The sequence below is a fragment of the Kitasatospora sp. NPDC056531 genome, from assembly GCF_042794375.1.
Lineage (GTDB): Bacteria > Actinomycetota > Actinomycetes > Streptomycetales > Streptomycetaceae > Kitasatospora.
Window position 1 is genome coordinate 33253 of sequence record NZ_JBHTTU010000021.1, and the last position, 56225, is coordinate 89477.

A 56225-nucleotide genomic window follows, 5' to 3' on the forward strand; every position below is an offset into this window, starting at 1 on the left:
CCCCTCTCGCTCGCCCCTTTCTGGTTTGCTCCCCGCCCTTCTGCGCCGGGGCTCAGGCGGTCGCCGTGTAGTCGTAGAAGCCGCGGCCGGACTTGCGGCCCAGCAGGCCCGCGTCGACCATCCGGGACAGCAGCGGCGGAGCGGCGTACAGCGGCTCCTTGTACTCGTCGTACATCGACTCGGCGATCGAGACGATGGTGTCCAGGCCGATCAGGTCGCACAGCCGCAGCGGGCCCATCGGGTGGGCGCAGCCGGCCTCCATGCCCTTGTCGATGTCGGAGGCGGTGGCCACGCCCGACTCGAACATCCGCACCGCGGAGAGCAGGTACGGGACGAGCAGCGCGTTGACCACGAAGCCGGCCCGGTCGCGGGCACGGATCGGCTCCTTGCCGAGCACCTGGGAGGCGAAGGCCTCGACCCGCTCGGTGGTGGTCGCCGAGGTGGTCAGGGTCGGGATGACCTCGACCAGCTTCTGCACCGGCGCCGGGTTGAAGAAGTGCAGGCCGATCACCTGCTCCGGGCGGGAGGTGGCGGCGGCCAGCTTCACGATCGGGATCGAGGAGGTGTTGGACGCCAGGACCGCGTCACGGCGCTCGATCACCCGGTCCAGGGTCTCGAAGATCTTGACCTTGATGTCCTCGCGCTCGGCGACGGCCTCGACCACCAGGTCGCGGTCCGCGAAGTCGGACAGTTCGACGGTGAAGGACAGCCGGGACAGCGCCTCGTCCCGCTGCTCGGGGGTCAGCTTGCCGCGCTTGACCGCCGTCTCCAGGGAGTTGGTCAGCCGGGTGCGGCCGAACTCCAGCGCCTCACCACTGGCCTCCGACACCATGACGTCCAGCCCGGCCCGGGCGAAGACCTCGGCGATGCCCGACCCCATCAGGCCGCAGCCGACTACTCCGACGCGCGCGATGTCACTCACTCAGTTGCCCTTCGGTGGTGCTGGGGGTCGCCCAGCGAACTGGTGGCCCAGCGAGCTGCTGGTCAACGGGTCGGTGTGCCGGAATGGGTGCACCGGTCACCGCCCCGATGACGTTACTACTCCGTACCGGCCAGTAGGTCACCCCCTCCCCGGTGCAGTGCCAGTGTTCAAACATCCTCCGAACGAGTGAGGCCGCGCCGCTCGCGCGTGTGCGCGGGGCCGCCGCCGCCCGGCGGCCGACAGAATGCCGCAGGTCCGACAAAACGCCGCGGACGGGGGCCGGGGACGGGAAAGGAGCACGCGGTGCCGATGGGATCACTCGCAGGACAGGTCGCCCTGATCACCGGCGCGGGCCGGGGGATCGGCCGGGAGATCGCCATCGGCCTGGCCGCCGAGGGCATGGCCGTCGGGCTGGTCGGCCGCACCCACGACACGCTGACCGAGACCCTCAAGGAGTGCTTCAAACGGGGCGCCCGGGGCGTCGCGGTCACCGCCGACGTCTGCCGCCCCGGGTCGGTGCGCGAGGCCGTCCGGCTGGTCGAGCGCGACCTCGGGCCGATCGACCTGCTGGTCAACAACGCCGGCCTGGTCGACCGTGCCGAGGTGCCGATCTGGGAGACCGATCCCAACCAGTGGTGGCAGGTGATCGAGACCAACCTGCGCGGCCCCTACAACCTGCTGCGCTGCGTGCTGCCCGGCATGGTGGCACGCCGCCGCGGGCGGGTGGTCAACCTCAACTCCGGCTTCGCGCTGCGCCCGGACGGCAACTACACCGCGTACGCCACCTCCAAGGGCGCGCTGCTCCAGCTCTCCGACAACATGGCGGACTCGCTGGCCCAGCACGACATCGTGGTCCTGGACATCAGCCCCGGCGCGGTGGCCACCGACATGACCGCCGCGATGCCGATGTTCCAGGACATGAAGGCCTGGGGCTCGATCCCGTACATGGTCGCGGTCACCGTGGACGCCGCCCGGGGCCGCTTCGACGGGTTGCACGGGCGGTTCATCCACGCCGGGCGGGACGACCTGACGGAACTGGTCGAGCGGGCCGAGGAGATCCGCGGGACGGACGCCCGCACGCTGCGGCTGCGCCCGTACAAGGACGGCGACCCGATGGCCTGACCCGTACCGTCCGTCAGGCGCAGAGCTGGCTGGCGGTGACGGGCTTGAGCCCCGCCTTGGCCAGGCCGTCCAGTATCGCCGGCAGTGCGTCGATGGTGCACTGGTGGCCCATGTGCAGGGCCACCACCGAGCCGCCGCGCACCGTGCTCAGCACCCGGCGCTGGAGTTCGGCGGCGGTCGGGTCGTTGTAGTCGCGCGGGTCGACGTCGAAGGACAGCACGTGCTCGTAGCCGACGGCCTTGGCCTGATCGCGCACCATCTGGGTGGCGAACTGGGCGGCGGAGGGGCGGAACCAGCGGCCGATCGAGCCGGTCAGCTTCTGCAGCCGGTCGGCGCACTGGGCGATCTCGGCGCGGGCCTGGTCCGGGGGCATCGCCGAGATGTTCAGATGGTTCTGGGTGTGGTTGCCCAGCTCGTGCCCGCCGTCCAGGATCCGCCGGGCCATCTGCGGCTGCTGGTCCAGCCAGCTGCCGACCACCATCACGGTCAGCTTGGCGCCGCGCTGCTCGGCGGCCTCCAGCAGCGCGGTGGCGAGCCTGGGGTCGCCGCTGCCGTGGAAGGTGAGCGCCACGTTCTTGCCGGTGCGCGGCCCGTACACCACCTCGTACGGCGTGCCGGCCGCGAGCGGCGTCAGCGCGGGCGGGGTCGGCGGGGTGGAGCTCTGGGTGGCGGCCGCGGTCGGCTGGCCGGTGGGCTGCGGCTCGGCCGGGGCGGGGGACTCCGGGCCCTCGCCGCCGTTCCAGGCCGGGTCGGTGGTTTGCTGCGGGTCGACGGTGCCGGGGTGCGCGGCGAGCGTCCCGGTGTCGGCCCGGCGGGGCGTACCGCCGGCGCAACCGGTGAGGAGCCCGCCGGCGGCGGTCAGGGCGGCCAGCTGGGCGGCGGTGCGCAGTACGGTGCGGCGGTCGGCAGTCATCGGCAGCCAGCATAGAGAGGACGGCCCCGCCCGGCGATCCGCCACGGGCGTCCACCCGTTCCTTGACGTGCACACACTCTGTTCTACGGGCGTTGCGTAAACCTGAACTCCCGCTGTTTCCACGGTGTGTCGTTCGATACGATCACGGCGCGCCGCGTGTTACGGGGCGGTAGGCACATTCCGGCATTTCGCATTGGGGGCGGAAGATGATGTACGAGGACACCGCGGCCGTCGGCCACGGCACGAGCGCCGACTGGGAGTGGGCCAGAGCCGAGGACTGGCAGCCGCCGAGCGAGCTGGACACCGGCATACCGCACACCGCGCGGATGTACGACTACTACCTGGGCGGCAAGGACAACTTCGAGGTGGACCGCAAGGCCGCCCAGGCCGCGATAGCCGCCTACCCGGCGCTGCCGCTGCTGGCCCGCACCAACCGGCAGTTCCTCGGCCGGGCCGTCGAGTTCGTCGCGGGTCGGGGGGTCCGCCAGTTCGTCGACATCGGCACCGGCATCCCGGCCGTCGGCTCCACCAACGAGGTCGCCCAGCGGGTCGCCCCGGACGCCCGGGTGGTGTACGTGGACAACGACCCGATCGTCGCCACCCACGCCCGCGCCCTGCTGGCCGGTCACCCGGCCGGGCACACCTCCGTCATCGAGGCCGACCTGCGCGACCCGGAGGCCATCCTCGGCCACCCCGCGCTGGCCGCCGCCGTCGACCTCTCCCAGCCGGTCGCGCTGATGCTGGTCGCCGTCCTGCACTTCATCCGCGACGAGGAGGGTGCGCAGCGGATCGTGCGCACCCTGCGCGACGCGCTCGCCCCCGGCAGCGCGCTGATCCTCTCCCACGGCAGCCCCGACTTCGCCTCCCGTGAGAGCGCCGCCGAGGGCGCCCGGATCTACAAGAGCGCCAGCGCCCCGCTCGTCCTGCGCCCGCGCTCCGGCGTCGAACCCTTCTTCGGCGACTTCGAGTTCGTCGGACCCGGCCTGGTCCAACTCCCGCTCTGGCGCCCCACCGCCGGCCACGTCCCCACCACCGACCTCCCCGACGGCTGGCAGGACGTCTCCGCCTACGCCGGCGTCGCCTTCAAGCCCTGATGTGCTCGGTCCCGGCGCCTCCCTCCTGCGCCGGGACCGGCCGTCGCAGACTACGGCGGGGCGCCGACAGTCCCTCACCGCGGCCGGCCGATCCGGTGCGTACCGGGAGAAAAGGAAGCGACAGGGCCCGGCGCGCGGTGTTAGCTTCCGCGGCATGGAACCCCTGAGCGACTCCGAGATCCGCGCGTCCTTCGTCAACTGCTCCAAGGGCGAGGCCCGTCGGCTCAACCTGCCCCGGGGCCTGGCCGAACTGCCCTGGGAGAGCCTGGACTTCCTCGGCTGGCGGGACCAGGGCGCGCCCGACCGGGCCTACCTGGTGGCGCCGTACGGCGGCGAGCTGGTCGGGGTGACGCTGCGCTCGCCGATGGTCCGGCGCAGCCTGACCAAGACCAACGTGTGCTCGCTGTGCATCACCGCGCACGCCGGGTCCGGCGTCGCGCTGCTGGCGGCCCGCCGGGCCGGGGCGGCGGGCCGCGAGGGCAACACCGTCGGCACGTACATCTGCGCGGACCTGGCCTGTTCGCTCTACGTGCGCGGGCTGAAGAAGTCCACCCTGGTCACCCGGCCCGACGAGTCGATGCCGCTGGAGGACCAGGTCGCCCGTACGGTGCTCAACCTCGACGCCTTCCTGGCCCGGGTGCTCACCGACACGGCGGCATAGGGCGCCTACCGTCCGCGCAGCCCGTCCAGCTCGCGGCGGTCCCGCTTGGTCGGGCGGCCGGCGCCGCGGTCGCGCTCGAAGACCGGGGCGACGAGCTCGCGCGGCGGTCGCGGCGGGCTGTTGTCGATCAGGCACTCCGCCGCGACCGAGGCGCCGACCCGCTTGCGGATCAGCTTCCGCACCACGACGACCCGCTCGTACCCCTCCTCGCGGACCCGCACCTCGTCCCCGGGCTTGAGGGTCTGGGCCGGTTTGGCCCGCTCGCCGTTCACCCGGACGTGTCCGGCCTTGCAGGCGGCTGCCGCCAGCGACCGCGTCTTGGCCAGCCGGACCGACCAGATCCAGGCGTCCACCCGCACGCTTCCCTCGTGTTCAGCCATCCCACGAGCCTACCCAAGGCCCGCCCGAGGCCCGCCCGAGACCTAGGCGGCCGAAGGCGCCTCTTGGACGGCCCAGCCGTTGCCGTCCGGGTCGTTGAAGAACACGAAGTTGTTCCAGGCCTCGCCGTGCCCGTCCACCCGCGAGCCCGCCACGAAATGCTGGACCGGGCTGACCGCCACGCCGCGCGCCGCGAGCTCCGCGTGCGCCTTCTCGATGTTCGGCACCACCAGCTGGAGGCCCTTCACCGAGCCGGGCGCCGAATCGATCACCCCGGTCCCCACCACGATCGAGCAGGACGATCCCGGAGGGGTCAGCTGGACCACCCGGACACCGTCCCGCAGCCGGGTGTCGTGGTCGACCGTGAAGCCGGCCTGCTCCTCGTAGAAGACCTTCGCGCGGTCCACGTCCGCCACCGGGACCACCACGACCTCGAGCTTCCAGTCCATCGCCCTCACCTCTCTCGGCCGGGCTCTTCCAGTATCCGTCCGCTCGGATCCCATAAAAACAGTTCCCCGCCAGGCGTCCGATAGCCTGAGAACACGATGAATCCGCAGACCGCGCCCACCGCGACCCCGCTGGCCACCCCGTGGGGCACCCTCGACCTCACCCGCTTCCCGGTGGACCCCCGCGAGCGGCTGCGGGCCTGGGACGCCGCCGACGAGTACCTGCTGCGCCACCTCGCGGGCGAGGCGGACAGCGCCGCCGGCACCCCGACCGAGCTGGCCGGCCGCCGGATCGCGGTCCTCGGCGACCGCTGGGGCGCGCTGACCACCGCGCTCGCGCCGTACGAACCGGTCCAGATCACAGACTCCCACCTCGGCGGGCAGGCCACCCGGGAGAACCTCGCCCGGGCCGGCGCCGCCGTCGACGAGGCCCGGCTGCTGACCACCCGGGACGCCCCGCCGGAGCGGATCGACGTGCTGCTGGTGCGCGTCCCCAAGAGCCTGGCCCTGCTGGAGGACCAGCTGCACCGGCTCGCCCCGGCGATCCACCCCGGCACGGTCGTGGTCGGCACCGGCATGGTCACCGAGATCCACACCTCGACCCTGCAGCTCTTCGAGAAGATCCTCGGCCCGACCCGCACCTCGCTCGCGGTCCGCAAGGCCCGGCTGATCTTCTGCGCCCCCGACCCGGCGCTCGACCCCGGCGCCAGTCCGTGGCCGCACCGCTACGCGCTGCCGCCGGACGTCGGCCCCGCCTCCGGCCGCACGGTGGTCAACCACGCCGGCACCTTCTGCGCCGAGCGGCTCGACATCGGCACCCGCTTCTTCCTGGCCCACCTGCCGACCCCCGCCGCCGGGGACCGGGTGGTCGACCTCGGCTGCGGCAACGGCGTGGTCGGTACGGCCGCCGCGCTGGCCGGGCCGGGCGCGGAGCTGGTGTTCGTGGACGAGTCCCACCAGGCGGTGGCCTCGGCCGAGGGGACCTTCCGCACCAATCTGGGCCCGGACGCCCCGGCCGAGTTCCTCGCCGCCGACGCGCTCGCTCCGGAGCTGTTCGCCCCCGGCTCGGTGGACCTGGTGCTCAACAACCCGCCGTTCCACTCCCACCAGGCCACCACCGACGCCACCGCCTGGCGGATGTTCACCGGCTCCCGGCGGGCGCTCAAGCCCGGCGGTGAGCTCTGGGTGGTCGGCAACCGCCACCTCGGCTACCACGTCAAGCTGCGCAAGCTCTTCGGCAACTGCCAACTCGTCGCCGGGAACCCGAAGTTCGTGGTGCTGCGGGCGGTCAAGCGGTAACCCGTCCGGCAGTTCAGCAGTTCAGCAGTGCTGCACCGCTTCGGAAGCCGGGGTGGCACCCGTCGCTCCCGCCTCATGAACGGCGCTGCGGTCCCCACACCCAGTCTTGCATGACTTTTCCTCCGCGCGTATATTCATGCCACGACTAAGGAGGAACGCCATGGCATTGCGAGTCGCCGTCGCCGGCGCGAGCGGGTACGCGGGCGGCGAGGTGCTGCGCCTGCTGCTCGGCCACCCGGAGGTGGAGATCGGGGCCCTGACCGGCGGCTCGAACGCGGGCACGCGACTGGGCGCGCTGCAGCCGCACCTGATCCCGCTCGCCGACCGCATCCTCGAACCCACCACCCCCGAGGTGCTGGCCGACCACGACGTGGTGTTCCTGGCGCTGCCGCACGGCCAGTCCGCCGCCGTCGCCGAGGCACTCGGCCAGAACGTCCTGGTCGTCGACTGCGGCGCCGACTTCCGGCTCAAGGCCGCCGCCGACTGGGAGCAGTTCTACGGCTCCGCGCACGCCGGCACCTGGCCCTACGGCCTGCCCGAACTCCCTGGCCACCGCGCCGCGTTGAAGGGCAGCAACCGGATCGCCGTACCCGGCTGCTACCCGACGGCCGTCTCCCTGGCGCTCTTCCCCGCCTACGCGGCCGGGCTCGCCGAGCCGGAGGCCGTCGTGGTCGCCGCCTCCGGCACCTCCGGTGCCGGCAAGGCCGCCAAGCCCCACCTGCTGGGCAGTGAGGTCATGGGCAGCGTCAGCCCGTACGGCGTCGGAGGCGTGCACCGGCACACTCCGGAGATGGTGCAGAACCTCACCCCGCTGGCGGGCGAGCCGGTCACCGTCTCCTTCACCCCCACCCTCGTCCCGATGCCGCGCGGCATCCTCGCCACCTGCTCGGCCAAGGCCAAGCCGGGCGTGAGCGCCGAGAGCCTGCGCGCCGCCTACGCCGAGGCGTTCGCGGACGAGCCGTTCGTCCACCTGCTGCCCGAGGGGCAGTGGCCGCAGACCAGCAGCGTCTACGGCGCCAACACCGGCCTGGTCCAGGTGGCCCTGGACCCGACCGCCGGGCGGATCATCGCGATCAGCGCGATCGACAACCTGGTCAAGGGCACCGCGGGCGGCGCGGTGCAGAGCATGAACATCGCCCTCGGACTGCCCGAGGAGCTGGGCCTTCCCGTGAACGGAGTCGCACCGTGACCACTCAGAACGTCGGCGTCACCGCCGCCAAGGGTTTCCGGGCCGCCGGGGTCACCGCGGGCATCAAGGCCTCCGGCACCCCGGACCTCGCCCTGGTGGTCAACGACGGACCCTCGCTCGCGGCGGCGGGAGTCTTCACCGCCAACCGGGTCAAGGCCGCGCCGGTGCTCTGGTCCGAGCAGGTCCTCAAGGGCGGCCAGGTCTCCGCCGTCGTCCTCAACTCCGGTGGCGCCAACGCCTGCACCGGCCCGCTCGGCTTCCAGGACACCCACGCCACCGCGGAGAAGGTCGCCGAGGAGCTGGGTCTCAGCGCCGGCGAGGTCGCCGTCGCCTCCACCGGCCTGATCGGTGTGCGCCTCCCGATGGACGTCCTGCTGCCCGGCGTCACCCTGGCCGCCCGGGAGCTCAGCGAGACCGGCGGCGAGGCCGCCGCGATCGCCATCAAGACCACCGACACCGTGCACAAGACCGCCCAGGTCACCAGCCCGGCCGGCTGGACGGTCGGTGGCATGGCCAAGGGCGCGGGCATGCTCGCCCCGAGCCTGGCCACCATGCTGGTCGTCCTCACCACCGACGCCGACCTGGACGGCGCCGCCCTGGACGCCGCGCTGCGCGGCGCCACCCGCACCACCTTCGACCGGATCGACTCCGACGGCTGCATGTCGACCAACGACACCGTGCTGCTGCTCGCCTCCGGCGCCACCGGCATCACCCCGGACCAGGCCGAGTTCGCCGAGGCCGTCCGCGCGGTCAGCGCCGACCTGGCCCGCCAGCTGATCGGCGACGCCGAGGGCGCCAGCAAGGACATCCGGATCGACGTCACCGGCGCCGCCACCGAGGACGAGGCCGTCGACGTCGCCCGGACGATCAGCCGCAACAACCTGCTCAAGTGCGCCGTCCACGGCGAGGACCCCAACTGGGGCCGGGTGTTGGCCGCGATCGGCACCACCTCCGCCACCTTCGACCCGAACCGGCTCGACGTGGCCATCAACGGCGTCTGGGTCTGCAAGGACGGCGGCGTGGGCGAGGACCGCGACCTGGTGGACATGAAGGGCCGCGAGGTCGTCATCACCGCGAACCTCAACGCCGGTACGGCGAGCGCCTCGCTGTGGACCAACGACCTCACGGCCGACTACGTGCACGAGAACAGCGCCTACTCCAGCTGACACCTGATCGGACGAGGAACCGAGACCCGTGCAGATCGCACCCAAGGGCGAACAGGCCCGGAACAACAACGCGTTGCCCAAGGCCATGACGCTGATCGAGGCGCTGCCGTGGCTGGAGCGCTTCCACGGCAAGACCGTCGTGATCAAGTTCGGCGGCAACGCCATGGTGGACCACAGCCTCAAGGCGGCCTTCGCCCAGGACGTCGTCTTCCTCCGCTACGCCGGACTCCACCCCGTCGTGGTGCACGGCGGCGGCCCGCAGATCAGCGCCCAACTCGACAAGCTAGGGCTGGAGTCCAGCTTCACCAACGGCCTGCGCGTGACCACCCCCGAGACCATGGACGTGGTCCGGATGGTGCTGGCCGGCCAGGTGCAGCGGGAGCTGGTCGGCCTGCTCAACGAGCACGGCCCGTTCGCCGTCGGCATGACCGGCGAGGACGCCCACACCATGACCGCGGTCAAGCGCTACGCGGTGGTGGACGGCGAGCCGGTCGACATCGGCCTGGTCGGAGACATCGTCAACATCGAGGCCGGCGCGGTGAAGGCGCTGATCGCCGACGGCCGGATCCCGGTCATCTCCTCGATCGCCCGCGGCGCCGACGGCCACGTCTACAACATCAACGCGGACACCGCCGCCTCCGCCCTCGCGGTCGCGCTCGGCGCCGAGATGCTGGTGGTGCTCACCGACGTCGAGGGCCTCTACAAGGACTGGCCGCACTCCGACGACGTGATCAGCCAGCTCAACGCGAGCGAACTGGAGGATCTGCTGCCGGGCCTGGCCAGCGGCATGCTCCCCAAGATGGAGGGCTGCCTGCGCGCCGTCCGCTCCGGTGTGGGCACCGCCCGCGTGCTGGACGGCCGGGTCCCGCACAGCCTGCTGCTGGAGATCTTCACCGACGAGGGCATCGGCACGATGGTCGTGCCGGACGACGAACCGACCGTGACCGGGGGACTGGCATGACGCACAACGAGCAGCTCACCGACCGGTGGCAGCACACGTTCACCGACAACTACGGCACCCCCCGCATCCCGCTGGTGCGCGGCGCGGGCGTCAAGCTCTGGGACGCCGACGGCAAGGAGTACACCGACCTGCTCGGCGGCATCGCCGTCAACGCCCTCGGCACCGCCCACCCGGCCGTGGTCGAGGCGGTCAGCAAGCAGATCGCCACCCTCGGCCACGTCTCCAACCTGTTCATGGCCGAGCCGACCATCGCCCTCGCCGAGCGGCTGCTGGAGCTGGACGGCCGGGAGGGCGGCCGGGTGTTCTTCTGCAACTCCGGCGCCGAGGCCAACGAGGCGGCCTTCAAGATCAGCCGGCGCACCGGCCGCACCCATCTGGTCGCCCTCCAGGGCGGCTTCCACGGCCGGACCATGGGCGCCCTCGCGCTCACCGGCCAGCCCGCCAAGCAGGACCCGTTCCGCCCGCTGCCCGGCGACGTCACCCACGTCCCGTTCGGCGACGTCGAGGCGCTGCGTGCGGCCGTCACCACCGAGACCGCCGCCGTCTTCCTGGAGCCGATCCAGGGCGAGAACGGCGCCATCCCGCTGCCCGAGGGCTACCTCAAGGCGGCCCGCGAGATCACCCGGGCCACCGGCACCCTGCTCGTCCTGGACGAGATCCAGACCGGCATCGGCCGCACCGGCCACTGGTTCGCCCACCAGGCCGAGGAGGGCATCGAGCCGGACGTGGTCACCCTGGCCAAGGCGCTCGGCGGCGGCCTGCCGATGGGCGCGGTGCTGGCCTTCGGCGAGGCGGCCGAGCTGCTCACCCCGGGCCAGCACGGCACCACCTTCGGCGGCAACCCGGTGGCCGCCGCGGCCGGGCTCGCGGTGCTGGACACGATCGAGTCCCAGGGCCTGCTGGAGCACGTCCGCAAGATCGGCGAGCGGCTGCGGCGCGGCGTCGAGGCGATCGGCGACCCGCTGGTCTCGCACGTGCGCGGGGCCGGCCTGCTGATCGGCATCGTGCTCACCCGGCCGGTCTCGGCCGAGGTCCAGGCCGCGGCGCAGGAGACGGGCTTCCTGGTCAACGCGGCCGTCCCGGACGCGGTACGGCTGGCGCCGCCGCTGGTGCTGACCGAGCAGGAGGCGGACGCCTTCCTGGCCGCGCTGCCCGGCATCCTCCGGATGGTGCGCGAGAGCGCCCCGGCCGATGCGAGCTGACCGTCGTCCGGGAGAATAATCACATGACCGATTCCCGCTCCGGCCCCTCCGCCGCCGGCCCGACGCCGCAGGTCCCGCAGACCCGCACCGCGCGCCACCGGCGGATCGTGGACCTGCTCACCCGCCAGCCCGTGCGTTCGCAGAGCCAGCTCGCCAAGCTGCTCGCCGACGACGGACTCGTGGTCACCCAGGCCACCCTCTCCCGGGACCTGGACGAGCTGGGCGCGGTCAAGATCCGCAACCGGGACGGCGCGCTGATCTACGCCGTCCCGGCCGAGGGCGGCGACCGTACGCCGCGTGCGCCGATGGGGGAGTCGGCCACCGAGGGCCGGATGGCCCGGCTGGCCGGCGAGCTGATGGTCTCCGCGACCGCCTCCGGCAACCTGGTCGTGCTGCGCACCCCGCCCGGGGCTGCGCAGTTCCTGGCCTCGGCGATCGACCAGGCCGAGGTGTTCGAGATCATCGGCACCATCGCCGGCGACGACACCGTGTTGCTGATCAGCCGGGACCCGTCCGGCGGCCAGGCGCTCGCCGACCACCTCATGCAGCTCGCCCAGGCCAAGGCGCAGTAACACCTCGACACCCCGAAACCCCGGTAACCGGACCAGCTCCGGCCGGGGTTTTGTGTTTCATGCGGCATCGTGCATACTTATGCCACATACTGCACATGTGTGCACCACCGCAGCCGTGTAAGGAGCCACCGCGATGACCGCCCAGCAGTCCTCCGACGTCCGCCTCTGGGGCGCGCGCTTCGCCGACGGCCCGTCCGAGGCGCTGGCCAGGCTCTCCGCCTCGGTCCACTTCGACTGGCGCCTCGCCCCGTACGACATCGCCGGCTCCAAGGCCCACGCCCGGGTGCTGCACAAGGCCGGGCTGCTCTCCGAGTCGGAGCTCGCCGCCATGCTGGCCGGCCTCGACCAGCTGCTCACCGACGTCCAGGCCGGCACCTTCACCGGCACCGTCGCCGACGAGGACGTCCACACCGCCCTGGAACGCGGCCTGCTGGAGCGCCTCGGCGCCGATCTCGGCGGCAAGCTGCGGGCCGGGCGCTCGCGCAACGACCAGATCGCCACCCTGTTCCGGATGTACCTGCGGGACCACGCCAAGACCGTCGGCGGCCTGCTGCTCGACCTCCAGCACGCCCTGGTCGGCCTCGCCGAGGCGCACCCCGACACCGCGATGCCGGGCCGCACCCACCTGCAGCACGCCCAGCCCGTCCTCTTCGCCCACCACGTCCTCGCACACGTGCAGGCCCTCGGCCGGGACGCCGAGCGGCTGCGCCAGTGGGACGCCCGCACCGCCGTGTCCCCGTACGGCTCCGGTGCGCTGGCCGGCTCCTCGCTCGGCCTCGACCCGCAGGCCGTCGCCGCCGACCTCGGCTTCGAGGGCGGCTCGGTCGGCAACTCCATCGACGGCACCGCCTCGCGCGACTTCGTCGCCGAGTTCGCCTTCGTGACCGCGATGATCGGGGTCAACCTCTCCCGGATCGCGGAGGAGGTGATCATCTGGAACACCAAGGAATTCGGCTTCATCACGCTGCACGACGCCTTCTCCACGGGCTCCTCGATCATGCCGCAGAAGAAGAACCCGGACATCGCCGAGCTGGCCCGCGGCAAGTCCGGCCGACTGATCGGCAACCTGACCGGCCTGCTGGCCACCCTCAAGGCGCTGCCGCTCGCCTACAACCGGGACCTCCAGGAGGACAAGGAGCCGGTCTTCGACTCCTGCGACACCCTGGAGGTGCTGCTGCCCGCGTTCACCGGGATGATGGCCACCCTCACGGTGCACCGGGAGCGACTGGAGGAGCTGGCCCCGGCGGGCTTCTCGCTCGCCACCGACATCGCCGAGTGGCTGGTCAAGCAGGGCGTGCCGTTCCGGGTCGCGCACGAGGTGGCCGGAGCCTGCGTCAAGGTCTGTGAGGCCCAGGGCATCGAGCTGTCCGACCTGACCGACGAGCAGTTCGCCTCGATCTCCGAGCACCTGACTCCCGAGGTCCGCTCGGTGCTCAGCGTCCACGGTGCCATCGCCGCCCGAAACGGGCGCGGCGGCACCGCATCCTCGGCCGTCGCGGTTCAGCTCGCCGAGGTGAAGGCGGACCTGGCGCGGCAGCAGGAGTGGGTGAAGGGCTGACCGTCGGTCAGCGGGGGAGGGGCGCGGCGGGCCGACCGGCGCGCCCCTCCCGCGTGCGTGCCCCGGTCCGGGCGTAACCGCGCCCGCCCGGGCACGTCATGCACGGTGTGTGCACAGCCCTTCCGCCCGTCCCCTCCGCCGAGGACGTCTTCCTCGCCGAACGCCGCCGCCGCGTGGTCCGCGAGACCGTCGCCGCCCTGCCCGGCCGCTGCCCCCAACTGGTCGCCGCCCTCGCCGAGGACCCACCGCCGACCTACCGCGAACTCTCCGAACGCCTCGGCATGCCCCGCGGCTCCATCGGCCCCACCCGCTCCCGCTGCCTGGCCTGCCTCCGGCTGCTGCTCCATGCGGAGCGTTACCTCTGAGTGATCGCGGTGACTCCCCGTACCGCCATCCCGCCCCGCCGCTGTCCGCGCGCCCGCCCACCCCCGCCCCACCCCGGCGTGACACTCGCCACTGTCTGCCCCGCCGAAGGTTGAGGGGAGCTGACACCCGGGTAGAGCGCTGGCGAACGTCACTCTTGACGGTGGCGCGATCCCTCGGATACTGAGCGTGAGCGCGCCACCCTCTGCGCGCCGGGCACGACGACTGGGGAGGCCCCTCCACATGGGCATGAGCGTGATCATCTCGGCCGCGGCGGCCGAGGATGCCGAGCAGATCCTCAAGCTCCAGTACCTGGGCTACCAGCCCGAGGCGGAGCTGTACGGCGACTGGGCGATCGAGCCCCTGACACAGACCCTGGAGAGCCTGCGCGCCGAGCTGGCCGAGCAGCACGTCCTGGTCGCCCGGTTGGGCGACGAGGTGGTGGGCGCCGTCCGCGGCCACGTCGACGCCGAGGGCATCGGCCGGATAGGGCGCCTGGTGGTCCACCCCCGGATGCAACGGCACGGCCTGGGCGGGCGGCTCCTGGACGCCCTGGAGCGCACCCTCGCCGACGACGGCCGTCCGGTGACCGCCTACCGTCTGTTCACCGGCCACCGCAGCCTCGGCAACCTGCGCCTGTACGCCCGCCAGGGCTACCGGCAGACCGCCGTCGAGCAGGTCAGCAGCCGGCTGAGCTTCGTGCACCTGGAGAAGCCCGTCGCGACCCCGCTCGCCGCGACCGCCTGAGCCCTGGCCCGTACGGGCCGCTTCTCGGCGCCGCCACCATCCGGACAGGAAGGTGGTGGCGCCGAGTCGCATCTCCGCAGGTCACAACCACAGGTGTCCGTAATGCGGACAGCTGTGCAGAATAATTGGGCGCAATTCGGCTGATCTGTTTTACTGGCTCACATGACTGCGACGACGAACTGGACCCCCACCGGCACGCTGCCGGCAGGTGAGCGTGCCATGTGCCGTCGAATGTGTCACTGCTGAGGGCCACCGCCCCCGGGCACCCCGCTGAGGGTGCCTCCCCCTCGCGCCCCGAAGCGAGACTCCGGCGCCGCTCCCGTCCGTGCGAGCGCGCCCTCCTCCCGGAACCCCTCCCTCCGGCGTGCCCGCACACCCGCGGCCGCCGATGACTCGTAAGGGCCACGCCGTCGCGCGGCCCGGCCGTCCAGCGGCCACGATCAAGGGGTGGCAGGTCCGGATCCCCCTGGCGAGGCGTCGTAGGACACCGCCGACCGCAAGCCCGGTCGGGTGGTCGACACCGCCGCTCGCCCCGACCCACGGAAGCAGCTGTGATCACCACCACGGACCTCACGAAGGTCTACCGTTCCCGAGGCCGAGAGGTGACCGCCCTCGCCGGCGTCGACCTGCACGTCCGCCCGGGCGAGGTCTACGGAGTCGTCGGTACCAGCGGTGCCGGCAAGTCCACCCTCATCCGCTGCGTGAACATGCTGGAGCGCCCGACCTCCGGCACCGTCACCGTGGACGGGGTCGAGCTCACCGCGCTGTCCGGCGGCGAGAACCGGGCCGGCCGGGAGCTGCGCGAGGCGCGCCGCCGGATCGGCATGGTCTTCCAGCACTTCAACCTGCTGTCCTCGCGGACGGTCCAGCAGAACGTCGAACTCCCGCTGGAGATCATCGGCCTGGACCGCACCCAGCGTCGCCGCAAGGCCGCCGAACTGCTCGACCTGGTCGGCCTCGCCGCCTTGGCGCGCAGCTACCCCAACCAGCTGTCCGGCGGCCAGAAGCAGCGCGTCGGCATCGCCCGGGCCCTGGCCGGCGACCCCAAGGTGCTGCTCTCCGACGAGGCCACCTCGGCGCTCGACCCGGAGACCACCCGCTCGATCCTCAAGCTGCTGCGCGACCTCAACCAGCAGCTGGGCCTGACGGTCCTGCTGATCACCCACGAGATGGACGTCATCAAGAGCGTCTGCGACTCCGCCGCCCTGATGCGCGGCGGCCGGGTGGTCGAGTCCGGCGAGCTCACCGACCTGCTGGCCGAGCCCGGCTCGGAGCTGGCCCGCGAGCTGTTCCCGCTCAGCGAGTTCGGCACCGGGCATCCCGGCTCCACCGTGCTGGAGATCACCTTCCAGGGCGACACCTCGGCCCGGCCGTTCGTCTCCCAGCTCGCCCGCACCTACCAGATCGACATCAACATCCTCGGCGCCGCCGTCGAGACCATCGCCGGCCGGATGGTCGGCCGGATGCGGGTCGAGCTGTCCGGCGGCCACCAGGACAACGTGGTGCCGATCGGCTACCTGCGCGAGCAGGGCCTGCAGGTGGACGTGATCGGTGCGGGGAACGGAGCGGTGGCATGACCTGGGACCAGATGTGGGCCCTGATGGGGCCCGCCACGCAGGAGACCTTCCAGATGGTCGGGGTGTCCGCGGTGGTCACCGTGCTGCTCGGCCTGCCGCTGGGCGTACTGCTGGTGCTCACCGACAAGGGCGGCCTGCTCGCCAACCGGGCCGTCAACAAGGCCATCGGCTTCGTGGTGAACATCGCCCGCTCGGTGCCGTTCATCATCCTGATGATCGCGCTGATCTCCTTCACCCGCTGGCTGGTCGGCACCTCCATCGGCTGGCAGGCCGCGACCGTGCCGCTCACCATCGGCGCCATCCCGTTCTTCGCCCGCCTGGTCGAGACCTCCGTCCGTGAGGTCGACCGCGGCCTGATCGAGGCGGTCCAGTCGATGGGCGGCAGCACCTGGACGATCGTGCGCAAGACCCTGCTGCGCGAGGCGCTGCCCGGCATCGTGGCCTCGGTCACCACCACGGTCATCACCCTGATCAGCTACTCCGCGATGGCCGGCACGGTCGGCGGCGGCGGCCTCGGCACCCTCGCCGTCAACTACGGCTACCAGCGCTTCGAGACGGCCTTCATGTGGGTCATCGTGGCCGAGCTGGTGATCCTCGTCACCGCCGTCCAGCTGATCGGCGACTTCGCCGTCCAGCGCCTCGCCCACCGCGGCCGCACCGGCGGCCGGACCCGGCTGCTCGGCCGCACCCCGACGACTCCCGACAAGGACCCCGTCGCCTCCTAGACCTCCCTCGTCCGACCCCGGACGCGGCTCCCCGGAACACGCAGAAAGGCACTTTTCGTGCGCAACGCCCTGAAGTTCACCAGTGTCCTCGCCACCGCCGGCCTCGCCCTCTCGCTGGCCGCCTGCGGCAGCTCCGGGTCCTCCTCCTCGGACCCGAACGCGCCGCTGAAGGTCGTCGCCAGCCCCACCCCGCACGGGCAGATCCTCAAGTACGTCAAGGACAACCTCGCGGAGAAGGCGGGCCTCAAGCTCGACATCAAGGAGGTCACCGACTACGTGACCCCCAACACGGCGGTGCAGGACGGTTCGGCCGACGCCAACTACTTCCAGCACGTCCCGTACCTGGAGGACTTCAACAAGAAGCACGGCACCGACATCGTCTCGGTCGAGACCGTGCACCTGGAGCCGCTGGGCCTCTACTCCAAGAAGGTCAAGGCGATCGCCGACCTGCCGGACGGCGCCACCATCGGCCTGCCCAACGACGCCACCAACGAGGGCCGCGCGCTCAAGCTGCTCGCCGACAACAAGCTGATCACCCTCAAGGACGGCGTCAGCACCACCGCCACCCCGGCCGACGTGACCGGCAACCCGAAGAACCTCAAGTGGAAGGAGCTGGAGGCCGCCCAGCTGCCCCGCTCGGTCTCCGACCTCGACGCCGCCGTCATCAACGGCAACTACGCGATCGACTCCGGCCTGAAGCCGGCCACCGACGCGCTGGTGCTGGAGAAGGCCGAGGGCAACCCGTACGCCAACATCCTCGCCGTCAAGAAGGGCAAGGAGAACGACCCGCGGGTCAAGAAGCTCGCCGAGCTGCTGCACTCCGACGAGGTCAAGAAGTACATCAACGACACCTTCCAGGGCTCGGTCATCCCGGCCTTCTGATCGTCGTACGGTCATACCCCGTAGCGCCCGACCGGGCCCCCGCCGCACCTCGGCGGGGGCCCGGTCGGGCAGTATGCACCAGGGACACCACGGGAGACCGGGTTCTGACGTACCGTCGTGCGGCGGCGCACCGCGTGATACCCGGGGCGCGACGGAGGCGTACGGTGTTGTGTTCACGACCCGGCGAGGAGAGACGGCATGGCAGCGAGCTTCCCCGAGACCGCCATCAGCACCGAACGGCTGCTGCTGCGTCCCCTTGCGGAGGACGACGCCCCCGGCCTGGCCACCATGATGGCCGACGACCTCGTCCTGGCCTGGACGGATCTCCCGCACCCCTTCACCGAGCAGTACGCGGCCGAGCTCGCCCGCACCCTCGCCCCCGTCCACCGGGCGGACGGCCGCGGCATCGTCTTCGCCGTCACCGAGCACCTGACCCAGCGCCTGGTCGGCCTGGTCGAGCTGCGCAACACCGACTGGCGGCTGCGCAGCACCGAGATCTCCTACGTCACCGCCGTCTGGGCGCGCGGTGAGGGCTACGCCCCGGAGGCCGTCCTCGGCGTCGCCCAGTGGCTGTTCGAGGACCGCGGCTTCCTGCGCCTGGAGATGCGCACCGCCGCCGGGAACACCGCGGCCCAGCAGGTCGCCCAGAAGATCGGCGGCATCAGCGAGGGCGTGCTGCGCAGCGCCTGGATAGTGCGGGGCGAGTCCGGCGAGGTCGTGGTGGGGGCACCTCCCAGCCGCCAGGCTGGGGGAGAGAGCCGCAGTGACCTGATCCTGTGGAGCCTGCTCCCGGAGGACCTGGATTCGCCCGAACTGCGCCGGGACGGCTGGCATGGCGACCACCGCTACGTGCTGCGCGACTGATCCACCGCCCGTCGCCGCCGTGACAGCGCCCGGCCACCCGATCGGCACGGACATGTGTACGAGATGTCGGCCCCCGAGGGATCACACCCGGTAGCCTCTGCACCGGCACCGCACAGTCGGCGCGACGAGCCGCGCATCGAGTCGAGGGAGAACGGCCGCAGATGGCTGACCGGATCACGGTCATCGGGTGGGACGGAACGCCGCTGACCGAGGCCGCCGGTGCGGCGCTCGCCGCGGCCACCCTGGTGGCCGGCGCCCCCTACCAACTGGGCGCCCTCCCGGTGCCGGACGCCGCCGAGCGGATCACCCTCGGCAACATCCAGCAGGCCGCCAAGCGGATCGCCGAGCACCGCGGCGCCGCCGTCGTGGTCGCCGAGGGCGACCCGGGCTTCTTCGGCGTGGTGCGCACCCTGCGCCGCCCCGAGTACGGCCTCGAACTCGAAGTCCTGCCCGCCGTCTCCTCCGTCGCCGCCGCCTTCGCCCGGGCCGGGATGCCCTGGGAGGACGCCCAGGTGGTCAGCGCCCACGGCGGCCGGCTGCGCCGCGCGGCCAACATCTGCCGGGCCCACCCCAAGGTCGCGGTGCTCACCGCGCCGGGCGCGGGCCCGAGCGAACTCGCCCTGATGCTGCGCGGGGTGCACCGGACCTTCGTGGTCTGCGAGGCCCTCGGCACCCCGGAGGAGGACGTCGCCGTCCTGACCTCCGACCGGATCGCCGACCACGTCTGGCGCGACCCCAATGTGGTGCTGGTGATCGGCGGCACCGCCCAGCCCGGGGCGGTGGACGAGGCGGCCGGCTGGCTGGCCGGGCGCCCGGTCGGCTACCCCGGCGCGGAACGCGGCTGGGCGCTCCCCGCTGACGCCTACGCGGGCGCCGGGCGCACGGAGGACGGAACGGGCGCGTCGGGAGCGCTCCCCGCGCACGTCCGCGCGCTGGTGCTGGCCCGTCTGGGTGCACGTCCCGGGGACCTCGTCTGGTCGGTCGGCGCCGGCAGCGGCGCCCTCGCGGTGGAGGCGGCCCGGTTCGGTGCCGCCGTGGTCGCGGTGGAGGCCTCCCGCTCGGCCTGCGCCCGGCTCACCGTCAACGCCCGCCGGTACGGCGTCGAGGTGGAGACGGTGCACGGCCGGGGCCCCGAGGTGCTGGGCGGGCTGCCGGAGCCGGACGCCGCGGTGGTGGAGTCCGGCGGCCTCGACGTGGTGCGCGCCGTGCTGGCCCGCAAGCCCGAGCGCTTCGTTGCGCTGGCCCGTACCTTCGCCGAGGCGGAGGAGGTCCGCCGGGCCATCGCCGAGGCGGGCTACCGGGCGGACGGGGCACTGCTGCAGTCCACTCCGCTGCGGCCCGCGGGGGAGGGCGGCGGCCTGGAACTCGGTGCGGGCGCGGGCGGTGCGCTGCTGCTCTGGGGTGAGCAGATCGTGTGAAGGCCTCGGGTGAGTGCCGGGACCGCCGCGCGGGCTCGGCGGTGATCCAGGTCGCATCCGGACACTGATTCGAGAGGTCACCGCGCCGGGCCGGTAGTGTGGCGTCCCAGACGGCTGCAGCCGTCGGCGACCCGCCTGATTCGGTCGGTTTGTCACCTTCTTGACGTGGTGCAACCCGGTTCCGCTCGGAGTGTGGGCAATTCGACGGGCCGTGTGCCGGACCTGGAGAATGCCGTAGGGTCCGGTGCGGTCGTGCCGGTTGCTCCGGGCTGTCGTTGTTTCAGATGGTGCGCCGTCCTCACGGGCGGGGCCCGGGCCGGGGTGCCGCAGCGCGCCGGAAGGACTTTGGCCGCAGCGCTTCGGCGCGGCGGCCGCGTGTGGTTGAGGGGCGGGTCGGTGCAGGCCCGGCCCGTGCGGATGGGCGCTGCGGTCGGTGATCGCGTCGCCAAGGGGCGCGGCAGCGGCCTGGAAGGAGCTTTGACAATGACCGATGGCGGCCACGTCCCGGGTGAGGGACTGCCGGAGCACCTGCACGCCGGGCCGGACCCGCTCGGCGGACCGGGGGGCGTCGCGGGCGTTGCACCCCTGCAGGGCGTCGCGACGGACGGCGGAGTGATTCCCAACCCGGCGGCCCCGGTCGGCGGCCTGCCCGGCGCGGTGCCCCTCGGCGCGGGTGTCGTCCCGCCGCAGGCCCAGCCCGACTACACCGTGCCCGGCATGCCGTCCCCGGCCGTCCCGGGCGAGGGCTGGACCGTGGACCAGGGTGCCGCGCGCCCGGCCTTCCACTTCGTCGACCAGCCGGACGGGCTGGACGACGAGGACGACGTGCTGCTGATGCCCGGTCCGCAGGGCTCCTGGGGCGCCGAGCAGGCGCCGTTCGCGCCGCAGCCGGACGGCACCCCGGTCGAGCCGTCCTGGCCGCCGGTGGACCCGCCGGTGCTCGGCGCCGAGCACGCCCAGCAGCCCGTCCAGGCCGGCCCGGCGCAGCCGCAGGCCCAGCAGCCCGTGACGCAGGCTCAGCCGCCGCGCCGCCCGCTGCACGCCGGCCCGCCGATTCCGGACCCGTCGCTGATGACCGGCCAGGTGCCGGTCCGTTCGCTGGCCGACCGCGGCCCGTCGCAGGGCGGCACGCCCGCGCACGGCATCCCGGTCGTCGGCCGCCTGCCGATGGGCGAGGCCGTCGCGCCGGTTCCGGGTGTCCCGCCGCAGGGCGTGCCGCAGGCCGTGCCGATGGCGCCCGCCGCGCCGATGCCTCCGACGGCTTCCACGATCGAGGGCGCGCCGGAGGTTCTGCAGGCGCCGCAGGGCCAGGGCTTCCAGCAGGTGCCGCTGGCCGGGCAGCCGATCGAGGGCCTGATGACCGTCGAGGCGGTCGGGGCGATCGAGGTGGTCGAGGTCGTCGGGTCTCCGGAGGCCGCCCAGGCCGTACCGGCGCCCGAGGCCGCCCACGTGGTGGCGACCCCGGAGGTCGCACAGGCCCAGGCCGTCGTGGTCGAGCCGGTTCCGGCGGAGGGCGTCGCCCAGCCGGTGGCCGAGGCCGTCGCGGTCGAGGCGGTCGCCGTCGCTGTCGAGACCGTCCTCGTCGAGGCCGCAGCCCCTGAGGCGATCGCCGTCGAGGCCGTTGCCGTTGAGACGGCCGTTGAGGGCGTTGCCGCCGAGGGCGGCGTCGAGGCCGTCGCGACCGCCGAGCAGGCGGAGGCCGCCGCCCCGGCCGGTCAGCCGCGCCGGATCTCCGCCTTCCTCGCCGCGCCGACCCCGCACGGCCTGCCCAAGGTCGAGGCCGTCCAGCAGGCCCCGGTGGCCGAGGAGGCGGCGCAGCAGCAGCCCGCTCCCATAGCGGCCGCCGACGCACCGCAGGCCGTCGAGGTGGTCCAGGTGGTCCAGGAGGCCCAGGAGGCCGGGCAGGGCGCCGAGGCCGCGCCGCAGGCCGTCGTCGAGCCGGTCGCCGAGACCGCCGTCGGCACCGGTGAGATGCCCTCCGGCCAGGCCGTCGAGCAGACCACCGAGCAGCCGGCCGAGCAGCCCGCCGCCGAGGGCGAGCAGCCGCAGCCGGAGGCCGCCCAGGCCGGGCAGCCCGCCGAGGCCCCGGCCGAGCCGGTCGCCGAGCAGGCGGAGCAGGCCGTCGAGGCCGTCGGGGCCGCCGCTGAGCCCGCTGCCGAGCAGGCCGCCGAGGCGCAGGCCCCGCAGGCCGCCGAAGCCGTCGCGCCGGAGGCCGAGCAGCAGCCCGCCCCCGAGGCCGCCGAGCCCGCCGAGCAGCCGGTCGCCGAGCAGGCGGACGAGCAGCCCGCCGAGGCCCCGGCCGTCGAGCAGCCGCAGGCCGAGCCGGTCGCGGAGCAGACCGAGCAGAGCGAGCAGCCCGGCGAGGCCGTCACGTCCGAGGCCGTCCAGGAGGTGGCCCCGGCCGCCGAGCCGACCGCGGAGCAGCCCGTTGAGGCCCCGGCCGCCGAGGAGCAGCCCGTCGCTGACGCCCCGGCCGCCGAGGAGCCCCAGGCCGAGCCGGTCGCGGAGCAGACCGAGCAGGCCGAGCAGGCCGAGCAGCCCGGCGAGGCCGTCACGCCCGAGGCTGCCCAGGAGGAGGCCCCGGCCGCCGAGCCCGCCGAGCCGCGCGGCCCGGCCGCCCCCGGTTACGACGAGGCCGGCCGCGACGCCGTCCACCAGGTGATCCGCGAGCGCCGCGACATCCGCAACGGCTTCCGCCCGGACCCGATCCCGCACGAGGTGCTGATCCGCGTCCTGGAGGCCGCCCACACCGCGCCCAGCGTCGGCTACTCGCAGCCCTGGGACTTCGTGGTGATCCGCTCGGCGAAGACCCGCCGGCGGATGCACGCCCTGGCCGAGCGCCAGCGCGAGGCGTACGCGGACTCGCTGCCCAAGGGCCGCGCCAAGCAGTTCCGCGAGATCAAGATCGAGGCCATCCTCGACACCCCGGTCAACATCGTGGTCACCGCCGACCGCACCCGCGGCGGCCGGCACACCCTGGGCCGGCACACCCAGCCGCAGATGGCCCCGTACTCGGCCGCCCTGGCTGTCGAGAACCTCTGGCTGGCCGCCCGCGCCGAGGGCCTGGGCGTCGGCTGGGTGAGCTTCTTCGACGACGAGGAGCTGGTCCGCGAGCTCGGCCTGCCCGAGCACCTGGAGGTCGTCGCCTACCTGTGTGTCGGCTTCGTCGACTCGTTCCCGGACGAGCCCGAACTGGAGCAGCAGGGCTGGGCGAAGAAGCGCCCGCTGTCCTGGGTGGTCCACGAGGAGCAGTACGGCAACCGCGCGCTGCCCGGCGAGGAGCCGCAGAGCCTGCTGGCCGACACCCTGCGCGGCATCCGCCCGCTGGACGCCAAGGCGCTCGGCGAGGCCTGGGACCGGCAGAAGCGGATGACCAAGCCGGCCGGCTCGCTCGGCATGCTGGAGATCATCTCCGCCCAGCTGTGCGGCCTGTCCCGCAAGTGCCCGCCGCCGATCCCGGAGCCCGCCTGCGTGGCGATCTTCGCGGGCGACCACGGCGTGCACGCCCAGGGCGTCAGCCCCTGGCCGCAGGAGGTGACCGCCCAGATGGTCGGCAACTTCCTGGCCGGGGGAGCGGTGATCAACTCCTTCGCCAAGCAGATCGGCACCGAGGTCTGCGTGGTGGACGTCGGCGTGGCCGCCGAGCTGCCGGACGCCGTCCAGCAGGGCCGCGCCACCGGCCTGCTGCCCCGCAAGGTCCGTCCCGGCACCGGCGACATGACCCAGGGTCCGGCGATGACCCGCGAGGAGGCCCTGAAGGCGATCGAGGTCGGCATCGAGACCGCCCGCGACCTGGTAGCGGCGGGCAACAAGGCGCTGGTCACCGGCGACATGGGCATCGCCAACACCACCGCCTCGGCGGCCCTGATCTCGGTGTTCACCGGCCTGGACCCGGCCGAGGTCACCGGCCGCGGCACCGGCATCGACGACGACACCCACGCGCACAAGATCGAGGTCATCCGCGCCGCGCTGGCCCTGCACCAGCCCGACCCGAACGACCCGATCGGCGTTCTCGCCGCCGTCGGCGGCCTGGAGCACGCGGCCATCGTCGGCTTCCTGCTGGGTGCCGCCTCGCTGCGCACCCCGGTGGTGCTGGACGGCGTCATCGCCGGTTCGGCGGCACTGGTCGCCAAGGCGATCGCCCCCGAGGTACTGGCCGCCTGCATCGCCGGCCACCGCTCCGCCGAGCCCGGCCACCAGGCCGCGCTGGCGAAGCTGGGCCTGCGTCCGCTGATCGACCTCGACCTGCGGCTCGGCGAGGGCACCGGTGCCCTGCTGGCACTGCCGCTGGTGCAGAGTGCGGCCCGCGCGATGCACGATGTAGCCACCTTCGACTCCGCCGGGGTCACCGAGAAGGCCTGACGCACCCCGTCACCACTCCGCGGACCGGCCCGAGGGCGCGCCGGCCCGCGGAGTGGCGTACCGCCGTACCGTCCCCGACACCCCCACCCCCGATCAGGAGCACCGCCGATGACCGCGCCCACCCCGCACCCCAGCACCGAGGGCCGCTCCCCGTACCCGGTCGGCCTGCTGCTGGCCGGCCGCCGCGTCGTCGTGGTCGGCGGCGGCCAGGTCGCGCAGCGGCGGCTGCCGGCCCTGATCGCCTCCGGCGCCGAGCTCCACCTGATATCCCCGGCCACCACCCCGGCCGTCCAGGCCATGGCCGACGCGGGCGAGCTGACCTGGCACGCGCGCCCGTACCAGGACGGCGACCTGGCCGGGGCCTGGTACGCCCTGGTCGCCACCGACGATCCGGTGGTCAACGCGGCGGTCAGCGCCGAGGCCGAGCGGGAGCGGGTGTTCTGCTCCCGCAGCGACGACGCCTCCTCCGCCACCGCCTGGACCCCGGCCAGCGGCCGCGACGCGGGCGCCACCGTCGCCGTCCTCACCGGCGACCCGCGGCACTCCGCCGCCCTGCGCGACGCCATCGTCGGCGGCCTGCGGGACGGCTCGCTGGCCTCCCGCCAGTACCGCTCGCACGGCGCGGGCGTCGCGCTGGTCGGCGGTGGCCCGGGCGACCCGGACCTGATCACCGTGCGCGGCCGCCGACTGCTCGCCGACGCCGACGTGGTGGTCGCCGACCGCCTCGCCCCGCGCGAGCTGCTCGCCGAGCTGCCCGAGGACGTCGAGGTGATCGACGCCTCGAAGATCCCGTACGGCCGCCAGATGGCCCAGGAGGCGATCAACCGGGCGCTGATCGAACACGCCAGCGCCGGGAAGTTCGTGGTCCGGCTCAAAGGCGGTGACCCGTACGTCTTCGGCCGCGGCGGCGAGGAGCTGCTGGCCTGCGCCGAGGCGGGCATCCCGGTCACCGTGGTGCCCGGGATCTCCAGCTCGATCAGCGTCCCCGAGACGGCCGGCATACCGGTCACCCACCGCGGGCTGACCCAGGAGTTCACCGTGATCTCCGGCCACGTAGGCCCGGACGACCCACGCTCGGTCACCAACTGGGAGGCCGTCGCGGGGATGAGCGGCACCCTGGTGCTGCTGATGGCGGTGGACAAGATCGGCGCGATCGCCGCCAAGCTGGTCGAGCACGGCCGCCCGGCCGACACCCCGGTCGCGATCGTCCAGGAGGGCACCACCGCCGCCCAGCGCCGGGTGGACGCCACCCTGGGCACCGTCGCCGCGGTGGTCGAGGCCGAGGGGGTCAAGCCCCCGGCGGTGATCGTCATCGGCGACGTGGTGAACGTCCTGGCCGCCGCCTTCCAGCGCTAGGGCCGGACAGGCACTGGGACGCTTGCGGGCGGTTCGTGGAGTAGGAAGTCGGCCGGTCCGACTTCCTACTCCAGCGGCTGCTCCGTCCAGATGACCTTCCCGGTCGCGGTGTAGCGCGTCCCCCAGCGGTCCGCGAACTGCGCGACCAGGAACAGTCCGCGCCCGCCCTCGTCCTCGGTCGCCGCGTACCGCAGGTGCGGCGAGGTGCTGCTGCCGTCCGACACCTCGCAGATCAGCGCCCGGTCGCGCAGCAGCCGCACCCTGATCGGCCCGGAGCCGTACCGGATCGCGTTGGTCACCAGCTCGCTGAGGATCAGCTCGGTGACGAACGCGGCCTCCTCCAGCCCCCAGTCCGACAGCCGCGCCGCCACCTGCGCCCGGACCGTCCGCACCGCCGCCGGGTCGGCGGGCACGTCCCACTGCGCCACCTGGTCCGGGGTCAGCACCCTGGTCCGCGCCGCCAGCAGCGCGATGTCGTCCTGCGGGTGCGTCGGCAGCATCGCCCCCAGCACGTCCGCGCAGGTCTGCTCCGGCGTGCGCGGCGGCCCGCTGAGCGCCGTCCGCAGCAGCGCCAGCCCCTCGTCGATGTCCCGCTCGCGGTCCTCCACCAGACCGTCGGTGTACAGCACCAGTCGGCTGCCCTCGGCGAGGTCCAGCTCGACGGTCTCGAACGGCAGCACCGCCAGCCCCAGCGGCGGCCCGGTCGGCAGCTCCGGGAACACCACGCCGCCCTGCGGATCCACCACGGCCGGCGGTGGATGCCCGGCGCTGGCCATCGCGCAGCGCCGGGACACCGGGTCGTAGATCGCGTACAGGCAGGTCGCCCCGGCCAGCCCCGAGCCCTCGCTGAACGCCGCCTCGTCCTGGTCGATCCGGTTCACCAGCTCGTCCAGGTGCCCGAGCAGCTCGTCCGGCGGCAGGTCCAGGGTCGAGAAGTTGTGGATCGCGGTGCGCAGCCGCCCCATCGTCGCCGCCGCGTGCAGTCCGTGGCCGACCACGTCGCCGACCACCAGGGCCACCCGCATGCCCGGCAGCGGGATCACGTCGAACCAGTCCCCGCCCACCCCGGCCTGGGCCGGCAGGTAGCGGTGCGCCACGTCCAGCGCGTTCTGCGCCGGCAGGCTGCGGGGCAGCAGGCTGTGCTGCAGGGTCACCGCCATCGCGTGCTCACGGGTGTAACGCCGGGCGTTGTCGATGCACACCGCCGCGTGCGACACCAGCTCCTCGGCCAGCGCCAGGTCCTCCGACTCGAACGGCTCCGGCCGATCCGACCGCCAGAACCGGGCCACCCCCAGCAGCACCCCGCGCGCCCGCAGCGGCACCCGGACCAGCGAGTGCACCCCGTACGCCAAAGCCTGCTCCGAGCGCTCCGGGTCCTGTTCCCGCCAGCCGTGCGCCTCGGCCAGCCGCGGCTCCAGGCTGGGCTCCCCGCTGTGCAGCGTCCCGGCCAGCGGGGTGGTGGGCACCACGTCCAGCAGGGTGCCCGCCGGGTAGAACGGCGCGTCGCCGCTGATCCCGGCGACGGCGGCGCGCCGCATCCGGCCCAGCGAGGCGCCCGGCGGCGGCTCCTCGCCGGCCCGCACCTGCTCGGCGAGGTCCACCGTGACGAAGTCCGCGAACCGGGGCACCACGACCTGCGCCAGCTCCTCCGCGGTCCGGGTCACGTCCAGCGAACTGCCGACCGTCATCCCGGCGTCGTACAGCAGCCGCAGCCGCCGCTGCGCGCCCTCGGCCCGGCCGGTCAGTGCCAGCAGCTCGGTGGAGTCGCGCAGCGTGGCGACGCAGCCGGCCGGGCCGCCCGCCTGGTCGGTCAGCCGTAGGTTCACCGCGAGCAGCCGCTCCCCGGCCATCACCACCTCGTCGGTCACCGGTCGGTTGGCGGTCAGCAGCTCCAGCGGGGCGGGCTCCAGGCCCAGCCCGGTCACCGGGCGGCCCTCGGCGTCCGGCGGCAGGTCCAGCAGCCGGCGCGCCTCGTCGTTGCAGAGCAGCAGCTGCCCGTCCCCGCCAACGATCATCACGCCCTCGCGCACCGCGTGCAGCACCGCCGCGTGGTGCTCGTACATCCGGGTCATCTCGGCCGGGCCCAGCCCGTGCGTCTGCCGCCGCAGCCGTCGGCTGATCAGTGCCGTGCCCAGGGTGGCAAGCCCGATCGCGCCGGCCGCCGAGCCCAGCACCACCGGCAGCTGGCGCTCGCTCGCGGTGGAGACGCTGCTCAATGTGACGCCCGCCGAGACCAGCCCGACCACCGCGCCGCCCGGCGCGTACACCGGGACCACCGCCTGGACCAGCGGGCCGAGCGTGCCGGTCAGATGCTCGGTCACCACCTGGCCGTGCAACGCGGGTTCGTAGGTGCCGACGAACTCCTGGCCGATCCGGGCCGGGTCGGGGTGGGTGTATCGGATGCCCTGGTCGTTCATCACCACGATGAAGTCCACGCCCGAGGAGATCCGCGCGGACTCCGCCTTCGGCTGGAGGATCGCGGTCGGGTCGGGGGAGCGCAGCGCGTCCACGATGCCCGCCGAGTGGGCGAAGGCCTGCGCGACCGCCACCGACCGGTCACGGGCCTCGTGGTCGGCGTCGGTCTGGGACTGCACCACCAGCGCCACCACGGCCCCCGCCACCAACAGCAGCACGATCAGGATCTGCAGTGCGAACACCTGCCCGGCCACTGACCGGTGTCGTACCGGTTTCGACCGCTTCGCGCGGGGCAGCTGTTGCCGACCGTGTGGGCGCCCACCGAAGGAGCCGGCGTCGCCAGTGGCACCAGAGGCCGACGGAGCCCAGGATCGGCCCGGATTTCGGGCCATACGGTCATATTTACACTCCGGGTAGCCCGGGACCACCCCGTCCCTTCGGCCGTTTGGCCTTCCCCGCCCCGGCTTGGCAAGATCGCAGGGTGTCCGAACCCAGCACCATCACCGACCCCGCCGACCCCCGCCTCGCCGACTACACCGGCCTCACCGACGTCGAACTGCGCCGCCGCCGCGAACCCGCCGAGGGCCTGTTCATCGCCGAGGGGGAGAAGGTCATCCGCCGCGCCCTCGCGGCCGGCTACCGGATGCGGTCGATGCTGCTGACCGCCAAGTGGCTGGACGTGATGGCCGACGTCATCGCCGAGGCCGACGCCCCCGTCCACGTGGTCGAGCCCGCGCTCGCCGAAGCCGTCACCGGCTACCACGTCCACCGCGGCGCACTCGCCTCGATGGAGCGCAGGCCCCTCCCGGACGCCGCCGAGCTGCTCGCCGGGGCCCGACGCGTCGCCGTGTTCGAGGACATCGTCGATCATGCCAACATGGGGGCGGCCTTCAGGAATGCGGCCGCCCTGGGCGTTGACGTGATCTTCCTCACCCCGCGCTGTGCCGACCCCCTCTACCGCCGGTCCGTGAAGGTGTCGATGGGTGCCGTCTTCCAGGTGTCGTGGACTCGCCTGGAGGCCTGGCCGAAGGACATCGAGATCCTGCGTTCTGCAGGCTTCACGGTCGCGGCCCTGTGCCTGAGCGACCAGGCGATCACCCTCGATGAACTCGCTTCGCGGAACGACGAGAAGCTCGCCCTGATTTTCGGCACGGAGGGCACCGGCCTCGCCGCCACCACGCTCGCTTCGGTCGACGAGCATGTGCGCATCCCGATGGATGCCGGTGTCGACTCGCTCAACGTCGCAGCGGCCTCGGCGGTGGCCTTCTACGCGACCCGCCCGCGACGCGAGTTGGTCCAGTAGCTCACCCAGGGCGACTCCTGGGCTTCCCCGCCCCCTCCAGCCCGGCGGATCACCGGCGATCGCGGAGGCGGCCACGCCGCCCGCGTTGGTACCTCAGTCCGCGCCAACGGTCGTGCTATTCACCTCGTACGTCTCGAGGTAGGCGCTCACCAGTCGCTTGAGCTCCGTCATCGTGGCCTCGTCGCCATTCCGGTCCCGCTTGAACGCGACATCGAAGAGGCGGCCGCTGGCTTCGAACGCCAGCCTCATCACGAGTAGCGGAGTGTCGGCGCGCAGAAGTCCACGGGTGACGACCAGTCTCCACAGGTGTTCGGAGACGTGGTCGTCGAACTCCTGAAAGAGGGCGGTCAACGCCTCGTTGCGGCCTGAGAACCACAGCTCGACGCAACTGGGGTGCGCCCGGAAGTACTCGACCATCGGATCGAACGCGATGGCCACCACATCCGGGATCGATCGAAGGTCCTCGGCGTCGATGTGGTCGAGCTCGTCCTTCAGCGCATCGACGTGACGCCTGATGATCGCCGCGTCCACCTGATAGCGGTCGGAGAAGTAGTGGTACACCGAAGGCGTCGGGATGCCCGCCCGTTCGCCGATGGCTTTGAGAGTGGCGGCTTCGTAGCCGCCCTCCACCAAGATCTCCTCCGCGGCGTCCAGAATCGCCTTGACCCGGGCCACGCCACGTCGCTGCAGTACGGCCTCCGGTCGGGCCGGTGCCTGATGGGCGGTGGGTGTGCCGCCCGCCGAGGTGGCGGGTCTCGACCCGTCACTGCTCCGCTTAGCCATGTCACGCCCCGGTCGGAAGAGCAAAGTCGATCAAGAATCGGCATCCTAGCAGGGCCGCCGTCGCCGTACTCCGAGCATGCCCGGGTCGAGGGCTACATCGCCAAGGGAAAGGCCGAGGGCGCGCGGATCACCGTCGGCGGCGGACGCCCGGCATCCCAGCCGAAGGGCTGGTTCGTGGAACCGACCGTCTTCGCCGAGGTCGACAATGCGTCGACCATCGCCCAGGAGGAGATCTTCGGCCCGGTTCTGTCGGTGATCGCCTACGAGGACGACGACGACGCGGTGCGCATCGCCAACGACTCGGCCTACGGGCTCGGTGGGGCGATCTGGACCGGGGACCCCGAGCGCGGCCGATCGATCGCACGGCGCGTGCGGACGGGCACCGTGGGCGTGAACCGCTACCTGTCCGACGCCGCGGCACCCTTCGGCGGGGTCAAGGCCAGCGGCAGCGGTCGTGACCTCGGGCCGGAAGCCCTCGACGCCCACCTGGAAATCAAGTCCATCTATGTGTGACCGCACGGTCCGGCTCGGGCGGCGACATCGACGACGCTGCCCGAGCCGGACTGCCACGGACCGTGTCTCACCCGCACCGGAAGAACACCATGCTGAATCTCTCCGTCCTTCTCGAGGACTCCGCCCGCAGGTACCCCACGCGAGACGCACTCGTGATGGGAACGAGCCGTCTGACCTACGGCGAGGTCGACAGTGCCGCCAACCAGGTCGCGAACCTGCTCGTCGAGCGGGGTATCCGGCCGGGCGACAAGGTGGCGCTGAGCTGCCCGAACGTCCTGTGGTTCCCGGTCGTCTACTACGGGATCCTCAAGGCGGGCGCCGTCGTGGTGCCGCTGAACGTGCTCCTCAAGAGCCGCGAGATCACGTGTCACCTCAAGGACGCCGACGTCGTCGCGTACTTCTGCTTCGAAGGGACGCCGGAGCTGCCGATGGGGACCGAGGGCTTCGCCGCCTTCACCGCTGTCGACAGCGTCGAGCACTTCTTCCTCATCACCGCGGGTCCGGCCGCAGCGAGCCCGATCGCCGGCGCGGAGACGTTCGCCCAGGCGACCGCCGGCCGCAGCACCCGGTTCGAGACCGTGCCGACCGAGGCCACCGACACCGCGATCATCCTCTACACCTCCGGCTCGACCGGAACGGCGAAGGGAGCCGAGCTCTCCCATGCCAACACGATGATGAACACACTGGCCAGCAACCGGCTCTTCACGAGCAGGCCGGCCGCCGACAGCCATCTGCTCTGTCTGCCCCTGTTCCACACCTTCGGCGCGACCGTGCAGATGCACGCGGGCTTCTCCATGGCCGCCACGCTCCACCTCGTGCCGCGCTTCGACGCACAGCAGGCCGTCCAGCTCATGCACCGCGAGGAGATCACCTTCTTCGCCGGCGTACCGACGATGTGGTGGGGCCTTCTCGGGGCGCTGACCGACGACATCGACGTGGAGCGCATCGCCCGCAATCTCCGGGTGGGCATCTCCGGCGGCGCCGCGCTACCGGTGGAGCTCTTGAAGCAGATCAAGGAACGCCTGAACGTCACGGTTCTGGAGGGTTACGGCCTGTCCGAGACGAGCCCGGTGGCCACGTTCAGCGACAGCGAACGCGAGCCGCGTCCCGGTTCGACAGGCGTTCCGATCTGGGGCGTGGAACTGAAGCTGATCCACCCGGACTGGACCGAGGTCACGGAGATCGGTGCCGTCGGTGAGATCGCCGTCAAGGGCCACAACGTGATGAAGGGCTACTACGGCCGTCCCGAAGCGACGGCCGAGGCGATCAGGGACGGCTGATTCCGCACCGGGGACCTGGCCCGCAAGGACGCCGACGGCTTCTACTACATCGTCGACCGTTCCAAGGACCTCATCATCCGCGGCGGCTTCAACGTCTACCCCCGCGAGGTCGAGGAAGTCCTCATGACGCACCCGGCCGTCAGCCTCGCCGTGGTGGTCGGCGTGCCGCACGACAGCCACGGCGAGGAGATCAAGGCGTTCGTCATCCTCGCGCCAGGCGCCGAGGCCACGTCCGCCGCACTCGTCGCCTGGGGCAAGGAGTAGATGGCCGGCCACAAGTACCCGCGCGTCGTGAAGATCGTTCAGAACCTGCCGATGACCGCCACTGGCAAGATCCTGAAGCGTGAGCTCACGTGAGCGTCACCTGTCGGCATCCGCCCCGGCGGCATCGAGGATCGCTCGCCTGCGCTCCGTCCCTCGGCGCTGTACCACGCGCGGGCGACAGGGTGTAGATGCCGTCGGGGTCTTCCCGAACACGATTCGAGATCGCACCAGTGACACTCGAACGTCCCGTTGTCGAAGGCATTGACAGCGCTCGAATCGACCCTAAATTCGAAGTCGATTCGACATTGAGGATTGTCCGTCGGCGGCCCCCGCGGTTCGCCGACGGCCCCGACGAAGTGCACAAGAAGGCGCTCGCCCGGGCCGATCTCAGCCGGAACGGCGTCGGCAGGGCCCGAGCAGCGCGCGCCCACACCCCGCAGTCCCTCATCACCCCGGGCGGGAGCCACCAGTGAAGATCACGAGCACCGGCAGGACGTCACCGCTTGCGGACGTCGATGTGCTGATCATCGGAGCCGGCATCTCGGGAATCGGGGCGGCCTCGCACCTCAGAGCCCTCCACCCCTTCATGTCACTCGCGATCCTCGAGGCACGCGACTCCGTCGGCGGCACCTGGGACCTGTTCACGTATCCCGGCATCCGTTCGGACTCGGACATGCCCACCTTCGGCTTCGGCTTCAAGCCGTGGACTCACCGCAAGTCGATCGCCGACGGGCACATCATCCTGGACTACCTGCGGCAGACCGTCGCCGAGAACGGGCTGGCCGAGCACATCCGTTTCGGATACCGGGTGCTCAGCGCGGAGTTCTCGTCCGCACAAGGACGGTGGACCGTCACCGCCCGCCATTCCCACACGGGTGAGACGGCCGAGTTCACCGCACGATTCCTCTTCCTGGGCACCGGCATGTACGACCACGACGCCGGCTTCACACCCGAGTTCACCGGTGTCGAGGAGTTCGAGGGTCAAGTGGCCCATCCGCAGTACTGGCCGGAAAACCTGGACTACACGGGCAAGCGCGTGGTCGTGATCGGCAGTGGTGCCACGGCGGTCACGCTGATCCCGTCGATGGCCGGCACGGCCGGTCACGTCACGATGCTCCAGCGCTCGCCGGGCTACATCTTCTCGTCCCCCGCCGAGGACGCGATCGCCAACACGCTCAGAAAACTCCTCGGCCACAAGCGCGCGCACAAGGTCGTCCGGCGCAAGAACATCCTCCTCACGCGCGGGGTCCACAAGGCGTCCCTGCGCGCCCCGAAGCTGATGCGCAGGCTGCTGATCGCCAACGTGCGCTGACAACTGCCCCGGCACTTCGACGTCGGCACCCACTTCACCCCGCGTTACAACCCGTGGGAGCAGCGGCTCTGTCCGGTACCCGACGGCGATCTGTTCAAGGCGATCTCCGCCGGGCGGGCCTCCGTGGTCACCGACCACATCGAACGGTTCACGAAGACCGGCATCCTGCTGAAATCAGGTCAGGAGCTGGACGCCGACGTCATCGTGACCGCGACCGGCCTCGTCATGTCGCCCTTCGGCAAGATCCGGCTGGCGGTCGACGGTCACCCGGTGAGTCCGCCGGAGACGACGGCGTACAAAGCGATGATGCTCTCCGGCGTGCCGAACCTCGTCTTCGCCCTCGGCTACACGAACCTCTCCTGGACGCTCAAGGTCGACCTGGTCAGCGAACACTTCTGCCGACTGCTCGGCTACATGGAGGCCCACGGACCAGTTCGGCGTCGGGCGCTACCAGCTGACGCAGCGGGGCGGCCTGCGCTGCAGCGCGGCCGTCGCCTACCTGCACCTCGCCCTCGACCGTACGAACCTCACCGTGCTGTCCTCGGTTCCCGCCCGCCGCGTGGTGATCGAGAACGGCCGGGCGACTGGCGTGGAGGTGGACCGCGGCGGTGCCGTCGAGGTGATTCGCGCCGAGCGCGAGGTGATCCTGTCGGCCGGTGCGTACGAATCCCCGAAGCTGCTGATGCTGTCCGGGATCGGCCCCGCCGCCGACCTGGCCGCCTTCGGCATCGACGTCGTGCGGGACCTTCCGGTCGGCCAGGGCCTGCAGGACCACTACATGGCGATGCTGAACTTCCGTACCGACGCCGAGTCGCTGATCAGCGCGGCCACCGCTTCGAACGCCGCGCTGCTGCAGAGCGAGGGGCGCGGCCCGCTGACGTCCAACATCGGTGAGGCCGGCGGATTCTTCCGGAGCCGTCCCGAACTGGACGTCCCCGACGTGCAGTTCCACGCCGCGCCCGTGCTCTTCCACCAGGAGGGGCTCGGCGCGGCCACCGAGCACGGCTTCGCCTTCGGCCCGCTCGTGCTCGCCCCGACCAGCCGCGGCGCGGTGACCCTGCGCTCGCCCCTTCCGGACGCCGCGCCCCGGATCGGGCACAACTACCTGGTGACGCCGGAGGACCAGGAGTGCATCGTCGCCGGGGTCCGGATCGCCCTGGACGTAGCCGCGCAGCAGGCGGTGACCGACGTCGTCACGGGACCGTTCGAAGTGCCAACCCCCGGTTCCTCCGACGCCGACATCCTCGACTGGGCGCAGCGGATCGGCCAGACGCTGTACCACCCGACGTCGACCTGCGCCATCGGCGCGGTCGTCGACCCCGAACTGCGCGTGTACGACGTGGCGGGCCTGCGGGTCGTCGACGCCTCCGTCTTCCCGACGGTGCCGCGCGGCAACACCAACGCGCCCACGATCATGGCCGCGGAGAAGGCGGCCGACCTCATCAAGGGAGTCGGAGTCGTGTGATGGCGACGTCCCGGCCCTCCACCGAGCACTCCGCTTCGGAACCGTGGCGTTGGACTCATGGACCGGCGTCGGCCGTCTGACCGCGACCGCCACCCGGGGCGCCTACCCGGGCCATACCCCCGACGACGTGCGGAGCGGCATCGGTGTCGTGCACAACGCGCTCCTCCTGGACGGGCCGGAACGCACGGTCGTGCGGGCCGCTCCGCCCCGCGCCCCGCTGGTCCGCCCTGCCCGCCTACCTGCCGTGGGCCGGCGAGCACTGGGGAAACGCGTGGATCACGTTCCAGCCGCTCACCAAGCAGTACTCGCTGGAGGTCGTCCGCGGCTCCCATCAGGGAGTCCAGTACGACGGCACCACCTTCGCGAACCCCGACGACCCGACCGAGCCCCTCTTCGGCGACGGTTCCCTGCCCCGCCTGCCGGACGTGGAAGCCGAGCGCGCGCTCGACCCCGACGCCTACGACGTGGCCTCGTGGGCGACCGAGCCCGGCGATGTCGTCGTGATCCACCCCCGCTCGCTGCACAGTGGCCCCGCCGTCGACGCCGGCTGCCCGGACCGTCACACGCTGGTCCTCCGCTTCTTCGGCGACGACGCGGTGTTCCGTACCCTGCCGGACGTGGAGGGGCACCCCCTTCGCCCGCAACGGCGTCCTCTTCGTCGAGGAGATGGCGAAGCTGAACCCGGGGGACCCGTTCCGCTCGTCCGTCTTCCGCAAGCTCGTCTGAAACGGACCCCGCCATGAGTACTCACGACATGAAGCGTCAACTGATCAACCCGCCCCCCACTCAGGCGATCCACGACACGCTGCACTTCTCGCAGGCGACACGTGTCGGTGACCTGGTCTGGGTGTCGGGACAGGTCGGGATCGACACCGCCACCCTGACGCCCGCCGACGGAGTGGAGGCCCAGACCCGGCTCGCGTTCGAAGGTGTGAAGTCCGCCCTCCGGGGCGCGGGAGCGAGCTTGGCCGACATCGTCGACCTGTCGACCTTCCACACCGACCTCCGCGGGGACATGGAGGTGTTCAGCCGGGTGAAGGACGAGTACCTCCCCAGGCTGTATCCCTCGGGGACCGCGGTCGGTGTGACCCAGCTGGCGCTCCCCGAGCTGGTGGTGGAGATACGGGCTGTCGCCGTGGTCGGCAGCGGCGACGACTGACAGCGGTGGTCTCCTGACCGTTGCGTGGCGAGGAGTTCCCGGTCGGCCGGCGCCCGGTCGGGCGGGAGCTCCCCGTTGCCGTGTGTCAGATGCGGCGCGCATTCCGAGGATGAGTGGGGCCCGCCGCACAGGAAGTCGGTTCGGCCGACTTCCCGTGCCCCGGAGCCGCGCAGAAAACGGGCCGCGCCAACCCGTCGAACGCCTCCCGGCCAGCCGGCACCAGAAGTCGGCGGGACCGACTTTTCGCGTCCCCGCCCGGCACCTCAGCCCGTCGGGGCAGTCGGCGGGGCCGGGGCAGCGGCCGGGGGCGGGGTGGTGAGGCCGGTGCCGCCGGAGGCGCCGGCGCCGGGCCAGGATTCGTCGAGGGTGCCATCGGTGCGGACGGTGTAGCGGGTGGAGGTGACCGCGCCGGTGGCGGCCACGCGTTCCTCACGGACGACGGCGCTGCCGTCCAGGCGCCAGGTGGCCGTGGCCTGCGGGTCGGCCGTCGAGGTGCGGGAGGTGGCGGCGACCGGGCTGTCCCCGGTGAAGGTGTAGAGCTGGACGAGGTCGACCGGCGCCGACCCCTCTGCCCGCCGCAGCACGACGACCGCGGCCGGCTGGCCCTTGTACCGCGCCGGCAGCACCGTGCTCAGCGCGATCTGCGGCCCGACCCCGGCCGAGTGCCCGTCCTTCAGCGCGACGGAGGCCTTGCCCGCTCCGTCGGGGTAGCTGCGGTTCGGCCAGTCCACCACCGGCCCGGGCCCCTGCGCGGGCGCCAGTGCGCCGTCCCCCGCACCACCCCGTGCAGCAGCCGCCGGAGGCGGTGTTGCCGGAAGCGGGGTCGCCGGGGCCGGGGTCGCCGTGGTCTGCTGGGCGACGTCCATCGAGATCCCGGGTACCGCCTGCTCGCCCCCGTGACCTCCGGTGTTCGCCGTCGCCGTCTGTCCGACCAGCGGCCGCATCCCCTGGTTGCCGCGGTTCTCGCAGCCCTGCGCCGCCGCGATGGCCAGCGCGACACCGATCGTCACGGTGACGAAGACCACCAGCCGCTGCCGCAGCAGCCGCTGCCGTGCCGTGCCGGGCCGCCCGCCGGGAGCCGGGGTGTGCTGCCGGTCCCGGGGCCGGGGTCGGGCCGGCGGCGGGGTCTGCGGTCGGGCCCTCAGCGGGTGGGTCACCGGTGTCGCCTCGGGCCGCTGGGGAGGTGCTGCCGGGCGTCGCGCCGAGGCTCCGGCCGCCTGCCCGCCGGGACGACCGGCGGCCGCGGCTCTGGCCCGTGCCGGAGCGGCCGGTTCGGACGAGCGCCCGGGCGCCGGGACACCCTGCCGGGCACCCTCGTGTGCAGGATCCTGCGCCGCATCGGGCGGAGCGGTCGGGGCCCCTCGCCGGGCACCGCGCCCGCCGCCACCGGCGGCAGCCGCCGCCGCACCGCGCGCCGCCAGTTCGCTGAGCCGCTCATGCAGCGCGGCCGCGCCGGGCCGTTCGGCGGGCTCCTTGGCCAGGCAGGCCCGGATCAGCGGGGCGAGCTGCGGGGGGACGGCCGACAGGTCGGGCTCCTCGTGGACGACCCGGTACAGCATCACCTCGGAGGAGGCGCCCGACCCGAACGGCGTGTCCCCGGTGAGCGCGTACGCGAGCGTCGCTCCGAAGGCGAAGACGTCGGTGGCCGGGGTGACGGCCGCGCCGCGCACCTGTTCGGGCGCGAGGAAGCCGGGGGAGCCGACCGCGGTGCCGACGTGGGTGAGGGTGCTGGCGCCGCGCGACCAGGCGATGCCGAAGTCGATGATCCGCGGGCCGCGCGGGGAGAGCAGGATGTTGGACGGCTTGAGGTCGCGGTGGACGACCCCGGCCTCGTGCACCTTGACCAGGCCGTCGGCGAGCGCCGCCCCGATCCGGGCGGCCTCGGGCCAGCTCAGCGGCCCCTCGTCGCCGACCTGCTTGTAGAGCGAGGGCCCGGGCACGTACGCGGTGGCGAGCCAGGGCCGGTCGGCCTCGATGTCGGAGCCGACGACCCGGGCGGTGCAGCCGCCCCGGATCCTGGAGGCGGCGGCGATCTCGCGTGCGAAGCGGGTGCGGAACTCCTGGTCCTCGGCGAGCTCGGCGCGGATCAGTTTGAGGGCGACGCGCTGCCCCCGGCGGTCGGAGCCGAGGTAGACCACGCCCATGCCGCCGGCCCCCAGTCGCCGGTGCAGGCGGTACGGCCCGACGATGCGGGGGTCCTCACGCCGCAGCCGCATCATCGCCATGTCTCGTTCCCCGTCAGCCTGTGGGTGAGGCCCCGTCGGTTGGGGCATCGTCAGTTCCTGTCTGGCACAGCTTACGGACTGCCCGCTGCGGTGTGCTGATACGCAACACCTCAAGCCATCGTGCGATTGTCGGATCTTGCATTGAGCTGCAGGTCGCAGGGATGCCGAATCGTTTCTCGGGGTTGCCCCTCAGGGTTCCCCCGGGGGCGGCGAATGAGCTGTCTCCCCCTCCGGTAGTACGCCTTGAGTCTGAGCGTCATCCTCCGGGATGCCCGAGGAACAGTACGACGGCATGACGCCCGAAAGGCCCCCTGACCAATAGCGTTGTGCTCAGCGGTGGACGGGGAGCTCGTCCCCCGAGGTAAGCCGTCCACCGCGCCAACTCGACCGGATCAGGAGCAGGGCCCATGGCATCGCAGCAGACGGGAACCCCCCGCCGCCGTCGGTCGGCCTTCATCCAGCCCCAGTCCGCCGAGCAGCCCACCCGGCACCCCGCCGTGGCGCTGGCCATGGCCCTGCCGTGCGCCGTGGTCCTGGTGCTGTTGTTCGGCGGGTGGGACCAAATGGCCAACCAGGCCGAAGCCGTGGCCAACCTGATCGGCCGCTGAGGAAGGAACACCAGAACGGGCACTGGTCCCCTGGGGACGGGGAGCGGTGCCGCCGGGGAGGCCGCGGCCGCGATGACACGCGGACGGGCGAGGAGCGGTCCGCAGAGCACCCCGGCAGGCGGAGATGCCGCGTACGGACGTCGGTGAGGACGACCGTACGCGGCTCTTCTCTTTTCCAGCCGCCCTCCGGCAGCACTCCGGCAGCCCTCCGGCCACCACCACCGGAACGACAAAAAGGCCGGGGCCGCGACCCATACGGATCGCGGCCCCGGCCGTTACTGTGCGCGATACTGGGATTGAACCAGTGACCCCTACCGTGTCAAGGTAGTGCTCTCCCGCTGAGCTAATCGCGCCTGATGAGGCGGTCTTGCAGCAGACCCCGGAGGGTCCGTTACTGTGCGCGATACTGGGATTGAACCAGTGACCCCTACCGTGTCAAGGTAGTGCTCTCCCGCTGAGCTAATCGCGCCTGATGAGGCGGTCTTGCAGCAGACCCCGGAGGGTCCGTTACTGTGCGCGATACTGGGATTGAACCAGTGACCCCTACCGTGTCAAGGTAGTGCTCTCCCGCTGAGCTAATCGCGCCCGATGAGGCGGTCTTGCAGCAGACCCCGAAGGATCCGACGTGCGCGATACTGGGATTGAACCAGTGACCCCTACCGTGTCAAGGTAGTGCTCTCCCGCTGAGCTAATCGCGCGGGGAGGTCACCCGGAGGAACCGGGTGAGCCTCTTGGAGGTGGAGACGGGATTTGAACCCGTGTACACGGCTTTGCAGGCCGTTGCCTCGCCTCTCGGCCACTCCACCAGGCAACACATGAAGAACGATCTTACACTGTTCTCCATCGAGCGGACGACGAGATTCGAACTCGCGACCCTCACCTTGGCAAGGTGATGCTCTACCAACTGAGCCACGTCCGCCTGTCTCCCGGGATCTTCACCGCTTTCCTGCGGCTGCGCTCCCCGGCGACGTGTTGAACTCTAGCGGATTCCCGGGCCAGCTAAAAATCCGTTCCCGCAGCGTGCCGTGGGGGTGCCCGCCGCGTGCCGTCCCGTCAGCCCTCCGGACCCGTCACCGGCCGCCACCTGCGGCGCTTCCGGACGATCATCCGCAGGCCATCCGACGCACACCCGCGCGACGCACACAGCTGCTCGTAACGCGGGGCGCGAGCCCGACCAGGCCCGCGCCCCCCGACCTACACTTCAGGCACCGCCGCCCCCAGCACCACCGCGCAGGAGAACCGTGTCCGGCCACCCCGACCCCCGCACCCCGCTCGCCCGCTTCGGCGGCCGCCTGGCCACCGGACTGCGCGACGTCACCTCGGACCCGGCCGCGCTCGACTCCTCCGGGTACTGGGCCGTCGCCTACGACTTCGAGGGCCGACTCACCTGCGCCCGCTTCGACGAGGTCCGCCCCGCCCCCGCCCCGCCCTCCGGCGCCGGCTGGCGCGGCCCGGACGCCGGCAGCTGGCACAGCTCCCTGGACCGCGCCGCCTACACCGCGGGCGTACGCCGCATCCGCGAGCACATAGCCGCCGGCGAGGTCTACCAGGCCAACCTCTGCCGGGTGCTGTCCGCGCCGCTGCCCGACCCCGGCCTCAGCGACATCGACGCCCTCACCGGCCTGCTCGCCCACGGCAACCCCGCCCCCTACGCCGGCACCATCCGGCTGCCCGAGCACGGCGTCGAGATCGCCACCGCCTCCCCGGAGCTCTACCTGCGCCGGACCGGCCGCACCGTCTCCTCCGGCCCGATCAAGGGCACCGGCCGCACCGAGGCGGATCTCCTCGACAAGGACCACGCCGAGAACGTGATGATCGTCGACTTGGTCCGCAACGACCTCGGCCGCGTCTGCGAGACCGGCACGGTCACCGTCCCCGACCTGTGTGCCGTCGAGAAGCACCCCGGCCTGGTCCACCTGGTCTCCACCGTCGAGGGCACCCTGCGCGAGGGCGACGGCTGGCCCGAGCTCCTCGCCGCCACCTTCCCGCCCGGCTCGGTCACCGGAGCCCCCAAGTCCAGCGCCCTACGGATCATCGAGGCCCTGGAGACAGCCCCGCGCGGTCCCTACTGCGGCGCCGTCGGCTGGGTCGACGCCGACCGCGGCGAGGGCGAACTCGCCGTCGGCATCCGCACCTTCTGGCTCGACCGGCAGGACCCGCAGGCACCCGTCCTGCGCTTCGGCACCGGCGCCGGCATCACCTGGGGTTCCGACCCCGAGCGCGAGTGGGACGAAACCGAACTGAAGGCCGCCCGGCTGGTCGCGATAGCGTCGGGCAGCGCAATCGACCCGACCGGGGCGTAGTCCCCACCCGCCGTCTAGGAGCAGCCCTCGATGCACAACCGCACCACGAGCTGGGTCAACGGGACGCTCGTCGACTCCGCCGACGCCGCCCTGTCCGTCCTCGACCACGGACTCACCACCGGCGACGGCGTGTTCGAGACCATGAAGGCCGTCGACGGCCAGGCCTTCGCCGTCACCCGCCACCTCGACCGGCTCACCCGCTCCGCCCGCGGCCTCGGTCTGCCCGACCCCGACCACGACCTGGTCCGCGAGGCCTGCGCCCAGGTGCTCGAAGCCAACCCCGCCCCGCTCGGCCGTCTGCGGGTCACCTACACCGGCGGCAACTCCCCGCTCGGCTCCGAGCGCGGCACCGCCGGCCCCACCCTCGTGGTCGCCCTCGGCGCCATCAACCGCCGCCCCGACGAGACCGCCGTCGCCGTCGTCCCCTGGCGCCGCAACGAGCACAGCGCCGTCGCCGGCCTCAAGACCACCTCGTACGCCGAGAACGTGGTCGCCCTGGCCGCCGCCCACCGCGCCGGCGCCTCCGAGGCCCTGTTCGCCAACACCGCAGGCCGGCTCTGCGAGGGCACCGGCTCCAATGTCTTCGTGGTCCTCGGCGGCCGCCTGCTCACCCCCACCCTCGCCTCCGGCTGCCTGGCCGGTATCACCCGGCAGCTGGTCATCGACTGGTGCGGCGCCGAGGAGACGGACCTCCCGCTCAGCGCCCTCCAGGACGCCGAGGAGATCTTCCTGACCTCCACCACCCGCGACGTCCAGGCCGTCACCCGCGTCGACGATCGCGAACTGCCCGGCACCGGGCCGGTCACCGCCAAGGCGATGGCCGTCTTTGCCGAGCGCAGCGGTGACGACCTCGACCCGTGATCCCCGTACGGACAGCGGCGACGCGCAGCGCGGATAACCTTCCCGGCTAGGGGAAGGGAGCACCACATGACCACCACGCTGCGCCCCGAGGGCCCGGAGACACCCACCATCGCCGGCGGCCGCACCAGACGCTGGCGGATCCTGGCGAACGGCCGCCCGGTCGGCGCACTGCGCACCACCTCGGCCCGGCACGGCAACCAACTCTGGGGCGAGATATCGGAGTTGGAGGTCTTCGAGGGCCGCGGCCGGGGCCGCGGCACCTTCGGCGCGCTGGCCGCTGAGGAGGTGCTGCGCAGCTGGGGCTGCACCCGGGTGGACGTGAACGTCCCCGAGCGGGCCCCGATCGCCCGCGGGCTCGCCGCGACCCTCGGCTACACCGAGCGGATGCGGAACTTGGGCAAGAGCCTGGCCACCGCCCCCGCCCTTCCCGCCGGCGTCACCGTACGCCCGATCGGCGCCGCGGAGTTCCCGGCCTGGCTCGACCGGGCGGCGGAGGGCTACGTCGCCTCGCTCATGGACTCCGGCCTCAGTGAGGAGCAGGCCCGCGCCAAGTCGCGGCTGGACCACCGGAACGTGCTCCAGCAGGGCGCCGGCAGCCCCGGCGCGGCCCTGCGCCGCCTGTACGGCGCCGACGGCGCGCCGGAGCCGCTCGGCTCGCTCTGGGTGGAGCTGAACCTGCGGGAGCTGCCGGACGGCACTCCGCTCGCCTGGGTCATGGTCGTGGAGGTGTCCCCGGCCCACCGGGGCCGGGGACACGGTCGCACCCTGATGCTGCTCGCCGAACGCGAGTGCCTGGCCGCCGGGGTGCGCGAGCTCGGCCTCAACGTCTTCTCCGGCAACGAGGTCGCCGTCCGGCTCTACGACTCGCTCGGCTACCGGGTCGTCAACCGGTGCTACGGCAAGCCGCTGTGAGGAGTCGAGGGAGCGTCAGGAAGCCTTCGCCGCCTCGATGACGGCGATGATCTCCTCCCGCAGCCCCTCCTGGCTCTGCCCGCCGTCCAGCCGCTTGCCGCCGATCACGTACGTCGGCGTGCCCTTGACCCCGATCGCCTTGCCCTCGGCCTGGTCGGAGTCCACGGTCAGCATGTGTCGGCCGTCGATGAGCGCGGTGTCGACCTCCTCGACGTCCGCCCCGACCTCCCGGGCCACCTCCAGCAGCACCTGCTGCCCGCGCGCGTCCAGCTCCTCGGTCCGGGCCAGCAGCGCCTCCACGAACGGCCACCCCAGCCCCTGGGTGAACGCCTCCTCGGCCGCCTCCGCGGCGGCGTAGGCGTGCTTGTGCTTCTCCAGCGGGAAGTGCCGCAGCTCCACGGGCAGCGCCTCGCCGTACTGCGCGCGCAGCGCCCGTACGTCGTCCAGCGCGGTGCGGCAGTCCGGGCACTGGAGGTCGCACCAGAACTCGAGACGGGGAAGGGAACCATCGATCATCCCCCCAGTGTTCCACTAGTGGGTGCCCGCCCCCGCGTGCGGTGCGCCCGAGGCCGGACCGACAGGGAGGCGCCGATGACCAGGACGACCGCAAGCGAAGAGGTGCGCCCGTGCTGACCGCGGCGATCAGCTTCCTCCTCACGGCCGGCGCAGTGGCGGTCGCGGGCCTACGGGCGTGGCGGCGGCGCTTCCGTTCGGCGACCCGCTGGTTCGCGGTGGCCCTGCTGCCCGCCGGGCTCTACCTGACCGGCCTGTTCCCGCTGGCCGGCACGATCGGCCGGGCGTTCGCCGACTGGGCGGCCAAGCTGGTCTTTGACCCCCGGGTGTGGACCGGCGTCGTGCTGCTCGGTGTCTCCGCGGTCCTGCTGGTCACCACCCGCTGGGTAGGCCGCCGCGGCGCCGTGGAGGGCGCGCCGGAGCGTCCGGCGGCCGGCCCGGCCCCCGAGCGTCCGGCGGTGGCCCCGGCGTCCAAGGCGTCGAAGAAGCCGGCGGCGGCCAAGCGCGACGACGGCCTCGGCGACTTCGCCGACATCGAGGAGATCCTCCGCAAGCGCGGAATCTGAGCAGGGCGCGTCAGGCGGAGGCCACGGTCTCCGCCGACCGCTGTCGCGCGCGGTAGGCGGCGACGTGCAGCCGGTTGCCGCAGGTGCGGCTGTCGCAGTAGCGCCGCGAGCGGTTCCGGGAGAGGTCCACGAAGACCCGGGCGCAGTCCGGCGCCTCGCACCGGCGCAGCCGCTCCCGCTCGCCCGCCATGAGGATGAAGGTCAGCGCCATGCCCAGCTCGGCCGCGAGGTGGTCGCCGAGCGCGGCGTGCGGGGCGAAGTAGTGGATGTGCCAGTCGTGGTGGTCGTGGTTGACCAGCCGGGGCGTCGTCCCGGCGGCCGCGACGATCGCGTTGACCAGCTCGGCGGCCTCGGCGGTGGACTCCGTCCCGAACACCTCGCGCAGCCGGGTCCGCAGCTCGTGCACCCGCCGCAGGTCGTCCTCGGTCAGTGAGTCGATCTCGCTGATCTCCTGGCGGACCACGAAGGCGTCCAGCGAGGCGATGTCGGGCAGCCGCTCGTCGCCGCACACCTCGGGTGCGGTGTTGAGCAGATCCACGAGGATGCTCAGCGCGCACTCGGTGTCATGGGTGATCAGCACGTTGGGGCTCCTCGCGCAGGGGGACTCCGGTACCCCGCGTCCACGGTTACCCCAGACCATACCGGCCCTTGCGGCAGAAGGGCGGCGCGTTTGTTCGAAGGCCTGTGCGGATTGCGTCAGAGTGTCCTAAAGCGGGCGCCGTCCGGGCTTGGGGCCCCGGTGTCCAGCCCCCGGTGTACGAGCCCGGGCAGCCCCGGAGGGACGACGGCGCCCGACAGCGAGGCCGGCCACCCGTACGAGTGGCCGGCTCCGCTGCCGGGCGCCTGCGGTGCTGTGGCCCCGCTCCGGTGGGAGCGGGGCTTTCACCGGCCCCGAGACCGCGTCGTGCGCGGCTGAGTCCGCTGCCGTGCCCCCGAGTAGGACGGCTGCGATGACGGCAGGGGGTGCCGCCCCACCGACAGTGGGGCTGGACCGCCTCCGGTCGGGGTCAGCTTTCGGCGAGGATGTGGGACAGCTCCCGGTCAAGGTCGAAGTGACGGTGTTCGGTGCCGGGGGGCACCGCGGCGTCCGTCCGCTTGAGGAACGACTCAAGCGCCCGGGCCGGGGCCTCCAGCAGGGCTTCTCCTTCCGGAGAGCTCAGTGCGATGCAGACCACCCCTTGCCCGTGGCTGCGCGACGGCCACACCCGGACGTCGCCGGTACCAGTGGGTCGGTGTAGCCCCTCCGCGAGGAGATCTCGGGCGAACACCCACTCCACGGTCTCGTCGGCGCCCGTGTGGAACGTGGCGTGCACGGCGTAGGGGTCGGCGGTGTCGTAGCGCAGGCCCGCGGGGACGGGCAGTGACGACTCGCTGGACACGATGAGGCGCAGGTGCAGCTCGCAGCTGACCGTGGTGTTCATAAGCGCCATGGCCTTTCGCTCAGTGTGCGCTCGGGGAATCGCACGTCGGCGAACGGACCATCCCACCTCCAAGACCGATGTAAACCCCTCTGTCCCGATTCGGGCGCGAGTCGTACCCCTTACGGCGCATTGCGGAATCGTCACGGAGTACCCGCCCGGGGCATTACCGGCGGTTCTTCTCGGCTGGTTTCCGGGTCGGCATGTACTCGGCCTGTACGAAGCGCCGAGGCGGGCCGGGAACAGGGGAGCGGGTGATGCGGTCATGCCCGACGAGTCGGGCGCGCGGTCGGGAGGTCCGGGGGAGGGGTGGCGGGTCGGGGCCGGGGCGGGCCCGGCACCCGGTCGGGCGTACGGCGGCCGGGCGCCCTGGCGCGGGGCCCCCGCCAGGAGGGTGTGTCGGAGCACCCTCCGGGATGCGGTAATGTTTTCCCTGCACCCGGGCGATTAGCTCAGCGGGAGAGCACTTCGTTCACACCGAAGGGGTCACTGGTTCGATCCCAGTATCGCCCACCGGAATGCATTGTGATATGTGAGGCCCGGCCGATTATCGGCTGGGCCTCACATGTATTTCCGGATTCCGCCTGAAGCGCCGTGGGTAATCCGGCTGAGGCCCAGTCATCTTCCGCGCGGAGCGCGAGTTCTGCGGATGTGCCAGCCCTGCCCCGGAAGGGGCGAGTTGTACGACCACCCCCGAATGGTGCTATGGTTCTTCTCGTTGCCCGGGCGATTAGCTCAGCGGGAGAGCACTTCGTTCACACCGAAGGGGTCACTGGTTCGATCCCAGTATCGCCCACCGGACAGCACGCAGGCCCTGACCAGGAAACCGGTCAGGGCCTGCGGCGCGTTCGGGAGCGCCAGCCGCTACGCCGCCGCCTCGCAGCGGTGTTCGGGCTCCAACCGACGGCCGCAGCCGCACCGGGCCGGCCGCAGCGGCCAGGACAGGTCCACCCGCTCCGGCGTCCCCGAGCGGTCGAACCAGCTCTGCAGTCCGCGCGCCTGAGCCGCGTGCCAGACCGCCTGCCGCAGGTGCAGCTCCGCCGCCGTCAGCCCGCCCAGCGCCGCCGGGTAGCGGGCGCCTATTCGCCGGGTCAGCGAGAGCGCCGCCGTCGCGTCCGCCGCCGCGTCGTGCGCCCCGGCGAGATCGACGCCGTAGTGCGCGCACAGGTCGGTCAGTGTCCGGCGACCCTTGCGGTAGCGGTCCACGTGCTTGTCCAGCACTCGCGGATCCAGCACCACCAGCCCGGCGCCGTCCAGCCCGCCGGTCAGCGTCAGCCCGTGGTGGCGGCGCAACTCCCGGTCCAGCAGCGTCAGATCGTAGGGCGCGTTCATCACCACCACCGGATGCCCGGCCCGCGCCTGCGCCGCCAGCGCGCGGGTGACCTCCGCCACCACCGTGCGGGCCGGCCGGCCGTACGCCCGGACCCGCTCGTCGGTGATGCCGTGCACCGCGCGGGCGCCGTCCGGGATCGGCACCCCCGGATCGGCGAGCCAGGTGGTGGTCTGCGCCGGTCCGCCCGGGGAGAGTTGGACGACCAGCGCGGCCGAGACGATCCGGTCGTGCTCGACGTCCACGCCGGTGGTCTCGGTGTCGAAGGAGGAGAGTGGGCCGGTGTACCAGTGCTGCTGCATGACTGCCCCTCAGGCGTGCGTTCCGCGCCCTGGTGATACCCGGTTCTGACGCCCGCTCAACCCGTTTGGCCCAGGCCCGACCGGGGATCCTGCCCAAGACTGGCCCGTTCTATTGACCGGCCCGTCCGAAACCGGACGGACCCGGAGCCGGGGGAGGCCACGGGGCGATGGCACTGACACAGCCGCAGCCCGACGGGGCGGCGGCCGCACTGCGGGGGAACCTCGCGGTCACCGCCTGCATGGAGACGCTGCAGGTCGGCTATCTGCACGCGGTCGCCGCCGCGGCCGGCTGCTCGCTCTCCCAACCGTTCCCGGACAACGGCATCGACTGGCAGGTCAGCCACGGCTCCCGGGCGCACGAGGTGGACGACGAGGTCACCATCAAGATCCAGCTCAAGGCCACCCAGCAGATCGCGCCCGACCCGGCCGGGCCGTTCTTCAGCTTCACCCTGGACAACGACCACCTGTGCAAGCTCGCCCGCGCCCGGGTCGCCGTCCCGCGCATCCTGGTCGTGATGCTGCTGCCGCGCCGGGTCGACCACTGGCTCCGGGCCCGCCCGGACGCCTTGGAGCTGCGGCACTGCTGCTACTGGGTCAACCTGGCCGGCCATCCGGTCACCGGAAAGCGGCGCACCAACGTCCGGGTGCCCACCGACAAGGTCTTCGACGACCGCGCGCTCTGCGACATCATGGCCCGGGTCGGCGCGGGCGACAGCCCGTGACCGCCCGGCCCCGGCAGCGAGGAACTGGACCCATGACCCTGTCGCACGGACCGGACGACCCGTCCCAGGCCCTGCCAGACCCGGCCACTGTCGACCCCGCGGTGCTGACCACCCTGCTCGCCCGGCACGGCTGGGTCCGACGCGGCGGCCCCGCCGCCCGGTACGGACGCTGGACCCCGCCGGACGACGAACCCGGCACCAGCCTGCTCGTCCCCGCCGGGGACGGCTTCGACGACGCCGTCGACCTCCTCACCGACGCCGTCACCGCGCTCTCCCGCTCCCGCACCCCCTCCGCCCGCTCGATCCTGCTCGCCCTCGCCGTCCCCGGCGACGAACTGCGCTGGCGCCGCGAACGGCCCGGCCCCGCCGACGCCACCCCCTGGGACGACGCCGAGCGGCTCCAGCGGGCGGCCCGCGCGATGCTCGCCGCCGGGGCCAAGGCCGGCCGGACCACGGCCGCCTACTTCGGCGCCCGGCTGGACGGCCTCGCCGGGGACTTCCTGGACCGCGTCCTGGTCGTCGAACAGGGCGTCGTCGACCAGGGCGCCGCCCTCACCGCCTACACCCCCGCTCCCGAGGGCCGGGCCGCCGTCGCCACTCTGGTCCGAGCCCTGGAGGCGCTGCGCGAGGCCGTCGACTACCGCCGGGTCAGCGGCGGGCCCGAGGCCTTCGAGAACGCCGTCCGGTCCGGGGTCAGCCGCGAACTCGTCCAGTCCGTCGAGGACCTGGTGCGCGGCGCGACTGCGGCCCGGCTCACCGTCGCCTGGTCGCCCGCCGCCGGGATCCCGGGCGGCTTCGGGGACCGCCGGATCGACCTCGACTTCTCGCCCGGCGACCTGCCCGCCCTGGCCGAGGCCGCCGAGCTGCTGGAGCGGATCGAGCCCGCCGTCGACGTCACCGTGGTCGGCGTGGTCGTCCGGCTCAAGCGCGCCGACCCGTCCGGGCCCGGCTCGATCCGACTGCGGGTGCTGGGCGGCGCCGAGGTCCGCGAACTCAAGCTGCGCCTGCCCGACCCCGACTACCGGATCGCCGCCGAGGCCCACCTCTCCGGCGTCCCGGTCCGGGTCTCCGGCCGTCTGGAGCGCCGCGACGGCTTCCGCCGGCTGACCCGGCCGCACGGCCTGGAGCTGTGCGGCTGGGACGAGGGCGACCGCGAGCAACTGCTGAAGGGGCTCCAGGACGGGGGAGACCAGACGTAGGTGCGCGGCCGGGGTGACGCTCTCGGTACCATCGTCACGCGCAGCGCAGTGTTGCGTCCTCTGAATCCAGCACGTCAGGAGAGACCGGTGACGGACGTCCGGGTAATCATCAGCCGCGAACCCGATCGGGAAGAGCGCGTGGTGACGACGGGCACTACGGCCGCCGAGCTCTTCGCCGACGACCGCTCGATCATCGCCGCCCGCGTCGGCGGCCAGCTCAAGGACCTCGCCTACGTCCTCCAAGACGGCGACGAGGTCGAGCCGGTCGCGATCGGCAGCAAGGACGGCCTCGACATCCTGCGCCACTCCACCGCGCACGTCATGGCCCAGGCCGTGCAGCAGCTCTACCCCGAGGCCAAGCTCGGCATCGGCCCGCCGGTCAAGGACGGCTTCTACTACGACTTCGACGTCGAGAAGCCCTTCCACCCCGATGACCTCAAGGCCATCGAGAAGAAGATGCAGGAGATCATCAAGCGCGGTCAGAAGTTCTCCCGCCGCGTGGTCACCGACGAGTCCGCCCGCGAGGAGCTGGCCGCCGAGCCGTACAAGCTGGAGCTGATCGGCCTCAAGGGCTCCGCCGCCACCGCCGGCGAGGGCGCCGACGTCGAGGTCGGCGCCGGCGAGCTCACCATCTACGACAACCTGGACGCCAAGAGCGGCGAGCAGTGCTGGGGTGACCTCTGCCGTGGCCCGCACCTGCCCAGCACCCGCCACATCCCGGCGTTCAAGCTGATGCGCAACGCGTCGGCCTACTGGCGCGGCAGCGAGAAGAACCCCCAGTTGCAGCGCATCTACGGGACCGCCTGGCCGACCAAGGACGAGCTGAAGGCCCACCTCGACTTCCTGGTCGAGGCCGAGAAGCGCGACCACCGCAAGCTCGGCAACGAGCTCGACCTCTTCTCCATCCCTGAGGAGATCGGCTCCGGCCTCGCCGTCTTCCACCCCAAGGGCGGCATCATCCGCCGCGCCATGGAGGACTACTCGCGCAAGCGGCACGAGGAAGAGGGCTACGAGTTCGTCTACACCCCGCACGCCACCAAGGGGAAGCTCTTCGAGAAGAGCGGCCACCTCGACTGGTACGCGGACGGTATGTACCCGCCCATGCAGCTCGACGAGGGCGTGGACTACTACCTCAAGCCGATGAACTGCCCGATGCACAACCTGATCTTCGACGCGCGCGGCCGCTCGTACCGTGAACTGCCGCTGCGCCTCTTCGAGTTCGGGACGGTGTACCGCTACGAGAAGTCCGGCGTGGTGCACGGCCTGACCCGTGCCCGCGGCTTCACGCAGGACGACGCCCACATCTACTGCACCCGCGAGCAGATGGCGGACGAGCTCGACTCGACGCTGACCTTCGTGCTCAACCTCCTTCGTGACTACGGTCTGACCGACTTCTACCTGGAGCTGTCGACCAAGGACCCGGTGAAGTACGTCGGCAGCGACGAGACCTGGGAGGAGGCCACCCGCGTCCTCGCCGCCGTGGCCGAGAAGCAGGGGCTGCCGCTGGTGCCGGACCCGGGCGGCGCGGCCTTCTACGGCCCGAAGATCTCGGTGCAGGCGAAGGACGCCATCGGTCGTACCTGGCAGATGTCGACCATCCAGCTCGACTTCAACCTGCCCGAGCGCTTCGACCTGGAGTACACCGCGGCGGACGGCTCGCGCCAGCGGCCGGTCATGATCCACCGTGCGCTGTTCGGCTCGATCGAGCGCTTCTTCGCGGTGCTGCTGGAGCACTACGCCGGCGCCATGCCGCCGTGGCTGGCCCCGGTCACCGTGACCGGCATCCCGATCACCGACGAGCACGTGCCGTACCTGCTGGAGGTCGCGGCCAAGCTGAAGAAGCACGGGATCCGGGTCGAGGTGGACACCTCGGACGACCGGATGCAGAAGAAGATCCGCAACGCGCAGAAGACCAAGGTCCCGTTCATGCTGATCGCGGGCAATGACGACGTCGAGGCAGGCGCGGTCTCCTTCCGCTACCGCAACGGTGAGCAGAAGAACGGTGTGCCGGTGGCAGACGCGGTCCAGGAGATCGTGGACGCGGTGAAGAACCGCATCCAGGTGTGAGGTAGGCCGCGCCCGAGCGGGGGTGGCCCGCCGATCCTTCAACGGATCTACGGGACAGCGTGATCGGCCCCGCCCGCGCGGGGATGCGCGGGGCAGGCTCTTGAAGAGTCTGCCCCGCGCGGCTTTGCAAGCACCGTTGGGCGAATATGCTGATCAGCATGACGACTGAGCCGGAACTGCAGCGGGGCGTCGGTGAGCCGGACGGCTTCCGCCGCCTGTGGACCCCCCATCGGATGGCGTACATCCAGGGTGAGAACAAGCCCACCGGCCCGGCTCCGGACGACGGTTGTCCGTTCTGCTCGATCCCGTCGCTGAGCGACGAGGACGGGCTGGTCATCGCCCGGGGGAGCACCGTGTTCGCGGTGCTGAACCTGTACCCGTACAACGGCGGGCACCTGATGGTGGTCCCGTACCGGCACGTGGCCGACTACACCGACCTGGACGAGGCGGAGACGGCCGAGCTGGCCGACTTCACCAAGAAGGCGATGACCGCGCTGCGGGCGGCCTCCGGGGCGCACGGGTTCAACATCGGGATGAACCAGGGCGCGGCGGCCGGCGCCGGGATCGCGGCGCACCTGCACCAACACGTGGTGCCGCGCTGGGGCGGCGACACCAACTTCATGCCGGTGGTCGGCCACACCAAGGTGCTGCCGCAGCTGCTGGCGGACACTCGGAAGATGCTGGCCGAGGCCTGGCCGCAGGGCTGAGTCGGGCGTACGTACGAAAGGGGCCTGCCGCCGAGGAGTTCGGTGGCAGGCCCCTTTCGTACGTCCGGATCAGTCGGCGTTGAACTCGTCGACCTTGTACGGGCGGCTGCCCTGCGCCTCGGACTTGATGATCGAGGTGCGGTTCTTGAAGAAGCGGTCCGCGTCCAGGTCGTGCTCCTGAAGGAACTCCAGCGTCGCGGTGTGCACCGCGTTGAGCACCGGGACGGACGCGTTGAGCGCGTTGTCGACCATGGAGCGGTTGTTCCACGCGGTGGCGACCCAGGAGTGCCGCAGTCCGAAGGGCTCGGGCAGGCCGAGGCCGCCGCCGAGCCAGCCGAGCAGGCCGGGCATCCGGTAGAAGGGGGCGCGGACGGCCTGGCGGACCACCTCGTCGTTGTCGATCAGGGGCAGCTTGACGGTGCGCTCCTCCCAGAACTTCACCGTCTTGGCGATCGTCTTCTCCTTGTCCTTCGGCTTGTCGAAGAAGACGCCCTTGACCGGGCCGAGCGCGTAGCCGGCCACCGAGATGCTCAGCACGTTGGCCAGCAGGGTCACCGTGACGGTGAAGGTGATGACCAGCTTGCCGTCGTGGGTGATGAACTGGGTGGCCAGGTAGTGCCGGGGGCCGCCGGGGAAGGTCTGCTTGTCGGCGATGCTCTGCACGGCGAAGTCGCGCATCCGGTCGCCGTCCATGTCGGCGTTGCCGGGGCGGCTGATCTCGTCGGCGCCCTCGCTGACGTCGAAGACCACCCACTGCTTGATGTTGACGTTGGGGATGCCGCTGTTGGCGACGTGGCTGACGCCGAGGCCCTTGAGGTGGGCGGAGATCCGGCGGACCAGGTCCCAGGGGTGGAAGGCACGGAAGTCGGCGTGGCCCTCGGCGGGGTGCAGGGTGTCGGCCAGGCGCCACTCGCCCCAGCGGCGGCCGGCGCCGAGGATGCCCTTCGGACCGGCGTAGTGGTGGACGTTGGTCTCCTGCTCGGCGTCCAGGCGGCCGAGCTTGTCGCGCAGGTCGTTGGCCTTCTTGTCCAGGTCGTCGCGGGGGACGGCCTTGGCCACGGTGGCGGCGACCGCGCTGCCCTCGACCAGGTCCTGCCAGCGGGCGCGCAGGTCCTTGGCGAAGCGCTCGACGATCCGGCGGGCGAGGTACCAGCCGATCACCGGGGCGAGCATGGTGATCCGCAGGTAGACGCCCAGGACGCCGGCGGCCGGGGGGCGCAGTGCGAGCAGGATCGCGAGGGCGGAGGCCGCGATCAGGGCGAGGCCGCCGTAGACGTCCGCGCCGCGGGTGTTGTCCCGCTTGAGCCAGGCACGCAGTTGGAAGGCGCCGAGCCAGATCAGGGTGCCGGGGAGGAAGAGCAGGCCGGTGACGACGGTGACGGTGCTGAGCTGCCGGTCGCGAGCGCTGCGCAGTTCGTCGGCGGCCAGGCAGTGTTCGACGACCTGGCGGGTGTCGACGCCGAAGGAGGGGACGAGGGGCTTGCGGTCGCCGCCGAGGGCGCGGGAGATCAGCGCCTTGCTGAAGGCCTCGCCGAGGTTGGGGCGGAAGAGTGCGAAGCGGCCCTTCTTCACCTTGGCGTCGGTGACGTCCTCGACGAACTTGCCGATCTCGCCGTCCCGGTAGGCGGCTGAGGAGAGCGCCTGGGTGACGGCGGTCTGCGGGCCGGCGTCGGTCCGGGGTATCTGCGCACCCGGGGTCATGTCGAGTGTGGTCACGGTGGCGTCCCCTCCTCCCCTTGTCAGCGGCAGGTTACCGTGCCGTGGCACCCCCGCGCGGATGATCGTCTGAAGTACCGTCACAAACCGTCACGATCGAGCCGCACCCGGCCTGAGAGGCATGATGCCCAGCTTCGGCCTGGTCGATACCCGCCTGATCCGGCCGTGTCGGGGTGGAGGAGGATGGAGGGCGAAGGTATGACGAAGGGGGCTGCTGTGAAGGATCCGGTGCTGGTCTTCGACGGGGACTGCGCGTTCTGCTCGTCCTGCGTGCGGTGGGGGGAGAAGTACCTGCGGCAGACGTTGGCCTCGGGGGGCTGGGAGGCGGTGCCGTTCCAGTTCGCGGAGTTGTCGGAGCTGGACGCGCTCGCGGGCGGCCTGGGTGAGGTGTCGGCCGAGCGGGCCGAGCGCGAGGTGCTGTGGGTGACGCCGGCGGGCCGGGTGTACGGGGGCGCGCAGGCGGTGGCGCGGCTGTTGATGCGCTCCGGGGGCGCGTGGGCGTACCTGGGGGCGGTGTTGACCCTCGCGCCGGTGCGGCCGGTGGCGGCCCTGGCGTACCGCTGGGTGTCGCGCAACCGGCACCGGATGCCGGGGGGTACGGCCGCGTGTGCGCTGCCGCGGCGTACCGGGGCCGCTCAGTCGGTGTAGCGCTCGGCCAGGGCGGTGGGCATGGGTTCGTGGCGCAGGTAGGCGCGGGAGAACTCGGCGGTGCCGTGGGTGAGTGAGCGCAGGTCGACCGGGTAGCGGGCGAGTTCGAGTTCGGGGACCTCGGCGCGCAGCAGGGTGAGGCTCGGCCCGCCCGTCTCCGTGCCGAGGACCCGACCGCGGCGGGCGGAGAGGTCGCCGAGGACGGCGCCGAGGTACTCGTCGGGCAGCAGGACGCTGACGGCGGCGACGGGTTCGAGCAACCGGATGACGGCGTGCTCGGCGGCGTCGCGCAGGGCGAGGGCGGCGGCGTTCTGGAAGGAGGCGTCGGAGGAGTCGACGGAGTGCGCCTTGCCGTCGGTGAGGGTGACCCGGACGTCGACGAGCGGGTGGCCGGTGGCGACGCCCTTGGCGAGTTGGGCGCGGATGCCCTTCTCGACCGAGGGGATGAAGTGCTTGGGGACGGCGCCGCCGACGACGTGTTCCTGGAACTCGAAGCCGGAGCCGGCCGGCAGGGGTTCGACCTCCAGGTCGCAGATGGCGTACTGGCCGTGGCCGCCGGACTGTTTGACCAGGCGGCCGTGGCCGGCGGCGGCGGTGCCGAAGGTCTCGCGCAGGGCGACCTTGGGCTCGACGGTGTCGACGTGGACGCCGTGGCGGGTGCGCAGCCGGTCGAGGACGACCTCGGCGTGGGCCTCGCCGGTGCACCAGAGGACCAGCTGGTGGGTGTCGGGGTTCTGTTCCAGGCGTAGGGCCGGGTCCTCGGCGGTGAGCCGGGTGAGGGCCTGGGAGAGCTTGTCGTCGTCGGCCTTGCTGTGCGCCTCGACGGCGATGGGCAGCAGGGGTTCGGGGAGGGTCCAGCCGTCGAGTTCGACGGGGTGGCCGGGCTCGTGGACGGTGTCGCCGGCCCGGGCGGTGGTGAGTTTGGCGGCGCAGACGAGGTCGCCCGCGATGGCGTGCGGGACGGGCCGCTGGAGTCTGCCGAAGGGGCTGGTGAGGCCGGTGACGCGCTCGTCGCCGTTCTGGTCGGCGGTGTGGGCGGGGCCGACCAGGTGGATCTTGGTGTCGGGGCGCAGGGTGCCGGCGTACACGCGCAGCAGGCTGATCCGGCCGACGTAGGCGTCGCCGGTGACGCGGACGACCTGGGCGGCGAGCGGGGCGTCGGGGTCGCAGTCGGGGGCGGGGCGGGTGCGTTCGGTGGGGTCGGGGAAGGCGTGGGCGATGAGGTCGAGGAGTTCGGCGGCGCCGAGGCCGTTCTCGCTGGTGGGGACGGCGGGGTGGAGGGTGCAGGCGAGGACTTCGCGGCGCAGGCCGGCTTCGAGGGAGTCGGTGTCGAGGGTGTCGCCGGAGAGGTAGCGCTCCATGAGGGCGTCGTCCTGGCCGGAGATGGCCTCGACGAGGCTGTCGTGGGCGGGGCCGGTGTCGGGGAGCGGGGCGGCGTCGCCGTAGGTGTCACCGGTGAGCAGGTCCACGCTGCCGTCGGGGTGTCCGTTGTGGAGGACGGGCAGGAAGAGCGGGCGCAGGGTGTCCGGGCCGAGTCCGAAGGCGTCGTGGCAGGCGGTGAGGATGTCGTCGAAGCCGGTGCGGGCGAGGTCGAGTTTGGCGACGGCGATGGCGCGCGGGATGTCTTCGGCGGCGCACTCGCGCCAGAGCGCGCGGGTGGGGGCGGTGACCGGGTCGGTGGCGGAGACGACGAAGACGGCGGCGTCGGCGGCGTGCAGGGCGGCGCGCAGGTCGGCGGTGAAGTCGGGGTGGCCGGGCGGGTCGATCAGGTTGATCTTGACGCCCTTCCATTCGAGCGGGAGCAGCGAGAGCTGGACGGAGCGCTGCTGCTGGTGCTCGATCTCCTCGTGGTCGGAG

At 72.3% G+C, this 56225-nt stretch carries 49 protein-coding genes, 8 tRNA genes and 1 pseudogene (1 of these 58 running past the window's edge); 39 read left to right on the plus strand and 19 right to left on the minus strand.

What is annotated here, in order from left to right; translation table 11 throughout:
- Positions 1 to 52: 52 nt before the first annotated feature.
- Positions 53 to 922 carry a 3-hydroxybutyryl-CoA dehydrogenase gene (locus ACFQ87_RS19635; RefSeq protein WP_380612038.1) on the minus strand — a complete coding sequence of 290 codons (870 nt, stop codon included), beginning with the start codon at positions 920 to 922 and terminating at the stop codon, positions 53 to 55.
- A 309-nt stretch (positions 923 to 1231) separates the two neighbouring features.
- On the opposite strand from ACFQ87_RS19635, the gene ACFQ87_RS19640 reads away from it, so the two are divergent.
- Entirely contained in the window at positions 1232 to 2044 is an 813-nt protein-coding gene (locus ACFQ87_RS19640; RefSeq protein ID WP_380612039.1) for an SDR family NAD(P)-dependent oxidoreductase, read from the plus strand.
- A gap of 13 nt (positions 2045 to 2057) precedes the next feature.
- Here the strand turns inward: ACFQ87_RS19640 and ACFQ87_RS19645 are convergent, their stop codons facing one another.
- Entirely contained in the window at positions 2058 to 2957 is a 900-nt protein-coding gene (locus tag ACFQ87_RS19645) for a polysaccharide deacetylase family protein (protein ID WP_380612040.1), read from the minus strand.
- 206 nt (positions 2958 to 3163) lie between these two features.
- Here ACFQ87_RS19645 and ACFQ87_RS19650 point away from each other — a divergent pair, with 206 nt between their 5' ends.
- Positions 3164 to 4051, plus strand: coding sequence for an SAM-dependent methyltransferase (locus ACFQ87_RS19650; RefSeq protein ID WP_380612041.1), 888 nt, complete (start codon positions 3164 to 3166; stop codon positions 4049 to 4051).
- Positions 4052 to 4205: 154 nt separating this feature from the next.
- Positions 4206 to 4712 carry an FBP domain-containing protein gene (locus ACFQ87_RS19655; RefSeq protein WP_380612042.1) on the plus strand — a complete coding sequence of 169 codons (507 nt, stop codon included), beginning with the start codon at positions 4206 to 4208 and terminating at the stop codon, positions 4710 to 4712.
- A gap of 5 nt (positions 4713 to 4717) precedes the next feature.
- Here the strand turns inward: ACFQ87_RS19655 and ACFQ87_RS19660 are convergent, their stop codons facing one another.
- Positions 4718 to 5092: an RNA-binding S4 domain-containing protein gene (locus ACFQ87_RS19660; RefSeq protein WP_380612043.1), complete on the minus strand. Its 375-nt coding sequence runs from the start codon at positions 5090 to 5092 to the stop codon at positions 4718 to 4720.
- A 42-nt stretch (positions 5093 to 5134) separates the two neighbouring features.
- On the minus strand, positions 5135 to 5539 hold the full coding sequence (locus ACFQ87_RS19665; RefSeq protein ID WP_380612044.1) for a VOC family protein: 405 nt from the start codon (positions 5537 to 5539) through the stop codon (positions 5135 to 5137).
- Between the two features lie 129 nt (positions 5540 to 5668).
- Between ACFQ87_RS19665 and ACFQ87_RS19670 the strand changes: the two genes are divergently transcribed.
- From ACFQ87_RS19670 to cobA, 16 genes are all read left to right on the plus strand, one after another.
- The gene (locus tag ACFQ87_RS19670) at positions 5669 to 6835 is read left to right on the plus strand and encodes a methyltransferase (RefSeq protein WP_380612107.1); all 1167 of its coding nucleotides are present in this window, start codon (positions 5669 to 5671) and stop codon (positions 6833 to 6835) included.
- Between the two features lie 160 nt (positions 6836 to 6995).
- Complete coding sequence (gene argC / locus ACFQ87_RS19675; RefSeq protein WP_380612045.1) at positions 6996 to 8024, plus strand: N-acetyl-gamma-glutamyl-phosphate reductase; 1029 nt, start codon at positions 6996 to 6998, stop codon at positions 8022 to 8024.
- On the plus strand, positions 8021 to 9190 hold the full coding sequence (gene argJ / locus ACFQ87_RS19680) for a bifunctional glutamate N-acetyltransferase/amino-acid acetyltransferase ArgJ (protein WP_380612046.1): 1170 nt from the start codon (positions 8021 to 8023) through the stop codon (positions 9188 to 9190). The genes argC and argJ overlap by 4 nt, the downstream gene beginning before the upstream one ends.
- 85 nt (positions 9191 to 9275) lie before the next feature.
- A complete protein-coding gene (gene argB / locus ACFQ87_RS19685; RefSeq protein ID WP_380612108.1) occupies positions 9276 to 10151 on the plus strand; it encodes an acetylglutamate kinase in 876 nt (291 codons plus the stop codon).
- The gene (locus tag ACFQ87_RS19690) at positions 10148 to 11353 is read left to right on the plus strand and encodes an acetylornithine transaminase (protein WP_380612047.1); all 1206 of its coding nucleotides are present in this window, start codon (positions 10148 to 10150) and stop codon (positions 11351 to 11353) included. The genes argB and ACFQ87_RS19690 overlap by 4 nt, the downstream gene beginning before the upstream one ends.
- A gap of 23 nt (positions 11354 to 11376) precedes the next feature.
- Positions 11377 to 11925 carry an arginine repressor gene (locus tag ACFQ87_RS19695; protein ID WP_380612048.1) on the plus strand — a complete coding sequence of 183 codons (549 nt, stop codon included), beginning with the start codon at positions 11377 to 11379 and terminating at the stop codon, positions 11923 to 11925.
- Between the two features lie 133 nt (positions 11926 to 12058).
- Positions 12059 to 13483, plus strand: coding sequence for an argininosuccinate lyase (gene argH / locus ACFQ87_RS19700; protein ID WP_380612049.1), 1425 nt, complete (start codon positions 12059 to 12061; stop codon positions 13481 to 13483).
- A gap of 107 nt (positions 13484 to 13590) precedes the next feature.
- Positions 13591 to 13848: a hypothetical protein gene (locus tag ACFQ87_RS19705; RefSeq protein WP_380612050.1), complete on the plus strand. Its 258-nt coding sequence runs from the start codon at positions 13591 to 13593 to the stop codon at positions 13846 to 13848.
- Between the two features lie 241 nt (positions 13849 to 14089).
- Complete coding sequence (locus ACFQ87_RS19710; protein WP_380612051.1) at positions 14090 to 14593, plus strand: GNAT family N-acetyltransferase; 504 nt, start codon at positions 14090 to 14092, stop codon at positions 14591 to 14593.
- A gap of 551 nt (positions 14594 to 15144) precedes the next feature.
- Positions 15145 to 16170: a methionine ABC transporter ATP-binding protein gene (locus ACFQ87_RS19715; protein WP_380612052.1), complete on the plus strand. Its 1026-nt coding sequence runs from the start codon at positions 15145 to 15147 to the stop codon at positions 16168 to 16170.
- Entirely contained in the window at positions 16167 to 16895 is a 729-nt protein-coding gene (locus tag ACFQ87_RS19720; protein ID WP_380612053.1) for a methionine ABC transporter permease, read from the plus strand. Before ACFQ87_RS19715 ends, ACFQ87_RS19720 begins: the two co-directional genes overlap by 4 nt.
- A gap of 57 nt (positions 16896 to 16952) precedes the next feature.
- Positions 16953 to 17777 carry a MetQ/NlpA family ABC transporter substrate-binding protein gene (locus tag ACFQ87_RS19725; RefSeq protein ID WP_380612054.1) on the plus strand — a complete coding sequence of 275 codons (825 nt, stop codon included), beginning with the start codon at positions 16953 to 16955 and terminating at the stop codon, positions 17775 to 17777.
- A gap of 198 nt (positions 17778 to 17975) precedes the next feature.
- Positions 17976 to 18641, plus strand: coding sequence for a GNAT family N-acetyltransferase (locus ACFQ87_RS19730; protein WP_380612055.1), 666 nt, complete (start codon positions 17976 to 17978; stop codon positions 18639 to 18641).
- Positions 18642 to 18802: 161 nt separating this feature from the next.
- The gene (gene cbiE, locus ACFQ87_RS19735; protein ID WP_380612056.1) at positions 18803 to 20059 is read left to right on the plus strand and encodes a precorrin-6y C5,15-methyltransferase (decarboxylating) subunit CbiE; all 1257 of its coding nucleotides are present in this window, start codon (positions 18803 to 18805) and stop codon (positions 20057 to 20059) included.
- Between the two features lie 483 nt (positions 20060 to 20542).
- On the plus strand, positions 20543 to 24421 hold the full coding sequence (gene cobT, locus ACFQ87_RS19740; RefSeq protein ID WP_380612057.1) for a nicotinate-nucleotide--dimethylbenzimidazole phosphoribosyltransferase: 3879 nt from the start codon (positions 20543 to 20545) through the stop codon (positions 24419 to 24421).
- Positions 24422 to 24529: 108 nt separating this feature from the next.
- Positions 24530 to 25777, plus strand: coding sequence for a uroporphyrinogen-III C-methyltransferase (gene cobA / locus ACFQ87_RS19745; RefSeq protein ID WP_380612058.1), 1248 nt, complete (start codon positions 24530 to 24532; stop codon positions 25775 to 25777).
- Between the two features lie 65 nt (positions 25778 to 25842).
- Here the strand turns inward: cobA and ACFQ87_RS19750 are convergent, their stop codons facing one another.
- Positions 25843 to 28584, minus strand: a complete 2742-nt coding sequence (locus ACFQ87_RS19750; protein WP_380612059.1) for a SpoIIE family protein phosphatase — start codon at positions 28582 to 28584, stop codon at positions 25843 to 25845.
- Positions 28585 to 28673: 89 nt separating this feature from the next.
- On the opposite strand from ACFQ87_RS19750, the gene ACFQ87_RS19755 reads away from it, so the two are divergent.
- Positions 28674 to 29495: a TrmH family RNA methyltransferase gene (locus ACFQ87_RS19755; protein ID WP_380612060.1), complete on the plus strand. Its 822-nt coding sequence runs from the start codon at positions 28674 to 28676 to the stop codon at positions 29493 to 29495.
- 93 nt (positions 29496 to 29588) lie between these two features.
- Here ACFQ87_RS19755 and ACFQ87_RS19760 read toward each other — a convergent pair whose 3' ends face one another.
- Positions 29589 to 30170 carry a TetR/AcrR family transcriptional regulator gene (locus tag ACFQ87_RS19760; protein WP_380612061.1) on the minus strand — a complete coding sequence of 194 codons (582 nt, stop codon included), beginning with the start codon at positions 30168 to 30170 and terminating at the stop codon, positions 29589 to 29591.
- Positions 30171 to 30212: 42 nt separating this feature from the next.
- Here ACFQ87_RS19760 and ACFQ87_RS19765 point away from each other — a divergent pair, with 42 nt between their 5' ends.
- The 7 genes from ACFQ87_RS19765 to ACFQ87_RS19795 all read left to right on the plus strand — a co-directional run bounded on the left by ACFQ87_RS19765 (position 30213) and on the right by ACFQ87_RS19795 (position 36271).
- The gene (locus ACFQ87_RS19765) at positions 30213 to 30791 is read left to right on the plus strand and encodes an aldehyde dehydrogenase family protein (protein ID WP_380612062.1); all 579 of its coding nucleotides are present in this window, start codon (positions 30213 to 30215) and stop codon (positions 30789 to 30791) included.
- Between the two features lie 89 nt (positions 30792 to 30880).
- Positions 30881 to 32071 carry an AMP-binding protein gene (locus ACFQ87_RS19770; RefSeq protein ID WP_380612063.1) on the plus strand — a complete coding sequence of 397 codons (1191 nt, stop codon included), beginning with the start codon at positions 30881 to 30883 and terminating at the stop codon, positions 32069 to 32071.
- Between the two features lie 75 nt (positions 32072 to 32146).
- A complete protein-coding gene (locus ACFQ87_RS19775; RefSeq protein ID WP_380612109.1) occupies positions 32147 to 32335 on the plus strand; it encodes a hypothetical protein in 189 nt (62 codons plus the stop codon).
- A 469-nt stretch (positions 32336 to 32804) separates the two neighbouring features.
- The gene (locus ACFQ87_RS19780) at positions 32805 to 33647 is read left to right on the plus strand and encodes a flavin-containing monooxygenase (protein WP_380612064.1); all 843 of its coding nucleotides are present in this window, start codon (positions 32805 to 32807) and stop codon (positions 33645 to 33647) included.
- A 472-nt stretch (positions 33648 to 34119) separates the two neighbouring features.
- The gene (locus ACFQ87_RS19785) at positions 34120 to 35112 is read left to right on the plus strand and encodes a GMC family oxidoreductase (protein ID WP_380612110.1); all 993 of its coding nucleotides are present in this window, start codon (positions 34120 to 34122) and stop codon (positions 35110 to 35112) included.
- 143 nt (positions 35113 to 35255) lie between these two features.
- Positions 35256 to 35855, plus strand: a complete 600-nt coding sequence (locus tag ACFQ87_RS19790) for a phytanoyl-CoA dioxygenase family protein (RefSeq protein ID WP_380612065.1) — start codon at positions 35256 to 35258, stop codon at positions 35853 to 35855.
- Positions 35852 to 36271 carry a RidA family protein gene (locus tag ACFQ87_RS19795; RefSeq protein WP_380612066.1) on the plus strand — a complete coding sequence of 140 codons (420 nt, stop codon included), beginning with the start codon at positions 35852 to 35854 and terminating at the stop codon, positions 36269 to 36271. Before ACFQ87_RS19790 ends, ACFQ87_RS19795 begins: the two co-directional genes overlap by 4 nt.
- 962 nt (positions 36272 to 37233) lie before the next feature.
- Here the strand turns inward: ACFQ87_RS19795 and ACFQ87_RS19800 are convergent.
- Positions 37234 to 38496, minus strand: a pseudogene (locus ACFQ87_RS19800) (serine/threonine-protein kinase); the annotation flags it as partial.
- 407 nt (positions 38497 to 38903) lie between these two features.
- Between ACFQ87_RS19800 and ACFQ87_RS19805 the strand changes: the two are divergent.
- Entirely contained in the window at positions 38904 to 39104 is a 201-nt protein-coding gene (locus tag ACFQ87_RS19805) for a hypothetical protein (RefSeq protein ID WP_380612067.1), read from the plus strand.
- A gap of 281 nt (positions 39105 to 39385) precedes the next feature.
- Here the strand turns inward: ACFQ87_RS19805 and ACFQ87_RS19810 are convergent.
- From ACFQ87_RS19810 to ACFQ87_RS19835, 6 genes are all read right to left on the minus strand, one after another.
- Positions 39386 to 39457: transfer RNA gene (locus tag ACFQ87_RS19810), tRNA-Val, on the minus strand.
- 44 nt (positions 39458 to 39501) lie between these two features.
- A tRNA-Val gene (locus tag ACFQ87_RS19815) sits at positions 39502 to 39573 on the minus strand.
- Between the two features lie 44 nt (positions 39574 to 39617).
- Positions 39618 to 39689 (minus strand) — tRNA-Val (locus ACFQ87_RS19820).
- A gap of 41 nt (positions 39690 to 39730) precedes the next feature.
- Positions 39731 to 39802 (minus strand) — tRNA-Val (locus ACFQ87_RS19825).
- A 34-nt stretch (positions 39803 to 39836) separates the two neighbouring features.
- A tRNA-Cys gene (locus tag ACFQ87_RS19830) sits at positions 39837 to 39910 on the minus strand.
- A gap of 40 nt (positions 39911 to 39950) precedes the next feature.
- Positions 39951 to 40023: transfer RNA gene (locus tag ACFQ87_RS19835), tRNA-Gly, on the minus strand.
- Positions 40024 to 40345: 322 nt separating this feature from the next.
- On the opposite strand from ACFQ87_RS19835, the gene ACFQ87_RS19840 reads away from it, so the two are divergent.
- From ACFQ87_RS19840 to ACFQ87_RS19850, 3 genes are all read left to right on the plus strand, one after another.
- Entirely contained in the window at positions 40346 to 41407 is a 1062-nt protein-coding gene (locus tag ACFQ87_RS19840; protein ID WP_380612069.1) for a chorismate-binding protein, read from the plus strand.
- A gap of 30 nt (positions 41408 to 41437) precedes the next feature.
- A complete protein-coding gene (locus ACFQ87_RS19845) occupies positions 41438 to 42268 on the plus strand; it encodes an aminotransferase class IV (protein WP_380612070.1) in 831 nt (276 codons plus the stop codon).
- A gap of 66 nt (positions 42269 to 42334) precedes the next feature.
- Positions 42335 to 43180 (plus strand): GNAT family N-acetyltransferase, encoded by an 846-nt coding sequence (locus ACFQ87_RS19850; RefSeq protein WP_380612071.1) that lies wholly within the window; start codon positions 42335 to 42337, stop codon positions 43178 to 43180.
- Between the two features lie 15 nt (positions 43181 to 43195).
- Here ACFQ87_RS19850 and ACFQ87_RS19855 read toward each other — a convergent pair whose 3' ends face one another.
- Complete coding sequence (locus ACFQ87_RS19855) at positions 43196 to 43696, minus strand: DsbA family protein (protein WP_380612072.1); 501 nt, start codon at positions 43694 to 43696, stop codon at positions 43196 to 43198.
- 110 nt (positions 43697 to 43806) lie between these two features.
- Between ACFQ87_RS19855 and ACFQ87_RS19860 the strand changes: the two genes are divergently transcribed.
- Complete coding sequence (locus tag ACFQ87_RS19860; protein ID WP_380612073.1) at positions 43807 to 44259, plus strand: hypothetical protein; 453 nt, start codon at positions 43807 to 43809, stop codon at positions 44257 to 44259.
- Between the two features lie 10 nt (positions 44260 to 44269).
- Here ACFQ87_RS19860 and ACFQ87_RS19865 read toward each other — a convergent pair whose 3' ends face one another.
- Together ACFQ87_RS19865 and ACFQ87_RS19870 are read right to left on the minus strand one after the other, a co-directional pair.
- A complete protein-coding gene (locus tag ACFQ87_RS19865; protein WP_380612074.1) occupies positions 44270 to 44839 on the minus strand; it encodes a CGNR zinc finger domain-containing protein in 570 nt (189 codons plus the stop codon).
- 427 nt (positions 44840 to 45266) lie between these two features.
- The gene (locus ACFQ87_RS19870; protein ID WP_030056266.1) at positions 45267 to 45680 is read right to left on the minus strand and encodes an SsgA family sporulation/cell division regulator; all 414 of its coding nucleotides are present in this window, start codon (positions 45678 to 45680) and stop codon (positions 45267 to 45269) included.
- Positions 45681 to 46118: 438 nt separating this feature from the next.
- On the opposite strand from ACFQ87_RS19870, the gene ACFQ87_RS19875 reads away from it, so the two are divergent.
- Both ACFQ87_RS19875 and ACFQ87_RS19880 read left to right on the plus strand, forming a co-directional pair.
- Positions 46119 to 46190, plus strand: a tRNA-Val gene (locus ACFQ87_RS19875).
- 211 nt (positions 46191 to 46401) lie between these two features.
- A tRNA-Val gene (locus tag ACFQ87_RS19880) sits at positions 46402 to 46473 on the plus strand.
- Positions 46474 to 46541: 68 nt separating this feature from the next.
- Here ACFQ87_RS19880 and ACFQ87_RS19885 read toward each other — a convergent pair.
- Positions 46542 to 47309: an exonuclease domain-containing protein gene (locus tag ACFQ87_RS19885; protein WP_380612075.1), complete on the minus strand. Its 768-nt coding sequence runs from the start codon at positions 47307 to 47309 to the stop codon at positions 46542 to 46544.
- Positions 47310 to 47476: 167 nt separating this feature from the next.
- On the opposite strand from ACFQ87_RS19885, the gene ACFQ87_RS19890 reads away from it, so the two are divergent.
- The 4 genes from ACFQ87_RS19890 (at position 47477) to ACFQ87_RS19905 (ending at position 52004) form a co-directional block, all read left to right on the plus strand.
- Positions 47477 to 48031 (plus strand): DUF4365 domain-containing protein, encoded by a 555-nt coding sequence (locus ACFQ87_RS19890; protein ID WP_380612076.1) that lies wholly within the window; start codon positions 47477 to 47479, stop codon positions 48029 to 48031.
- A 32-nt stretch (positions 48032 to 48063) separates the two neighbouring features.
- Positions 48064 to 49230 (plus strand): hypothetical protein, encoded by a 1167-nt coding sequence (locus ACFQ87_RS19895; RefSeq protein WP_380612077.1) that lies wholly within the window; start codon positions 48064 to 48066, stop codon positions 49228 to 49230.
- An 87-nt stretch (positions 49231 to 49317) separates the two neighbouring features.
- Entirely contained in the window at positions 49318 to 51297 is a 1980-nt protein-coding gene (gene thrS / locus ACFQ87_RS19900) for a threonine--tRNA ligase (RefSeq protein WP_380612078.1), read from the plus strand.
- Between the two features lie 146 nt (positions 51298 to 51443).
- The gene (locus tag ACFQ87_RS19905) at positions 51444 to 52004 is read left to right on the plus strand and encodes an HIT family protein (RefSeq protein WP_380612079.1); all 561 of its coding nucleotides are present in this window, start codon (positions 51444 to 51446) and stop codon (positions 52002 to 52004) included.
- Between the two features lie 69 nt (positions 52005 to 52073).
- On the opposite strand, the gene ACFQ87_RS19910 is transcribed toward ACFQ87_RS19905, so the two are convergent.
- Positions 52074 to 53720: a hypothetical protein gene (locus ACFQ87_RS19910; RefSeq protein ID WP_380612080.1), complete on the minus strand. Its 1647-nt coding sequence runs from the start codon at positions 53718 to 53720 to the stop codon at positions 52074 to 52076.
- Between the two features lie 198 nt (positions 53721 to 53918).
- Here ACFQ87_RS19910 and ACFQ87_RS19915 point away from each other — a divergent pair, with 198 nt between their 5' ends.
- Positions 53919 to 54368 (plus strand): thiol-disulfide oxidoreductase DCC family protein, encoded by a 450-nt coding sequence (locus ACFQ87_RS19915; protein WP_380612081.1) that lies wholly within the window; start codon positions 53919 to 53921, stop codon positions 54366 to 54368.
- On the opposite strand, the gene ACFQ87_RS19920 is transcribed toward ACFQ87_RS19915, so the two are convergent.
- Positions 54356 to 56225, minus strand: partial view of an elongation factor G-like protein EF-G2 gene (locus ACFQ87_RS19920; RefSeq protein WP_380612082.1) — the 3' portion only. It continues 179 nt past the right edge of the window; 1870 of the gene's 2049 nt are visible here — the last part of the coding sequence; the start codon falls outside the window, past its right edge — the gene reads right to left on this strand; its stop codon occupies positions 54356 to 54358. The genes ACFQ87_RS19915 and ACFQ87_RS19920 overlap by 13 nt on opposite strands.

Coding starts and splice junctions, on each gene's coding strand:
- ACFQ87_RS19905 (WP_380612079.1), top strand. CDS start 51,444: ATGCTGATCAGCATGACGACTGAGCCGGAACTGCAGCGGGGCGTCGGT.
- ACFQ87_RS19885 (WP_380612075.1), bottom strand. CDS start 47,309: ATGCAGCAGCACTGGTACACCGGCCCACTCTCCTCCTTCGACACCGAG.
- ACFQ87_RS19805 (WP_380612067.1), top strand. CDS start 38,904: ATGGCATCGCAGCAGACGGGAACCCCCCGCCGCCGTCGGTCGGCCTTC.
- cbiE (WP_380612056.1), top strand. CDS start 18,803: ATGGCTGACCGGATCACGGTCATCGGGTGGGACGGAACGCCGCTGACC.
- ACFQ87_RS19645 (WP_380612040.1), bottom strand. CDS start 2,957: ATGACTGCCGACCGCCGCACCGTACTGCGCACCGCCGCCCAGCTGGCC.
- ACFQ87_RS19845 (WP_380612070.1), top strand. CDS start 41,438: ATGCACAACCGCACCACGAGCTGGGTCAACGGGACGCTCGTCGACTCC.
- ACFQ87_RS19640 (WP_380612039.1), top strand. CDS start 1,232: ATGGGATCACTCGCAGGACAGGTCGCCCTGATCACCGGCGCGGGCCGG.
- ACFQ87_RS19695 (WP_380612048.1), top strand. CDS start 11,377: ATGACCGATTCCCGCTCCGGCCCCTCCGCCGCCGGCCCGACGCCGCAG.
- ACFQ87_RS19770 (WP_380612063.1), top strand. CDS start 30,881: ATGCTGAATCTCTCCGTCCTTCTCGAGGACTCCGCCCGCAGGTACCCC.
- ACFQ87_RS19690 (WP_380612047.1), top strand. CDS start 10,148: ATGACGCACAACGAGCAGCTCACCGACCGGTGGCAGCACACGTTCACC.
- ACFQ87_RS19710 (WP_380612051.1), top strand. CDS start 14,090: ATGGGCATGAGCGTGATCATCTCGGCCGCGGCGGCCGAGGATGCCGAG.
- ACFQ87_RS19655 (WP_380612042.1), top strand. CDS start 4,206: ATGGAACCCCTGAGCGACTCCGAGATCCGCGCGTCCTTCGTCAACTGC.
- ACFQ87_RS19915 (WP_380612081.1), top strand. CDS start 53,919: ATGACGAAGGGGGCTGCTGTGAAGGATCCGGTGCTGGTCTTCGACGGG.
- argC (WP_380612045.1), top strand. CDS start 6,996: ATGGCATTGCGAGTCGCCGTCGCCGGCGCGAGCGGGTACGCGGGCGGC.
- ACFQ87_RS19650 (WP_380612041.1), top strand. CDS start 3,164: ATGATGTACGAGGACACCGCGGCCGTCGGCCACGGCACGAGCGCCGAC.
- ACFQ87_RS19750 (WP_380612059.1), bottom strand. CDS start 28,584: ATGGCCCGAAATCCGGGCCGATCCTGGGCTCCGTCGGCCTCTGGTGCC.
- argH (WP_380612049.1), top strand. CDS start 12,059: ATGACCGCCCAGCAGTCCTCCGACGTCCGCCTCTGGGGCGCGCGCTTC.
- ACFQ87_RS19720 (WP_380612053.1), top strand. CDS start 16,167: ATGACCTGGGACCAGATGTGGGCCCTGATGGGGCCCGCCACGCAGGAG.
- ACFQ87_RS19795 (WP_380612066.1), top strand. CDS start 35,852: ATGAGTACTCACGACATGAAGCGTCAACTGATCAACCCGCCCCCCACT.
- ACFQ87_RS19895 (WP_380612077.1), top strand. CDS start 48,064: ATGACCCTGTCGCACGGACCGGACGACCCGTCCCAGGCCCTGCCAGAC.
- cobA (WP_380612058.1), top strand. CDS start 24,530: ATGACCGCGCCCACCCCGCACCCCAGCACCGAGGGCCGCTCCCCGTAC.
- ACFQ87_RS19855 (WP_380612072.1), bottom strand. CDS start 43,696: ATGATCGATGGTTCCCTTCCCCGTCTCGAGTTCTGGTGCGACCTCCAG.
- ACFQ87_RS19850 (WP_380612071.1), top strand. CDS start 42,335: ATGACCACCACGCTGCGCCCCGAGGGCCCGGAGACACCCACCATCGCC.
- ACFQ87_RS19665 (WP_380612044.1), bottom strand. CDS start 5,539: ATGGACTGGAAGCTCGAGGTCGTGGTGGTCCCGGTGGCGGACGTGGAC.
- ACFQ87_RS19890 (WP_380612076.1), top strand. CDS start 47,477: ATGGCACTGACACAGCCGCAGCCCGACGGGGCGGCGGCCGCACTGCGG.
- ACFQ87_RS19660 (WP_380612043.1), bottom strand. CDS start 5,092: ATGGCTGAACACGAGGGAAGCGTGCGGGTGGACGCCTGGATCTGGTCG.
- ACFQ87_RS19870 (WP_030056266.1), bottom strand. CDS start 45,680: ATGAACACCACGGTCAGCTGCGAGCTGCACCTGCGCCTCATCGTGTCC.
- ACFQ87_RS19765 (WP_380612062.1), top strand. CDS start 30,213: ATGGGCGGTGGGTGTGCCGCCCGCCGAGGTGGCGGGTCTCGACCCGTC.
- cobT (WP_380612057.1), top strand. CDS start 20,543: ATGACCGATGGCGGCCACGTCCCGGGTGAGGGACTGCCGGAGCACCTG.
- ACFQ87_RS19730 (WP_380612055.1), top strand. CDS start 17,976: ATGGCAGCGAGCTTCCCCGAGACCGCCATCAGCACCGAACGGCTGCTG.
- argB (WP_380612108.1), top strand. CDS start 9,276: ATGACGCTGATCGAGGCGCTGCCGTGGCTGGAGCGCTTCCACGGCAAG.